Here is a 57671-nt window from a genome sequence, read left to right on the forward strand (position 1 = left end):
CGAGTCGCGGCTGATCCAGTTGCGTATGCCGTTGGCCAGGCGCGAGCTGATCCGGCGCACCAGGCTGTCGCGGCGCTTGAGCCGGTAGCCGACCACCGAGTCCGCCCCGGAGCGGTCGAGCAGCTCGACCATCGCGGGCAGGTCCTTGGGATCGTTCTGCAGGTCCGCGTCGATGGTCGCGACGAGCTCGCCGCGCGAAAGGCGGATCCCGGCGGCGGTGGCCGCGCTCTGCCCGCAGTTGTGCTCGAAGAAGATCCCGCGCACCCGCGGGTCGCTGGCGGCCAGGGCTTCGATGCCCGCGGTCGAGCCGTCGACGCTGCCGTCGTCGACCAGCAGCAGCTCGTAGTCGATGCCAGGCTCGAGGGCCTCGCGCACTTGGTCGGCCAGGCGCTGCAGGTTGTCGACTTCGTTGTAGACGGGGGCGATCAGGCTCAGCCGGGGACGCGGGCCTGCCGCGTCGGAGTCCACGGCGGCGCGCACGGCCTTGTCCCGAAGGCGCGGGTAGCCGCCGAGGTCGGGGCAGCGCGGATCGGAGAGGGGGTTGTGAGCGGTGATCGACATGGTCCGAATGCGGCGATTCTGTCAAACGCCCGCGGGCCGGTGAACCGAGCGAGGGAGGGAGCGCAGGATTCCGGGCATTCCCGTGTCACCTTCGCCTCCAGAGCCGGTCCATGTCGGGTGCGACCTCTCGAAAGCTCCCCGATCGGCGTCCTGGCCCTCTGTCTGCTCTTCTCGGGCCTGGTCGGAGTGGCCGGCACCCTGGGCGGGGCCCATGGCGGTTCGGGCGGCGATTTCGGCGGTGCGGGCGGAGAGTCCGGCGGCGCGGGCGGGGCGCTTGGCGCTACGGACAAGAGGTCGCTCGACGCCTCCATTGGTGCGGCCAGCGCCCGCGGGGGGTGGGCGAATGCCCTTTTCGGTGGAGCGCCGACCGTGGCCGAGGTCCTCGTCCGTTGTCCCTTGGCGCGGTCGGCGAGCGCTTCGCCTCGAAGTCCGGAACGGGCAGCTCCGCGTCTGTTGCGGGCCCTGTCTGGGCTGGGCGAGCGGCGGGCAAGGTCCGTGGCGGAGGCCCGATGGCGAGCGGGGGGTCACTTGCCGATCCCGCTCTGGTCGACGATCGACGGCATCGGGCCGGGCACCCTGGAAGCCGTGCAGGCGGCCGGGAGGTAGACTCCCGGCTTGATGAACACGCGCGCAACCAACGCTCGCGCGATGGAGCGTCCCCGCGCCCCCTCGCCTCCCTCCGAGCCCCCGCGGGCCGGTCGGGCGGTGTCGCCGTCCACGGCGGAGATCGACGTGGTCCTGATCGCAGCCCTGGTCGAGGACCTGGGGCTCGATCCGGCAGAGCCCTGGGATCCTCGGGTCGCCCTCGAACGCGACCTGTCCACCGCGGCCTCGGTGGACCCCGAGACGAGGGGCCTGGCGCGCCTGGTCTCCAAGGGCAGCGGGGTGGTCTGCGGCCTGGCGGCCTTCGCGCGGGCCTTCGAACTGCTCGACCCCGGGGCCCGTTGCGAGCTGCGGGTGGAGGACGGCGCTGGCGTGGAGCCCGGGACCCTGGTCGCCACGGTCAGCGCGCGCGCCCGCGCCCTGTTGACGGCCGAGCGGACGGCGCTCAACCTGGTTCAGCGGCTCTCGGGAACGGCGACGGCGATGGCCGACCTGGTCGCGCGAGCCGCGACCGGCGGGCCGGCGCGGCTGCTCGACACGCGCAAGACGACCCCCGGCCTGCGACTGCTCGAGAAGTACGCCGTGCGCTGCGGCGGTGGCGAGAACCACCGCTTCGGCCTGTTCGACGAGGTCATGCTCAAGGACAACCACCTGGATCTGGCGCGCGCCGCCGAGGGGCTCGACATGGGCCAACTCGTGGCTCGGGTTCGCGCGCGGGTGGGGGGCGAGGTTCGCATCACGGCCGAGGCGCGCGACCGGGCCGAGGCCGAGTCCGCCCTGCGCGGCGGCGCCGACGTCTTGCTGCTCGACAACCAATCACCGCAGGAGCTGAGCGAACTCTGCCCGCGGCTGCGTGCCCTGGCGACGGAGCTCGGGCGCCGGGTCGAGCTCGAGGCGTCGGGTGGCATCGACGCCTCGACCGTCGCGGCCTATGCCGCCTGCGGCGTGGATCGGCTCTCGGTCGGCGCGCCGACCCATTCGGCTCCGGCCCTGGACCTGAGCCTGCGACTCGAGGTGGCCCCGTGAGGCTGCCTGCCCGCGCCGACGGGCCGCCGCGCGAGCTGGTCCTCGAGCTGCCCGCGACCCATGGTGCCGTGCGCCAGGCGCGCGCGGTGGTGCGCTCCTTCGCGCGCACCGATGGCGTCGCCTCGGACGAGGTGGATCGCATCGCCCTGGTCCTGACCGAGCTGCTCGGCAACGCCGTCGACCACGGCGGCGGCGGCGCGGCCATGACCACCGGGGACCTGGACGGGGACGTGCGGATGCGCTTTCGGCTCGAGCTCGAGGCCCAGGGTTGGATCCTGGAGGTCTCCGACGACGGCCTGGGCGGAGTCACGCCGCACCCCAAGGCCGCACCGGCGGCGGAGTTCGACCCCGCGTCGCTGCTGGAGATGTCGGAGGAGGAAGTCGCCGCCGCCCTGGAGGCCAAGCTCCACCAAGCGGAGGAGCACCTGGTCCCGGACGTCGAGGACGAGCGCGGCCGGGGCTTCTTCCTGGTGCGCGAGATGGTCGACGAGCTCGAGGTCGTCGAGCGCGAGGACGCGCCCGGGCGCACCGTGCGCGTCGCGCGGCTGTACGGCGTTGACTGACCCCGCGAGCCCCGTGTCGGTCCGCGCCCATAGGGCGGTGTTGGTCCGCGCCCATAGGGCAGTCGGGCGGGCCCTCTTGCGACTGCCGCGCCTGGGCGGCGCAGTCTTGACCGCGGTCTGGGCCGTGACGATCTACCTGCTCTCCGACTCCAGCAACCCATTGCCGGTCGCGCCGCCGGTGCCGCTGTTCGTGAACAACATGGCCCACGCGCCGCTGTTCGGGTTCCTGTGCTTCCTGGCGCTGGTGGCCGCTCCCCGCCGCATGGAGCCCTTCCCCTGGCCGCGCATCGACCGGCGCACCTGCACCTGGATCCTCGCCGCGGTGCTCTGCTACGCCCTGTTCGACGAGTGGCACCAGTCCTGGGTCCCGGGCCGCGACTCGTCCCTCGGCGACGTTCTGACCGACTTGACGGGGGCGTGCAGCGTGCTCTGGGTCGCGTCGGGCCTGGGGCGGCCGTCGTTCAGGACGCGGAGCCTGGTCATTCGCTTGGTGCTCTGCCTGGCCGCCTGCGCCTCGGCCGCGGCCATCGCCACCTGGGCCATGCCTGCGCCCCAACCCCGGTAGGCGGACGTCAGGTGCCAGGCACAAAACCGCCGCCTACCGGCGTGCGGTCGTCCCGGGCCTGACCGATCGCTAACGTGTGGGGTCTCGCCCGGCGCTCCGAATCGCGCGACGCCCTCCACACGAGCCTCCGCCAGAGCCCCCCGTGAACGACCACGACAACTACCAGAGCCCCCTGGCCTCCCGTTACGCGAGCCGCGAGATGCGCGGGCTCTTCTCGGCCCGCCACCGCGCGCTGCAGTGGCGGCGGCTGTGGATCGCCCTGGCCGAGGCGGAGCAGGAACTCGGGCTGGCCATCAGCGACGAGCAGCTCGACGAGCTGCGCCGCACCGCGGACCAGATCGACTTCGACGCCGTGGCCGAGCACGAGCGGCGCCTGCGACACGACGTCATGGCCCACGTGCACGCCTGGGGCGACGTGGCGCCGAGTGGCCGTGCGATCCTGCACCTGGGGGCGACCTCCTGCTACGTCACCGACAACGGCGACCTGGTGATCCTGCGCGACGCGCTCGAGTTGGTGCGGCGGCAGGTCGTGTCGGTGGTGCGCTCGCTGGCGGACTTCGCCAAGGCCCATCGCGCCGTGCCGATCCTCGGCCTGACCCACTACCAGCCGGCCCAGGCGACCACCGTCGGCAAGCGTGCCTGCCTCTGGATCCAGGACCTGCTCGGCGACCTCGAGGACATCGACCACGCCCTGGGGCACCTGCGTTTCCGCGGGGTCAAGGGCACGACCGGGACCCAGGCCTCGTTCATGGAGCTGTTCGGGGGCGACCACGCCAAGGTCCGCGCCCTCGACGAGCGCGTGACCGAGAAGCTGGGCTTCGAGCGCCGCTTCGCCGTCACCGGCCAGACCTACCCGCGCAAGCTCGACTTCCGCGTCTGCCAGGTGCTCTCGTCGATCGCCCAGTCGGCGCACAAGTTCGCCAGCGACCTGCGCCTCTCCGCCGGCCGGCGCGAGATGGAGGAGCCCTTCGAGCAGGGCCAGATCGGATCCTCGGCCATGCCCTGGAAGCGCAACCCGATGCGCTCCGAGCGCATCTGCGCCCTGGCCCGCTTCGTCATGGCCAACCTGGACAACCTGGCGCAGACCGCCGCCCAGCAGTGGTTCGAGCGCACCCTGGACGACTCCGCCAACCGGCGCCTGGCCCTGCCGGAGATGTTCCTGGCCACCGACGCGATCCTGGCCCTGTACCAGAACGTGGCCCAGGGGCTGGTGGTGCACGAGGCGGTGGTCGACGCCCGCCTGCGCGAGGAACTGCCCTTCCTGGCCTCCGAGGCCCTGATGATGGAGGCCGTGGCCGCGGGCGGCGACCGCCAGGACGTCCACGAGGCCCTGCGCCTGCACGCCCGGGCCGCCTCGGAGGCGATCCACCGCGGCGAGCCCAATCCCCTGGTGGGACGGCTGCGGGCCGATCCGAGCTTCGCGAGCGTCGCCGGGCGGATCGACGAGCTGCTGGATCCCAAGCGCTTCGTCGGCCGCGCGCCCGAGCAGGTCGACGAGTTCCTCGCGGAGGAGGTCGAGCCCGTGCTGGCCCGCTTCGCCTCGATCGAGACCGTAGCAGCCGAGATCCACGTCTGATCCGTGGGGCCGGGCCCGCGGGCTTGTCGCAGGGAAATCCCCGCAGGCCGAAGCATCGGGTGCCCGATCCAAGTGGGGGGCGGCCCGGTGCGGCGCGCGGCGCAGATGCGGGTCCGCGCAGCCCGTCGCCGTGCGATCCGCCCGCGTTCATTGGCCTCGGGCCGGTCTACCGGCTAGCTTTCCCAGGCGCTTGCCCCGGCCTGTTCCGGATGGCGCTCCGACGTCCCATGCCCGGGCGCCGGAGTTGATTCCCCCTGCCGCGATCCGCCTCCCATCGACGTGACCGCTCCCGGCATTCCCAACCCCTTCTGTCTCTCGACCTCGTGCTTCGGCGCGCGGTTGACGAGTATCCAGGACCAGGTCTTCGCGGCCGTCGGCATGGGCTTTCGCAAGCTCGAGCTGGGTCTGACGGACTCTCCGCCGTCCATGGACGGTCTGGAGGAGTCCCAGGCCGAGACCGGCACCGAGTTGATCTCGATGGTCGCCGGCTGTCGGGACACGCAGGGCAGGGACCTGCCCGCCGCCCGCCTGGCCAGTCTGGACGAGAGCATGCGCGAGCGCGCCGTGAACTCGATCCGGCGCCACGCGCGCCTGGCGCAACGCTGGGGCGCACCGCGCCTGGTGGTGCGCGGCAGTCAGATCGAGGACAAGGCCCTCGAGGCCGAGGCGCGGGCCCTCGAGGCCGAGGCCCTGCGCGACGGCGTCAGCTCGGAGCTGCGCGAGCGCGTGGGCGAGTACGTCCTGCGCGTCCAGCAGGCCGGCCAGCCCCAGTTGCAGCTCCTGTGCCGCTCGCTGCATCAGCTCATGGGCGAGTTCCCCGAGCTGAAGGTGGCCCTCGAGCCCGGACGCTACATCGACGACCTGCTCGGCTTCGACGCCATGGGTTGGGTCCTCGACGACCTCTCCAAGACAGGCCTGGGCTACTGGCACGACGTCGGTCGCATCCACCTGCGCGAGCGCCAGGGCCTGCCGCCCCAGGCGGAGTGGCTCGAAGCCTATGGCTCGCGCATGGTCGGCATCCACCTGCAGGACGCCGCCGAGGACGAGACCGCCATGCCCCTCGGGCAGGGGGAGGTCGACTTCAAGCTGGTGAAGGAATTCCTGCCCAAGTCGGCCGAGCGGGTGGTCGAGCTACACCACCGCCACGGCCGCGCCGAGATCCTGGGTTCGGTCCAGTTCCTGCTCAGCCTGGGCATCTGACCGAGGCTGGCTCGACGGGCCCAAGCGCCAACCATCCGGGGTGGACACCCTTGCGCCGGGAGGCGCAGGGCGGTCAACCTGACGGGCCGCGCCCGACCGGGCGCGATCCCATGGAGCCCCCCCAAGCCCGCCAGCCCGCCGATCGCGGCGACGCCCGTCCCCCGGTTCCACCGCCCGCCGGGGAGCGCTCGGCCGACTCCCTGTGCGCGGCCATCCGAGCCGCGGCCACCGAGCGAGGAGTCGAGCGGGTGCTGGTCCTGACCCACCGCAGCCCGGACCCCGACGCCCTGGCCTCGCTGATGGGCGCCGCCGCGCTGGTGGAGGGAGCCCTCGGCTTCGAGGCGCAGATCGCGACCATGGGTCGCATCCACCGGGCCGAGAACCTGGCCATGGTGCGCGAGCTGGCGCTGCACTTCGACCGCTACGACCAGATCGACCCGGCCCGCGTCTGCGGCGCGATTCTGGTCGACAGCCAGCCGACCTTCACCCACACCGTGATCCCCGAGGGCATCGACCTGGTCGGCATCATCGACCACCACATCCCGCCCGAAGGTTCGAAGCCCTGGACGGGGTTGCACCGCGACGTGCGGATCGACGTGGGCGCCACCTCGAGCCTGGTCTACGAATACCTGCGCGATGCAGGCGTCACGATCGACAAGCGCACGGCCACCGCCCTGTTCTGCGGCGTGCGCTTCGACACCGCGGACCTCTCGCACAACGTGGCGCCCCTCGACGAGGAGGCCTACTTCGAGACCTTCCGCCGCGCCGATCGCCCGATGCTCGCGCGCATCCAACGCCCGCGGGTACCGGCGGACTACTTCCGCGAGTTGGCGCGCTCCCTACGCATGGCGCGGCGCTACGGACCCGCTGTGGCCGCCTTCCTCGGGCCGGTCAAGAACCCCGAGTCCGTGGCCGAGATGGCGGACTTCTTCCTTCGCATGGAAGGCTGCAAGTGGAGCTTCGTGGGCGGCGCCTACGAGGGCCGCTACCACGTGAGCCTGCGCACCCAGGTCGGTGGAGCCGAGGCCTACGGCCTGCTCGATCGACTCCTGGCGGACGAGGGCTCGTTCGGTGGCCACGGGCGCGTGGCCGGCGGGCAGGTGGCCCTGGGCGAGGAGGGCGAGGCGCTCACGCGCCTCGAGCGGCGTCTGCGCGAGCGCGTGATCGGCCTGATCGACCCGGACGGCGACCTGGACGAGGACGAGCGCCTCGGGACCGCGCTGGCGTGAGCCGCGGCGACGGCCCGCGCGTGTTGGTCTGCGCCGGACGCGACCCGACGGGCGGAGCAGGCATCGACGCCGACGCCACGGCCCTGGCCGCGGCGGGCGCGCGGGCGGTTTGCGTCGTGACCACCGAGACCGACCAGGATGGTCGACGGGTGCGGTCCTTCGCCCCGCGCGCGGCGCAGCTCTGGCGCGCGGAGGCCGAGGCGCAGCTCGAGCGCGGCGACGTGGCGGCGGTCAAGTTCGGCCTGCTGTGCGACGGCGATGCCCTGCGCGCCGCGGGACACCTGGTGGAGCGTTGGGCCGCACCGCTCGGGCTGCCGGTCGTCGTCGATCCGGTCCTGGCCGCTTCCGGCGGCGAGCGCTTCCTGCCGGCGCGGGAGCTCCCGACCTTCGCCCGCGAGCTGCTGGCACGGGGCGTCGTGGTGACGCCCAACACCCTCGAAGCAGCCGAGCTCAGCGGGCTGCCCCGGTCGGATCTCGACCTGTTGGATGGGCGCCTGGCCGCCGCGCGCCGGCTGCTCGCCGCGGGTGCCGGTGCGGTGGTCCTGAAGGGCGGCCACGGGGCCGAGGACCCGGTCCGTGACCTGATCCTGGCCGCCGGTCGCGATCCCGAATGGGCGATCCACCCGCGTATCGCCGGTGGGGGAATCCACGGCTCGGGGTGTCGACACGCGTCGTTCCTCGCCGGGCGCCTGGCCGCTGGATCGGCCCTGGCCGATGCGGCGCGAGAGGCCGGAGCGTGGCTCCGCAGCCTGATCGAGCGGGGCACCTGACGGTCGCCGGCGGTTTCTCCCCAGACCCTTGCAACGGTCGTGCGCCCTGGTATCTTTCCTCGCCCGCCCGTCGCCGGAACGACACCGATGACGTGGCCAGAGCGGCTGTAGCTCAGTGGTAGAGCGCAACCTTGCCAAGGTTGAAGTCGTGGGTTCGAATCCCATCAGCCGCTCCATCTCCCCTCTGCTCGTAGCTCGTGCTCGCAGGTCCGGAGAACGGAGCGGCTCCCCGGCGCGCGCGGTGCCAGACCATTGCGGTGGGCTCCAGAGGGGGCCTGATCGAGCGCGGTACCAACACCTCGTGGTGGTGATCGTCTGCGGCATTCGACTGCTGCTCGCCGCGTTCCGCCCGTCGCTGCTGCGGCAGTAGACTTCGTCGATGGTGATCGGAACGACGGAAGGGTCGGCCGTCCCCGCTGGGCGATGGGGCTGCCCGTCGGCGAGCCTGTGGCGGCCCTTGGCGGCGAGCTTGGCGCTGCTCCTTGCCAGTTGTGGCAAGCCGGTTCCGCCGGGACCACCGACGGCGATCCACCTGGATCCGCGTCTGGACGGCGGCGTCTCACCCGCGCGCGCCTTCGCCGACGCCGAGCGCTTGGTGGGGGAGTGGGTCCTTGGCGAGGACCCCGCCAGTTTCGGACCCTGGCGCTTGGTCGGTGCCGCCGCGACTCCCGGCGTGCGCTCCAGCGGCGTCCTGATCCGCGGCGAGCTGGATCTCGAGTCGCACCCCGCGCTGGAGTACGTCGGCGCGGCGGATGCGGCGGCTTTCAACGTGATCGAAGTCGACCTTGTAGTGGGGCGGACGGTGCGTTCCTCCCTCGCGTGGTACCTCCCCGGCGGCGCGCGGGCGACCCAACAGGCGGAGTTGCGCGGCAGCGCCCAGGTGCAGACCCTGCGCCTCTCGATGGTCGAGATGCACCAGTGGCGGGGCGAGCTCTCCAACCTGCGGCTCGAGCCCAGCAGCGGCGTCCGAGCGCCGATCGAGCTGGTCGCGATCCGGCACATCCACCGCAGCTTCGAGCCCGGCGCCTCACCCTCGGACCCCTCCGGCGAGCTCAGCGGCGACGGCGGTGTGATCGACATCGACGGCGAGGCCTACCGCGCCTGGCCCATGGCCTTGGACGATCCGCTCACCTGCGAGGCCGTCGTGCCGCCCGGCGGTCAGTTGGTCTTCGCCACCGGACTGCTGGGCGGCGCGCTCGAACTGCCCCTCAGCCTGATCGTGTCGGTCGCACCGGTCGACGGCAGCTCCGGCCGGCGCGAGCAGGTCCTGGTGCACCCCTACCCGCGGCCCGGCGAGCACCGCGCCTGGCACCGTTGTAGGGTCGACCTGACTGCCCTCGAGGGTCAGTCGGTCGAACTCGAGTTCCTCGTGCGGCTCGACGGCGAGCTGCGCGAGCGGAGCCTCGATCGTGCCCTGGCGGTGATCGGCTCGCCGCTGCTGGTCGGCGAGTTCGGCGCCGCGCGTCCCCCCAACGTGGTGCTGGTGACCCTCGACACCACGCGCTTCGACGCCCTCGGGTCGTCGTTCACCGGCGAGGCGCCGCAGCCCGGCGTCCACACGCCCTTCCTCGACGAGCTGGCGGCGCGCAGCCTGGTCTTCACCGACGCCTGGAGCGCCGGCAACTCGACCCAACCTTCCCACGCGTCGATACTCACGGGCCTGTCGATCCAGGACCACGCCCTGTTCGACAACTACGGCGTGCTGGATCCGTCGGTCACGACCCTGGCGGAGATCCTGCGATCGCACGGCTACTACACCGCTGGCGCCGTGTCCTTCGAGGCGATCGGCGAGTCGTCGGGCTTCGCCCAGGGCTTCGATCGCTTCGGCCCGCCGCAACCGGGCAGCAACCTCGACGGTCGCGACGTGATCGACGTGGCGCGACGTTGGATCGACGAGTGGGACGAGGCCGGCGAGCGGCCCTTCTTCCTGTGGGTCCACCTGTACGACCCGCACACGCCCTACCTGTTGCCCGACGGAGCACTCGAGGACTACCTGCGCGGGACCGGGCTCGAGCTGCCGCCGCGCCGGGTCGAGCCGCCGACCCTGTTCGAGCCCGACATCTACCCCCCCGACCTCGACTTCCTCCAGGGCATCAACAGCCGCGAGCACGTCGAGTTCCTCTATCGCGTCGAGGTCGCCTATGCGGATCGGCTCTTGTCCGAGCTGTTCGGCGCGATCGACGCGGTGGGGCAAATGGACCGCACCCTGGCCGTGATCACCGCCGACCATGGGGAGCACCTGGGCGAGCGTAAGACCTACTACAGCCACCGCGGCCTGACGCCGGAGACCCTACACGTGCCCCTGCTCGTGAAGTTGCCGAACAGCGTCGAAGGCGAGTACGTGGCCGAGCGCGTGACCACCCGCGACGTGGTGCCGACGATCGTCGCGCAGCTCGGTCTGGACCAGGTCGACCCCCGTCGCGACCTCGTGGCCGTGGCGCGAGCCGGCGCCGATCCCGAGCGGGTCTTCTGGTTCGAGCACGCCAGCGGGCACCAGGTCGGTTGTCGCGACGACCGCTACCACTTCATCACGACCCTGCGCGACGGTTTCACATTCGGCGTCGAGATCGACGAGGTGGAGGGGCGCACCGTGATGCGGAAGTTGCCCCTGCCCAACGGGAGCTGCTCGCTCTACGACTGGCGCGCGGACCCCGGGCTGACCCACGACCTGGCGCCGAAAGAGCCGGAACTGGTGGCCGAGTACCTGGCCAAGCTGGAGGCCTACCGGGCCTCGGCCCGACCCTTCGAGCGCGCCGCGCGGGACCTGACCGAGGCCCAGCAGGATCAGTTGCGGGCCCTGGGCTACGCCGGGGACTGATCGCCTCCGGTCCCCGGGACTCGGCAGCCCACTCGAGTGGGGGAAGTTGCACGCGGCCCGGAGGCAGAATGTCACTGGAGGACGTGAACCGAACGCCCCCGCGAGTCGTTTGGCGCTGACGCACGGATCGATCGCCGACCCCCCCTGACCCGCCCGCCTCGATGCTCTTCGCCGCCCCCGTTCTCCTCGCCCTCCAAGGAACGTCCGCCGTCGACCAGGGGCCAGCTCCCGCAGACCAGGGGCAGGTACCCGTCGGCCAGCGAGCCGGGGTCGTCGAGCTCGAGCCGATGGTGGTGCGCGCGCCGCGCTCGGACCGCACCGCGACCCAGCCCTCGACCCAGGTCTCGGTCGCCACGGCCCAGGAGCTGGCCGCCACCGGCGAGCGCAGCCTGCCCCGCATGATCGGCGCGGCCACTGGCGTCTGGATCCAGGAGACCAACCTCGGCGGGGGCTCGCCCTTCGTCCGCGGGCTGACCGGGAATCAGATCCTGATCCTCGTGGACGGGGTGCGGCTGAACGACTCGACCACGCGTTTCGGTCCCAACCAGTCCCTCAACTCGATCGACCCGACCACGGTCGAGCGGGTCGAGGTGGTCCGCGGGCCGGCGTCGGTGCTCTACGGCTCCGACGCCATCGGTGGGGTCGTGGCCATCTGGACCAAGGGGCGGCGCCCGGAGCGGCTGGGAGGGCACGACGGACTCGAGGGGAGCGTCGGCACCGAGCTGCAGAGCGCCTCATCCGGCCTGCGAACCTGGGCCCAGACCAGCGGCGCCAGCCCCGACTTCGGCTGGCTCGTGGGCGGTAGCTGGCAGAAGTGGAACGACCTGCGCGCGGGTGGCGGGGAGATCCAGGACTTCACCGGCTACAGCGGGTTCAGCCTGTTCGGTGCCGGTGAGCTGGCCTTGGACGACTACAGCTCCCTGCGCTGGACCTCGCGCCTGCAGCGCGAGGACGACGTGCCGCGCACCGACAAGTTGGTGGTCGGCTTCCCCACCTCCGTGGGCGGAGCACCGACCCCGGCCTCGTCGCTGTTGTGGGATTACGACCTGCAGCAGTACCAGTCGCACGTGCTGGCCTACACCGACGAGCACCGCGGCGGCTTCGCCGACCGCATGCAGTGGCGCTTCTCGGTGCGCGAGCGCATCGAAGAGCGCGAGCGCATCGACTTCTCGAACACCGACCGCTTCCGCTTCGAGTCCGACGAGGTGCTGACCCTCGGGGTCGCGGCCGACTGGCGCAAGCAGCTCGGCCCGGAGCACCTGTTGACCTGGGGCTTCGACCTGGACGTGGACGACGTGCAGTCCGAGCGGGTCGACACCACGATCAGCACTGGGGTCGCTACGGCCAAGGACGGGGCCTTCCCGCCCGACGCCGATTACCTGCGTAGCGGCATCTTCGTCCAGGACGAGGTCTCGAGCCTCGATCCCGTCGACCTGACCCTGGGCCTGCGCTACTCGTACTTCGATTTCGGCTTCGACCCGCTGACCTCGGATCCGGTGGGCCTGCCGGTCTCGGGTGGCGGGTCGGGGAGCTTCGACGAACTGACGGCGAGCGCCCAGGCGGCCACGAACGTGGCCTCCAACGCGCGCCTCTCGGCGACCCTGGCCCAGGGCTTCCGCGCGCCGAACCTCTCGGACCTGTCCAAGGTCGATTCCTTCGGCGGTGGCGTCGAGGTCGGCAACCCGGACCTGGACCCCGAGCGCAGCCTGTTCCATGAGCTGGCCCTCGACATGTGGGGCGAGGGTTGGGACGGCGGCATCGCGGCCTTCTACAACGACGTGTCGAACGTCATCGGGCGGCGCTTCGATCCGACCCTCACGGCCGACTACCAGGCGGCGACCGGCTCGACCGACGACGTCTACCAACTCGCCAATCAGGACAACCTGGTGGTCTGGGGTCTCGAGGGCCGCTGGCACCAGCGCCTGGGAGCGGTGGACTCGCCCTGGTCCATGAACGGCAACCTGATGTTCGCCCGCGGCCGCACCTACGGCGTCGACCCGCTCACGGGCGACGACTCCCTGGACGACCAGCCCTACAGCCGCATCCCGCCCTTGCACGGCCAGTTGGGCCTGGGGTGGTCGCCCCTCGAGCGCGTGGGCAAGTTCGTGGAGACGATCCGCTTCCAGTCGGTCTTCGCCGCCCGCCAGGACCAGCTCGCGCCCAGTGACATCGCCGACCCGCGCATCGACCCCACCGGCACCGACGGCTGGATGGTCTTCAACGTCGGCTTCGAGGGCGTCCTGGGCTCCACCGAGGGCCGCTGGTCGCTGCTGCTCAGCAACCTGACGGACGCCAACTACCGCGTCCACGGCTCCGGCTTCGACGCGCCCGGGATCGGCGCGACCCTGGGCCTCTCCTGGAGCTTCTGATTCGGCCAGATCCAACGGGCTCGAGCGAGCCCCGAACGAGAGCAGGCCCCGCAGCTTCGGATCGAAGCTGCGGGGCCTGCCCCTGTCGGGTGCCTGTCAGGCGTCGATCAGCGGTTCTTCTCGAACCAGTCCGCGTTGATCTTCGTGTACTCGGCCCACTTCTCGGGCAGCTCGTTCTCGTCGAAGATCGCCTCGACGGGGCACTCGGGGGCGCAGGCGCCGCAGTCGATGCACTCGTCGGGGTTGATGTAGAGCATCGTGTGCTCCTCGAAATCGGCCGCGTCCTTGGTGGGGTGGATGCAGTCGACCGGGCAGACTTCGACGCAGGCGGTGTCCTTCGTCCCGACGCAGGGCTCCGCGATTACGTAGGTCATGGCTGCAGGTGGGGTTGGTCTGGTTCTCGTTCAGGGGGAGCGGGCCAACTCGGCGGACGATTGTCCAGCCGGCGGCCCGGGCGGCGCGATGGTCGCCGCGGTGGTGGCCCTGAGCGGACATAGCGCGCCGTGGGCGGCGCCATCCTAGGGACCACTGGACCCTTTGCAAGTCATCCGGGCCGACGGATGCGCCCTGCGAACTCCCCTGGGCCGCGGGGCGCCGGGGGCCGGTCCTGAGCCTGGAGCAACGGCCCGATCAGCGGTCTCGGCTCGGCGGCCGATCCCCGCCCCGGCTGCGGACTCCCGGCGATCGTCCGGATCAGGCCTGACCCGAGGCCAGCGGCGCAGGGGCGACACCACGGCCTGAGCGGGGAGTCCGCGCGAAGGCACCAGCGCTCTCGATTCCGATCAGTCGACCGAATCGGCGCCGGTGGGGTGGGCCAGTCGCTCGCACCGCCCGCCGACCGCTGCGCCCGCCGAACCCGCGGCCCACCCCGGCCGCCTCTCGGCGGCCGGGGTGGGCCGGACGGGGTCGACTTCTCGAATCTCGGTTGGCGCACACGGCGCGGCGCGGGTTCAGGGCGCGAACGGCGCTTCCAGCGCGTTGCTGAACTCGATCCCTAGACCACCGAACACGACGACGGCGTGGACGCCCTGCAAGGCGATGGTCAAGCCCACCAGCTCGGGTGCGTTCGGCACCGGGATCGCGAAGTCGACGGTGCCCCCGGAGGTCGCCACGGAAGCCGCGGAGACGGGCGCCGGGGCGAAGGCCAGCAGCAACTCACCGATGCCCGGCAAGACGGAGCCGCAGCCGTTGCCATCCAATCCGAGTTGGCCGGCGTAGAGGACCGCGAGGCCGGTGCCGGTCTGGGTCGGCTGCAACGCGAACTGGGCAACCTGGCCGATCGCGAGGCACGGCGAGCTGGCGCTCAGTTGCGCCGGGTTGCCGCTGCAGCCCGCGATCGCGGTGAACGGGCCCGGTCCGGGGCAGCCCCACTGGGCGAGGAAACTGCTGCCGGTCGGCGACTGGCCGAAGGAGCCGGCGCAGATCAGCTGCGCGGCGGCGCCGCTGCCATCGTCCCACGAAGCCATGGCGGTGACCCCCGAGCCGAGCCCCGCACCCAGGGGCGACCAGGTGCTGCCGTCCCACTTCGCGACGCCGCCGGCGGGGACACCTCCGGCAATGTTGAACACGCCGCCGGCGTAGAGCGCGGGCCCCGAGCCGCTCCCGTCGTCGTGGACGACCAGGGATTGGACGTACGGCGCGGTGGGCGAAGTGATGTCCATGCCGCTACCCAAGGTCGACCAGGAAGTGCCATCCCAGGCGGCGATGTGGGCAGCGGGCAGTCCATCGACGCTCGTGAAGCGGCCGCCCACGATCAGGGCCGGGCCCGGTCCGCTGCCATCGTCGAAGACGTCCAAGGCGAGCACGATGTCGTTGGTGCCTGCACCCAAGGCGGACCAGGACGATCCATCCCACTTCGCGATGCCGCCGGTGGGTTGGCCCGCGATGCCCGTGACGGAACCGCCCGCGTACAGGGCGGGGCCTGCTCCGCTACCGTCGTCGAAGACTCCCAGGTCCAAGATGCCGAGGAAGTCCGTGGTCAGGCCACTGCCCACCTGTGACCAGCTCGAGCCGTCCCATTTCGCCACGCGAAGAGCGGGCGTCGCGCCGGAGAACTGGAATGCGCCAGCGGCGTACAGTTGGGCTCCAGCACCGCTGCCGTCGTCGAAGGAAGTCAGCGAGTTGACCTTCCCACTGAGTCCCTCACCCATCGGCGACCAGGTCGAGCCGTCCCACTTGGCGACGCGAAGCGCCGGGTTGCCGCCGGCGGTGGTGAAGTTGCCTCCGGCGTACAGGGCAGGACCGGAGCCACTCCCGTCGTCGAAGACGTGGAGCGCATAGGTCGCGAAGTTCGTGCCGCCGCCGACCGGCGTCCATTGGCTTCCGTCCCACTTGGCGATCGACTGCGCGGTGATGCCTCCCAGGTAGAGGAAGCCGCCGGAGGCGTAGAGGGCCGGGCCCGATCCACTCCCGTCGTCGAAGATGGCGACGTCCTGGATGTAGGCGTTCGGCCCGTCGCCCAGACCCGACCAGTGGGCACCGTCCCAGATGGCGATGCGGCGACACCAGATTCCCTCGGCCAAGAACAGATCGCCCCCGGCGAACAGCACCGAGCCCGCGCCGCTGCCGTCGTCGAAGCTCGCCAGGGCGTAGGCCGTTTGATCGACGCCATCCCCCAGGGCGGTCCAGTTGGATCCGTCCCACTTGGCCAGGCGGTTCGCGGTGGCGCTCCCCGCCGTCGTGAAGTCCCCGCCGGCGTAGAGGGCCGGACCGGCGCCGCTGCCGTCGTCGTGCACGGTCAGGGCGTTCACACCGAATGTCCCCGAGACCCCGCTGCCGACCGGCGACCAGGCGCTCCCGTCCCACTGCGCGATGTGGGACGCCGGAGCTCCCCCTGCGAGGGTGAAGTCTCCGCCGGCATAGAGCTTGTCGCCGGATCCACTCCCGTCGTCGAAGACCGCCAGTGCTTGGATGCCGATCTTGAAGAGGGTGAAGCTCTTCGTTCCCGCGCCCAGGGTCGACCAGCTCGTGCCGTCCCACCTGGCGATCTGGCTCGCGGCCATGCCGCCCGCGTTGGTGAAGCGTCCCCCGACGTACAGGGCGGGCCCCGCGCCGCCCCCGTCGTCGTGGGAGACCATCGCGTAGGCGATGTTGTTGACTCCGGACCCCAGCGACGACCAGGTCGTGCCGTCCCACTTGGCGACACGGCTGGCGGCGACGCCGCCCGCCGCCGTGAAGCGTCCGGCCACGAAGAGCGCGGGCCCCGACCCGCTGCCGTCGTCGTGCACGACCAGGCCCTCGACCTTCTCGTTCAGGCCGGTTCCCAGGGCAGTCCACGCGTTGCCGTCCCACTTGGCGATTCGACTGGCGGAGGTGCCCCCAGCGAGGGTGAAGGTTCCTCCGACGAAGAGGGCGGGACCCGAACCGCTCCCGTCGTCGTAGACGACCATTTCATGGACCGAGTTGTTCAAGCCCGCTCCGAGGCTCTCCCAGGTCTGGCCGGTCCACTTGGCGACTCGATTCGCCGAGACCGGGCCCGCGGAGGTGAAGGACCCCCCCGCGAAGAGGGCGGGCCCCGATCCGCTCCCGTCGTCGAAGATGGCGAAGGCATAGACGGGGTCGCTCATGCCGGGCAAGCCTCCGAACGAGGGGATCCACTCCGGCTGGCAGGCGCTCGCGCTGGTGAGGAGCAGGTCGCCGACGTGGGTCGTGCCACCGGCGACGGTCGCTCCCTGAGTCCGTGTCCCGAAGTAGTTGCCGCCCTGGATCGAGATGGCCGCGGTCACCGTCAGGCCCGCGCCGGCGGGCGGGGCGACGAGCGTCAGCTCGAAGTGTCCCTGGGCGTCCGTGCTGGTCTGTCCACCCCGGTTGGTGAAGACCACGGCACCGGAGACCGGATCGCCGCCGGCATCGACGGCGCGCCCGACGAGGGTGGTCGAATGCCGTGCGTCGCCGACAGGCTGCGTCGGCGCGACCTGCATCATCGGGGGCTGGGCGTCCGCTCGAGAAGCCTGCGCCGACGCGGGCGACAGGTGCGCCGCAAGACCGGCGAAAGAAAGGGCCAGGGGGAGGAGCTGTGAGAGTTTCATCGAGGGAGGGGAGAGGGCCCAGGTCGGCGGTAGCGACGGCCTGGCTCGGCAACCGCGGTCGTCGGGGAGAGGTTTGGATCGGACCGGAGCGCGGGATCGATCGCACCGCGGGGCGTGGTCACGGGAAGGGAGGTCGGCGAGAGCTGTCTCGCCGAGGGGGTCGAGTTCCCCGACCCCGTGGCCGACGGCAGCACGGGGCTGGATGGCCCGCGGACAGGGCGCGACCGGCGAGAGTCGGCCGACGATTCGACGGGTCTGATCCGCGCCGCCCACGAAAGTGCGTCGCGGCCACGAGCGGGCCGGAGTCCTTCCACATCCCGGCAGACCCAGTTGGAGCGCCGCGGACAGAGGTCTCTGGCGGCGCGAGGTCGGTCATCCGCCAGTCGAAGTCGCAAAATCCGACTTCCTGCTTCGGACTCGTCACCGCGGCTTGCGCCCTGACTGGCCAACTGGCTGACCTTCGACGACCCGCTGCGAGCCTCCGGCGGGGACCGCTCCGGTGAAGTCCCGCCAGGAAAGGACCTTGCTTGGTCGGCCCACGATCGTGGGGTCGATCCGGCCCGACGCCAGAGCCCGGGGCCAGCGCGCGGCGCTCGGGTTGCGGTACGGGCGGCGCTATAGTCGCCGCGCCGGTGGGCCGGAGCGGTCGTGGCGCGCCGAGGGCCGTGCGACCCAGGAAGACGCCCCGACCCCTTGCAACCCCTCCCCTCCGACCCGAGTGCTCGGCAAGCGCCCCCTGGATCGGGGTCCCGCCCCGACGTGGTCTGGGCCCTGGGCCTGGGCTCGTTGACGGCCCTCTGTGCCTGGCTCCTGCGCCAACCTCGCCTCTACGGGGACGGCTCCGGCCTGGTCAGCTTCGCCGCGCTGGGTGGGGGGGAGAGCTACCACCACGTGCTGGTGGTGCCGCTCCTGCGTCTGGCCACCGAACTCCTGGGTCGCGGACCGGCGGGAGTCCTGTTGGCCTCGCATCTGGTCGTCGCGTCGGCGGCTGGCGTGGCGGTCGGTTGCCTCTTCGCCGCCCTGCGCTGCCTCGGCCTGTCGCGCTCGCGAGCGGTCTTCGGCGCGGCGCTGTTCGCGACCACGCCGGGCGCCGTGTTCTTCGCGACGACCTTCGAAGTCCACGTGTTGCACGTCGCGGCGGTGCTCGCGACCGCCCTGGTCGCACTCGTCGCGCCCTGGCGCCGACCGGTACTCGGCGTGGGGTTGGTCGGAACGTGTTTGGCGATCACCTACGGAACCCACGTCTCCACGCCGCTGATCGGCTTCGGCGTGCTCGGCCTGTGCCAACTGGGAGCCCGGCGCGTCGGTCGCCGCTTCAGCCTGCCTGCGCTGCTCTTCGCGGTCGGCCCGGCGCTCTTGACGCTGTTGGTCGTCGGGATGGGCCTCGCTGGACTGATTCGTACCGGCCGCTTCGATCCCCTCGCGGTCGATCGTGAAGTCGAGATCGTCTCGAGCTTCTACACCGGTCATGCGGGCGCCCTGGCCCTCGCCGTCCACAACATCGCCCTGCCGCTGCTGCTCTTGACGCCCCTGGCCATCGCGGGCCTGTTGCTCGGGCGCCTGCGCGGATGGCACCTGGCGACGTGCCTCGCGCTCGTCGTCCCGAGCTGGGTCTTCTTCCAAGTCTGGGGCGTCAACGAGCGCGGAGCCTACCTGCTGCCCACGGCGGCGTTCTTGGCTTGGCCAGCGGCCCTGGCCTGGCCCACTGCGAACCGAGGCACCTTGGCCCGAGCCCTGGCCCTCGTCGTGATCGCCATTCAACTGACCCTGGCCCTGGTCCAGTGGAGCGCTTGGAACCGCGGCTGGAACTACGACGAGCGCGTCGCGGCGATCGACGCCGCCCTACCCGAGGGCGGCACCGTGATCCGGCTCTGGATGGACGCGCCCGAGGTCACCATCTGGCGTCCCGACGTGGCCGAGCTCGACGTCTCGCGCCAGATCTCCGCCACGATGGTCTCCGGCGCGCCGCCCGAAGCGATCGCGGCCGCCGCCGATGCGATCGACGTGATCCTGGCCGTGGAGCCGGTCGCCATGGACGTGAGCTACACCGCGCGCCTCGACTTCCACGAGGCCGCCGGGCGACTGCGCTACCTGTCGGCGTTGGAGGAGGCCGTGCGCCAGCGCTTCGACGTGGTCGAGCATCGCCTCGGCCTGTGGCGCTTCCTGACGGTGACTCAGCCGGCCGGCTCGAGCGACAGGTGACCGCCGCGCACGACCAGCGCGCCCCAACCGGGCGGAACGATGGTCGTGCCCGAGAACTCCTCGACCAGGGCCGGGCCGTCGATCCGATGCCCGGGGGCCAGGGTCGCGCGGTCCAGCACGGGCGTTCTCACCCAGCGCCCGAACCAGGCGCGGCGCTGGCCGATCGTGGCGGCTGTGGGAGCGGGTCGCCGCCGCGGCCGCGCCGTATCGGCTTCGGAGCGCCCGCCGCGGATCGAAACGCGCACCCGCAGGCACACCAACTCCACGCCGCGCTCCGGTAAACGGTAGCCGTAGAGCTGTTCGTGGGCGTCGTGGAAGCGCGCCGTCAGTCGCGCGGCGTCGGTCAGTCGCAGCTCGTAGGCCTGGCCCTCGTAGCGCAGGTCGACCTCCAGCTCCACGTCGGTCGCACCCCGCGCGCCGCTCGCCGCGAGCTCCGCGCGCGCGTCGGCCACCAAGGACCGCAGCTGTTTGCGACGGCGCGTCGCGGGCCAGCGTTCCAGGGACTCGAGCACCGTCGCGGCGCGGTCGGCGCTGGCCACGGCGCGGGTCATGCCCCAGGCTGACAGGGCACCGGGATGGCGCGGAACCAGCGCGCCCGGCATCTGCAAGCTGGCCGCCAGGGCCGCGGCGTGCAGCCCGCCGGCGCCGCCGAAGGCCACCAGGGGCAGGCGCCGCGGGTCCTGCCCACGCTCGAGGGTCATGACCGAGACCGCCCGCCGCATGGCGGCGCGAGCCGCGTCGAGCACGGCGCCGGCGGCGCGGTCGGCGTCGGTGCCCAGGCGCCGGCCGAGGTCCTCGAAGGCGCGCGCGACGGCGTCGCGGTCCAACTCGAGGGCGCCGCCCAGGAAGCGGCCGCCGGCCACGTGCCCGAGCTGCACGTGGGCGTCGGTGACGGTCGGCTCGTCGGACTTGCCGTAGCACACCGGACCGGGGTCGGCGCCGGCGCTCTCGGGTCCGACCGCGAGGCCGCCGCCGCCGTCCACCCGCGCGATCGAGCCGCCCCCGCAGCCGACCGTGTGCAGGTCGAGGCAGGGTACGCCGATCGGGTGGCCGGCGACCTCGGGCAGGTCGGTCGAGGCGCGCGCCTCGTCCGCGGCGAGGGGCGCGGTGGCGGCGAAGGCCACGTCGGTGCTGGTGCCGCCCATGTCGAGCGCGACCAGGCGCGCGAAGCCCGCGTCGCGGGCCGCTTCGACTGCGCCGACGACGCCGCCGGCGGGGCCGGAGAGGACGATGCGAACCGGCTCCGCCGCCGCGCGTTCGGCGCTGAGCAGGCCCCCGCGCGAGCTCAACAGGCTCAAACGGGCGGGCGCCAGGGCCGCCGCGAGGCGCTCGAGGTAGCTCGCCACCACCGGAGCGAGGGCGGCGTTGACCAGGGCCGTCTCGAAGCGCTCGAACTCGCGGTGCTCGGGCAGGAGCTCGGCGGAGCAGGTCACCGGCAGGCCCAGGGGCGCCAGGGCGTCGGCGACGCGCCGTTCGTCGGCCGGGTCCGCGTAGCTGTGGAGCAGGCACACGGCGATGGACTCAGGGCCCGCTCGGCGGATCCGGCGCACGAGCTTGGCCAGGTCCTCGTCGCTGGCGGTGGCGATGCGCTCCAGGCGAGTGGGGTCGTCGGCCGCGGGCCAAACGCGCTCGTCCACGGTGAAGCGCAGTTCCCGCGCGACCAGGGGAGCCGGCCGCTGGGGCGAGAGGTCGTAGATGTCCGGCCGGGTCTGGCGCCCGATCTCGATCAGGTCCGCGAAGCCGCGGTTGGTGACCAGGGCCGCGCGCGCCACGCGTCCGGTCAGAAGGGCGTTGAGGCCCACCGTCGTGCCGTGCACCACGCGGGTCCGCGCGTTCAGGGCGTCGAGCACGCGCGCGCCTTCGGCCACTGCCTGGCCTGGATCGGCCGGAGTGGAGGGCAGCTTGTGGACGCGCTCCTCGCCGTCGCCCGCGAGCACGAGGTCGGTGAAGGTGCCGCCGGTGTCGACGCCGAGGATCGGGGCAGGCATGGGCCGGCGCAGGGTACCGCCCCGCGGCCCCGGTGCGAGTCGGATCCGAGCCTGGCCGGGAGCCGGATCCGGACCGGGTTCCAGGGGCGGCAGGCTGATCGGACGGGCTTCGCACCCGGCCCTGGGCTAACCTCCTGGCCCGCGATGCCGCCCCTCCCGGACTTCACCTCGGCCTTCCTCGGCGCCCTGCTGGTCTCCTACCTGCTGGGCTCGGTGCCGTTCGGATTCACCCTGGCGAAGCTGCTGCGCGGAGTCGACATCCGCACGATCGGGAGCGGGAACATCGGCGCCACCAACGCCATGCGCGTGCTCGGCAAGCCCCTCGGGATCGTGGCCTTCCTGCTCGACTTCGCCAAGGGGGCGGTGCCGGCCGCGGTGATCGCGCCCCTTGCCGTGCCGCCGGACCAGGTCGGTGTCGCGGCGGTGCTCTGCGGCTTGGCTGCGGTGCTCGGCCACGTCTTCCCGATCTACCTGCGCTTCAAGGGCGGCAAGGCCGTCGCCACCGGTTGTGGGGTCGTGGTCGCGATCGATCCGGTCGTGTTCCTGATCAGCGGCCTGGTCTGGCTGCTCCTTTGGGGTACCACGCGCATGGTCGCCCTGGCCTCCATCGGTCTCGGCCTGGCCCTGCCCATCACCGCCGGTCTGCGAGCCGGTAGCGGCGGCGCCGAGCTGACCCTGTTCTGTGTGGGGCTCTGCCTCCTGATCCTCGTCCGACACCGATCGAACATCCGCCGCATGATCGCCGGCACCGAACCGCGCGGCGGTCACAAGCCCCCTGGAAGCGATGGCTGAGAAGACACGAATCCTGGTCCTTGGTGATGGAAGTTGGGGCACGGCCCTGGCGCGACTGTTGGTGCAGAACGGCGCCGACGTGGTGCTGTGGAGCGCCTTCCCGGAACGTCTGCGCGAGATGTCGGAGCGGCGGGCCAACGAGGCCTACCTGCCCGGGATCTCACTGCCGCAGGCCCTGCGTTTCGAGGCGGATCCCTTCGCGGCCGCGCGCGGCGTGGACCTGTGCCTGTCAGTGGTGCCGACCCAACACCTGCGCAAGGTGGTCACGCGCTTCGAGGACGCCCTCGGCGGCAACGTGCCGATCGTCAGCGCTACCAAGGGCCTCGAGATCGAGACGTTCCAACGGCCGACGGAGATCATCGCGTCCGAGCTCGGCGACCGACCCCTGTGCGTGCTCGCCGGCCCCAGCCACGCGGAGGAGGTCGCTCGCGGGCTGCCGGCTTCCCTCGTGGCGGCCTGCGACGACACGGCCGTCGCGGAGCAGGTCCAAGCGGCCTTCAACTCGGAGACCTTCCGGGTCTACCGATCGACCGACCCGATCGGCGTCGAGCTGGCCGGGGCGCTCAAGAACGTGATCGCCATCGCCGCCGGGATCTCGGACGGACTGGGCCTGGGCGACAACGCCAAGGCGGCCCTGCTCACCCGCGGCCTGGTCGAGATGGCGCGCTTCGGCGTGTCCCGCGGCGCGCGGCTCGAGACCTTCTTCGGGCTGGCCGGCATGGGTGACCTGATCACCACCTGCACCTCCCGGCACTCGCGCAACCGCGCGGTGGGGGAGCACATCGGCCGCGGCAAGACCCTCCAGGACGTGCTGGCCGAGATGTCGATGGTGGCCGAGGGCGTCTGGACCACCCAGGCCCTGTTCGGCCCCGAGGCCGAGGGCGTCGCGGTGTCGATGCCGATCGCCGAGCAGGTCCACGCCGTCCTGTTCGAGGGAGTCGACCCGGAGGAGGCCGTGCGCACGCTCATGCAGCGCTCGCCGACGGCCGAGATGGAAGGGTTGCTGCCCGGTTCCAGCGGAGCCTGATCCCCATCGCCGTGCTTTCACCTACCGCCGGATTCCTGTCGTTCCTGGGCCTCACGGTCGTCCTTTTGGTCTTCGTGACCTGGACCGGCCTGCTCGGGCGGCGCGCGCTGCACATCCCCCTGGTGGTCACGACGGTGCTGAGCCTGGGCGCGGCGATCTACTACGCCAAGCAGCTCGGCACCCTCTACGACATCGAGTCCGCCGGCCTGATCACCCCCGTGCACCTGACCCTGGCCAAGGTCACGACGGCGCTGTACCTGGCGCCCCTGGCGACCGGCATCGCCACCCTGCGCGGGGCCGACGTGAAGCGCTGGCACCGCTTGACGGCGTTCACGGTCCTGGGCCTGACCCTGATCACGACGATCACCGGAGCCTGGATGATCCTGGCTTCGACGCCGTTGTAGGCGGCCGCCTCAGCCGTGGCCCTGCATCAGCCAGGGCATCGAGAGCAGGCTGGCGTTGGCGAACAGCGGCACCGCCGCCATCCCCAGCCACAGCCGGCTGCGCCCCCGGATGGAGAGGAAGGCCAGGACCAACCCCGCCACCGCGAAGAAGGAGGCCACCGAGCTGACCAGCGCGTAGTTGGGCACGAAGTCCGGCACCGTCCGTGCCAAGAGCAGGTCCAGCCACCAGCAGGCCCACCCCAGGGTCGCCAGGCTCATGGACAGCATCCAAGTCCGATGCCGCCGCCTCGGCCGCCCCTGGGGCTCACGCAGGGTGCGATGGATCCGCGGCATGCCGAGATTCTCGTCCCTCCCGGTCGCCCCCTCAACTACCCGACCCGCCGATTGACCTCCCCCGGGACGCCCCGTATCCTGCTCGACCTCTCGGTCGGGGCGTGGCGCAGCATGGCTAGCGCGCTGCAATGGGGTTGCAGAGGTCGGAGGTTCGAATCCTCTCGCCCCGACCATTCTTACTTGAGTTCGATGCCGCACTTGCGGTGAACCTGCCTTCACGGGCAGCGCGACTCGAGGCACTTCGATCCGTGGAATTCCACGTGGACAACCACGTGGCGTCTCCGCGGCGACACCTCGCTTCGCCCGACATCCGTGAAGACAGCCAAGATCCCGACACTCAAGAGAACCAAGCGCGGGTACGCCTATGCCCGCTTCAACGGCCGCCAGCAGTGGTTCGGCCGCTACGACGACCCCGCGGCGCACCAGGCGTTCCAGGAGCACCTACAGCGCTGGCTCGCCAATGGGGGCGAGGACCCAGACGCCGAGCTCGGCGACCTGACCGTCGCGGACCTCGTTGCGAGGTTCCTGCTCCACGCCGAGAGGTACTACCGACGGGCGGACGGTACGCCGACCCAGACCGTCGAGGCGTTCGTCTACGCCTTCCGTCCGCTGATGCAGCTCTTCGCGAGCACGCGCGCGGAGGACTTCTCGCTGCAGTGCCTGAAGCTGGTGCGGGAGCGGATGCTCGATGACGCGCTGGCCCGCAAGACGGTCAACATCCGGGTCTCACGCCTCGTGCAGCTGTTCAAGTGGGGGGCCGAGGAGGAGCTCGTCTCTGCCAGCACCTACCAGGGGCTGACCGTCCTGCGAAACCTCCAGGCGGGCAGGAGCCGGGCGCGCGAGACCGAGAAGCGCCGGCCTGTGTCACGCGCGGACGTCGACGCCGTCCTTCCGCACGCCTCCCGGCAGATCGCGGCGATCGTGGAGCTGATGTGGTGGAGCGGGATGCGGTCGGGGGAGGCGGTGGCGATGCGTCCACGGGATCTCGAGCGATCCGGCGAGGTCTGGTTCTACCGGCTCGACCACCACAAGGCGGCGCACCACGGGCACGTTCGTCGAGTCGCGATCGGCCCGCATGCTCAGGAGATCCTCCGGCCGTTCCTCGACCGGGTTCCGCGGCCCGACGACTCCCTCCCGCTCTTCAGTCCCCGAGAGGCGGAGGACGAGCGCAACGCGGCTCGGAGACGACGCCAGGGCTCTCGGCGCCGCCGCGCCGACCTGCGTGACGCCTACGGTGTCCCCGAGCTGCGTCGTGCCGTCCAGCGCGCCTGCGACCAAGCCGGCATCGATCGCTGGACGCCTCACCAGCTACGGCACGCCGCCGGGACGCGCCTGCGTGAGGAAGCCGGCCTCGAAGCGTCACAGCTGATCCTCGGTCACCGCAACGCGAACACCACCGAGATCTACGCCGAGGTCAGCGAGCGGCGACGGGTCGAGTTCGCCCTCCGGTTCGGCTGAGCACGGCACAGACCGGCGACGAAAGGGCCCAGCGGCCATCGAGTCGTTCCGATGGTTCGCTGGGCCGCGCTAGGGCCGGTCAGGTCTCGTTCGAGCCGGCCTCGGGGCTCAATCCGTACTTGTCCAGCACCGACCTCGTGCGACCGCTAGGCCGCGAGGTGGTCCTCTTCGTCGACTCATGGCGCTTCCGGGAGCTCGCCCGTCGCGCGTCGTTCCTCCGGTTCGTGGTGGCCGCGATGAAGTCGCAGACCCACCTGGCGGTGGTGTAGAGGTGCTTCCCGTCCTCCACCGCCCTGAGATAGATGCCACCCTGACCGTCGAGCACCCACCGACGAAGCGCTCGAGTATCGCGGCGCCTCTTCAGCAGCTTGCATACGGCCTCGAGGGGGATCAGCTCCTCGAGCGTGAAGTCATCTCCGGAGTAGGTCGGCGGACCGTCGGTGCGGCCGCCTGGTGAGTCGTCGTGACCCGGGGTATCCGGGACTCGCTCTTGCATCGGATTCCGTCCGAATGCGCGAGGTCGTCCGCCTCGGTACCCAGGCCCTGTGTGAAGTTGTCGAATTCAATGGCGCTGGATAACCGGCCGAGCCAACCGCGGAGTGCGGCCACCGGCCAAGAAGAACATCGCTGATGACTAAGCCCGCGCGCGAAGCGCGGACTCGCCTGCCTTGCGCCGCGGCGGCCACAACGGGTCATGCCACGGGGTCTGGATGGCGTTCTCGCCACCCGGGGTTGGCGGGGGCAGGCAAGGGTCTCGGTCCACAGTCGAGGCAAAGGCGCAACCTCAGGCAAGCCCCCAGAGGCCGTGCTACGTCCCCGATAGCCCCCTGGTGCTGGAGAGGTCCGGGGGAGGAGGCCGTGTCAGTGCCCGTATCGCAACGCAGGCCAGGAACTTAGGTGCGGCGCGCCTTGGTCGTGCAACGTGCGGGATTCGGGGCCCGGGATTAGGATCAGTCACGACGCCGACGCGGCGTTGCCGTCGAGGCGGCTCTCGCCCGACACCCGTTGCCACGACTTGATCGAAGTTGACGATGAGACTCATAGCGGCCCTCGCCCTGCTCGCGCTCTTGCCCGCGGCTCACGCTAAACAACCGGGTCTCGCCGGCGTTTCCGACGAGGTCTCCGAGGGTGCCGGGGCCTCGGACTGGGCGAGCATCCGCGCCATCCGCGATGACGGCAACATCCTGGCCGCGAGTCGCCTGGCTGGCCATGCAAACCCTCGGAGGACGATGCGGGTGTACGCCCACGCCTTCGACCACGACATGCTGTCCGGCGTCCAGGCCCTCGCCGAGCACCTGGACAGGTCCGTCGGGGAATCCTTCGACGAGCTCTTCTCCGAGGACGAGTAGTGCCTCGAATCCGATCCACCAGCAGGGAGGAGCTCAAGGAGTGGTTCGATGAGGTGCTCATCCTCGACATCTTCCGCTTCGACAGGGCGTATGGCCTCCTCGAGACCGTTGGCACCCACGCAGACCGAATCAACGCCGACCCGACCAACTTCGGCGAGCTGTTCGGGACGATCCAGGATCTGGCGAAGACCTCGGCACTCGTCCACGCCGCTCGCCTCTTCGACAGTCCAAGAGGGAGGAATAGGCCACGATCGCTGGTCACGTTGCTCAACGACCTCGCGGACGGCGATACCGAGCTGCCGGCCCTCGAAGCTCGAGAGGAGCTCATGGACTTCCTTCGCCGGACTGGGATTCGCAACGACGCAGGGTCAGATCGCGAGCTCCTTCGATTGACTGGCGAGGCGATGGGGGCCCAGCTCGACGAGGAGCAGATCAGCGCTCGACTCGACCGCTTCCGCAAGATCCGCAACAAGCGGATCGTTCATCACGAAGGCGCAGCATTCCACGTGCGTCAGTCGTGGAAGGATGTGCATGCGCTGGTCGACGAAGCTCGGAGCATGCTCGGAGTCCTTGGCTTCGCGTTCTTCCGCACCGTCTACATCCACTCAGGACACGAGTGGACACTGTGCGGCGACGCGACTCGGCCCTCTCGGGCACTCGAGCTGCTCCTGACCGACCTGGAGATCATCGAGGACGAGGGACCGCACGGCGCGCACATGCATGAGCACCGGAAGAAGAAGATCCGAGAGCAGCGATCCGAGCGGAGGGGGCAGGCCGACGGCGCTAGCGACGCCTAGGCCGAGCACGAGACTGGGATCAACTCGCCTCGTAGCTCGCCTGCAGCAGCGGCTTGGCTCGCTCGAGGTCTTCGCGCGAGTGCAGACCCACCTCGAGATCGCCGGTCCCCAAGTGCCCGATCTCTCGAACGTTGCGCGTGAAACCCTCTTCGAGCGTGATCGAGTTCGGATCGAGCTTCAAGTACACGGTGAGCCGTTTCTTGCTCGGGTAGACCTCGACGCACGCGAAGTTCTTGATCCGCTTGAACGCCACGTAGTACTTCAGCGTCTTCTCCTGGACGTCGTCCCCGAGAGCCTGCAGGTAGGCACGCAATTCCGTGTAGAGGTCAAGCAGATCGCCTTCGATGGCGTCGAGGACGTCGGAGATCGTCCTGTAGGTGGGCTTGGTCCCGGACGGTTCTCCGGTGGGCTCCTCGACAACGATGGCCTCCGTGGCGGTCGTGGCGTTCACGAGCTCGAGCAGCAAGAGCTCGCCGCCGAAGTACCTGTAGCGGATCAGCTCGATGTTGCGGTTCATCTGCTGGACGGCGTGCTCGTCGTACCGCGTGAACCCGCCAGCGATGCACAGCAGTCGGGGCGTGGTCCAGTCAATCGCCTCGGCCGCCTCCTGCCCGAGCCGCTCGATGACGAGCAGCTTGAACTCAGCGCGGTGATCGAGGAGCCAGTCGAGGTAGAACAGGCCCTGGTTGATGACGTTCTCGTTCGTCGAGCGCTTGTACTCGATGATGACCGGACAGCCGTTCTCGTCGATCCCGAGCGTGTCGATCCGCCCGCGATGCTTGGCCCCAGTCGAGTACTCGCTGCCGAGGAAGCGCACCCCGAGGAGGGTCTCGAGGTTCTGCTCCATGAGCGTCTGGAGGGAGCGCTCGAGTCTCGCGGCCTCCCCCGAGATCTCGCGGGCGTTCCCGGAGCGGATGTCGAACAGCTTGATGTCGCTCATTGGTGGACGTTCTGGCCAGGCCTGCGCAATTCCCTAACCCGCGTTCAGCTCGCGAGACCGAGCGCCCATCGGAGCTCGAACCCGTCGACGCCATCCTACTCCGTTCAGCCTCGAGGCTGAATGTGGCCGCGACCGAGCGGTCTCTCCTCGGAGTCCAGAACGAACTGGACGCGATCTTGGCTCAGGCCGAGAAGCCGACTCCGCTCGCCCGAGACGGTGACGAGCCTGCCCGTCGGGGCCGTGACGCGCGTCACTGCCGTCAGTGCCCTCACCGCCCCTAGCTCAGGCACGCGGAGGGGAGGTGAGAAATCGAGTCGCTCGGCGAACCTCATAACTCCGTCTTCCTCTTCGACGGCCGACGAGCTACTGACATCGAACGCCGCCAGGTGACCAGCTTCTGATAGAGCCGAACTTCCTACGTGCAAGCCGGTCCACTTGCAGACTTCGTACTCATCCGCCAGGCGTAGCCGACCGTCCCATTGGCACCTTGTCACGTTCTCCGGGCGACTTGCACGACCGCTCACGTCCGAGGTTCGTGCCTCAGACTCGATGATCCAACTTCCAAGATCGAGCGCGTCTTCGACCATCTCGGTCTTCATGGCCATCCGACCTGATACGGCGCATTCGACCAAGAGTGAGGGGCGAACTCTGCGCCCGCTCACGGCGGACTCAGCTAGCTCGGAGGGCAGCAGGAGGTCTCCCGTCACGCTACAAGGTTCCAGCTCGTCGGCAAGCGCGAGCTGACCCGACATCTCGCTGGCCTTCAGAAGCCGCTTGTCCACCAACAGGTTGCTCACGGCAGATCGTTCGAGCTCGCTCGGAAGCCCCGCGACTCCCGATCTCTCACACTTCTGCAGGATGTCCTTCCGGCAGCGCGTTCCGGAGATGGATGACGGAGCGAGCAGCTCTCGGTCGACCAGCTCGTGTGTAACCATGCACTCTTCTACCTCATCGATGAGGAGGGTCCTCTTCGTCGCGCGACAAGTTGCCTGTTCGTCAGGTCCGCCTAGCCGTCCAGATCGCTCAGACTTCACGGCGATCGAGCGATCGAAAGTCCGACCGCTGACGTCGGAGGTCACCGCCTCCTGTGGCAGGATCCGTTTGCCCGATGCCGCGCACTCAACGAACTCGGACCTGTGTCCGAGGAGATCGGCAGCTCCTCCCCGAGCTCCCTCATCCGCACGGAACTGTCGGCCAGAGACCTCGCTCTTCAGGATCTCGTCGAGCAGCACGACCGCTCCCGTGATCTCACATCGCACCATCTCCTCCGCGAGGCCAGACCGACCGGACGTCGCCGAATCTTGAAGCAATCGGAGGTCGGCCACCTTGCCCGAGTAGGACGATCGGCCCAGCTCGTCCGGCAAGAGCCGTACTCCAGTTACCTCACAGCAATCGAACAGACTCGACAGAGCCTGGCGCCCCGAGCACAGCGAAGTCTCGAGAAGGGAGCGACGAACCGATTTGCCCGTCACCTCGCATTCTCCGATGCAGGTCGACGGCAGGACTCGCCCGGATTCTTCGCATTGCCTCGGCTCGGGAGCTCGGACGACGCGGCCGAGGGCAGGTGCGATCCGAAGTTCCTGCAGGTACTCCTGTTTGTCGAAGTCGAACCGTGCTTGCACGTTGACCAGGTTCTGGAGCGCGCCGGTCGCACCAACGACCTTGGTGGAGACCCTTGGAGTGAGGGAGTCACGGTGCAGCTGCTCCAGCGCTGGGTCGCCCCCAGATCTCTCGACCTCTTCGTCCATGCGATCGACGTAGAACGTGGCGAAGTTTCCGATGTCGGTGTCGATCTCGATGCCTTGGAGGACCGCTACTTCGAGCATCTCTCCCTGAACGACGTCGGCTGCCAGATCTATCGGCTCATCGATGATGCCGACACCATCGCCGCTCGGCGGTGCCTCGATGCCCGGTGGCTCGATGGCGACTTCGATGAGCTTCTCGTACTTGTCATGGGCAACCGACACAGCCGCTCTCACAACGACCTTCCCTTGGAAGGAAGAACCCGTGCCGTTGATTACGATCGAGTGGAACTCCAGGTCGCGTCCGAACTTGGCGAGCCAAGTACGGGCGGCGTCGGCACAGAGACCTTCGTCGATGCTCCTGTGGTCGTAGACCGCATGCTGTGCACGTCGACGCCAGATCTCACCGAGTTTCTCGAACGCTGGCTGGCCGGGGAGGTAGACACTCACGCGGGGCCCTCCAGCAATAGCCGGCGCTACCCACCCCCTGCTGCCGGGACGCTCGAAGACGACCTCTTCTGGAGCGTAGCCGCGTCGTCGATAGACCAGGCGGCCGTGCTCGGCGTATTCGAGGGTTCCCTCCCCGGCCTCGAGGGCGCGGGTCACAAACGTCTTCGTATCCAGCCTGGGCTCGACAGGAGTGAGTGTAGGCCTCGGCGGCCCTTCGTCGTGCATCGAGTCGAGTCTCCCCAGGTTCTCCTCGACTGCCGCCTTCTCACGCTCGTAAATCTCCTTTGCGCGATCGATGCTCGCCTGGATGCTCCTCAGGCTCGCTTCGACGTCGCGTCCGCGCAGCGATCCGACGACGAGCTCGTTGATCTTCCGGACAAGCGGCTCCTCGTCTCCACCTCCGGAGTCCATGCCGTCGAGGATTCCCTCGATGTCACCGATCGAGTCGGCGATGACAGCGAGCTTCTCGACGAGGCGTGCGACGACCTTCTCCTCGACCGAGCCTTTCAACACCAGGTTGAGAATGACGACCTCGGCATGCTTGGATCCGAGCCGTTGAACACGACCGATTCGTTGCTCAAGAACCATCGGGTTCCAGGGGAGGTCGAAGTTGACGAGGACGTTTCCTGCTTGCAGGTTGAGCCCCTCAGTTCCCGCGTCCGTCGAGATGAGAACCGATACGGTCGGGGGGTCCGATACGTAGCCAGCAATCGCACGCTGATTCTCGGAGTGACGTCCGCCACGAATGAACCCGACCTGGCGGGGATCTAGCGTTCGGCCAAGCACCTCGCCGATCGCGTCCTGCGTCTCCTTGCGACCGGTGAAGATGACGAGGCGCCAGTCCGGCCCTTCGCTCTGCAGCTGCGCGACAAGCTGGACGAGAACGCGCTCCTTCGATGTCTGCTCGATCTGACTCGCGATCGCCGCAGCTCTCGTCGCGTCTTTCACTGACACGGAGCCTCGGTCGGCCATGTTCTGCAGCTGGGTCGCGAGCGCCCTGGGGCTGCTCATGAGCGCTTGGGCGACCGACGACTGCTGTAGGCCGTTCAGCCCTCCGATCACTTCTCCGACGAGCGAGAAGAGGGCTGACTCTCCAGGTGTTCCGTCGCACGGCAAGACTCGCAGGCGTCTCGGAGGGAAGACGAGCTTCGCGTCTGCCCGTCGTGTCCGGACCATGTACTCGCCTAAGATTCGCCGGAACTTCACCTTGCTCCGCGGCTCGAGCTGGCGGGCGGAGCTACGTGTATCGGCGATGTAGTCGTGGAAGAAGGCGTCGGGACCACCGAGGGGATTCTCGTGCCCCTTCGCGGCGGTAAGGAGGTCCACGAGCGAGTACAGATCCCACAGCCGGTTCTGGATGGGCGTTGCGGTAAGCATGAGGACGTACCGGAACATCCTCTCACGTAGCACGCGCTGGAACTCGACCGCCGTCCTCGGCGGGTTGCTGACGCCGTGCAGATTCCGCAGCTTGTGAGCCTCGTCCAGGATCAGCATGTCGAATGCGCCATCTTCGATCCTCGAAAGTCGATTGCGCGCGCTGTCGTAGGTCGTGATGACGACATCGATCGAGCGATCTCGAAGGGCTACGTCGAGTTGGGCCCCGCGAGCTGTGGTCGAGTCGATCGCGAACCGCTCGTACAGCTCACCCTTCCACTGGTCGAGCAGTACGGCCTTGGGCACGACGATCAGCGTTCGGTTGACCTTGCCCCGGACGCGGAGCTCACTGAGGATGAGTCCTGCGCTGATTGTCTTGCCGAGGCCTACGTCGTCGGCAAGCAGGGCGACCGGAGCACGGCGGCAGAAGGTGATGAGGTTTTGGATCTGATGCTCGAAGGGCTCGAGGACGTCCTGCCAATGGACCCGAGCCTGGATGTCTGCGGGTCCATTGATGAGGATGGCGGGATCCATGTCCCACTCGCATGCCGCAAGATGGAGCTCGAAATGCTCTTCACTTCCGGCTGGCTCAAGCGCATCGACATCGGCGCTGGCGATTTCCCATCGAGTGGGATCAAAGGCCACTCGCTCAGCGACGGTTGGGCCGATACTCGCAGCCGTGGGTGTGTCGAACGATGCTGCTCGGAGTCCGACCTTCGACTCGATCGGGGCGCTCGACGCACCATTCTCGGCCCCTCGCACTTTGCCGTCGGGAACCTGCGGCTCCATCGTCGAGCGGTGGGGCTTGGCCGTTGGGTCTGGAGCTCCATTAGCCGATTCGCCGATCTTCGCGATCTCGACCGAGTCATCAGTACCCCACGTCGTGACTGCCTGTGGAGTCGGGCCCTGGGCGCGCTGGCTATCCATGCCCGCTCCGAATCGCTCGGCGTCCTCGTCGGTGCCGGTCCCATCATCGAGGTCGTCGAGCCGCTCCAGGACCCGCATCAAGAGCCTCCTGGCCCGACGGGTCTTCCTCAGCGAGAGCTCGCTCGCCATCGAGTTCAGCGAGTCGACGGTCTGCTTCTCGTACTCGAGTAGCGACTCGAGTGCCTCTATGTCCAGCTGTGCGTAGGGGCGATCCAATGGAGGCTGCGCAAGAGGTTCATTGAGTCCGGTCGGGCCGCGACACCGACCGATGGTGTCCACAGTGACAGCAAGCTGCGCCGCCCCAAGCGAGCTGTCTCACTGTGGGGCGAGGGGACCTACTTCCTTGGAGGCGGTCAGTCAGGTACCTAGGTCTGCGAGGATACCCTCGATCTCCTCGAGCGCCGCGCGGAGGTCGTCGGCGATCTCCTGGGCCAGGACCTGCGGCTCGGGGAGGTTCGCCGAATCCTCCAGGCTCTCGTCGCGGAGCCAGAAGAGGTCGAGGCTGACCTTGTCGCGGGCGAGGAGGTCGTCGTAGGTGTAGGAGCGCCAGCGGCCGTCGGGGGTGTCCTCGGACCAGGTCGGCTCGCGGTCCTGGCGGTTCTCGGGGTGGTAGCACTCGACGAACTCGTCCAGGTCGGCGCGGGTCATGCGCCGGGTCTTGAGGGTGAAGTGCTTGTTGGTCCGCAGGTCGTAGACCCACAGCTGCTTGGTCCAGGGGTCCTTCGCGCCGGGCTTGCGGTCGAAGAACAGGACGTTGGCCTTCACGCCCTGGGCGTAGAAGATGCCGGTGGGCAGGCGGAGCAGGGTGTGGACGTCGCACTCCTTCAGGAGGTTCCTGCGCACCGTCTCGCCGGCGCCGCCCTCGAACAGGACGTTGTCGGGCACGACCACGGCAGCGCGGCCGTGGATCGCGAGCAGGGACTTCACGTGCTGGACGAAGTTGAGCTGCTTGTTCGACGTCGTCGTCCAGAAGTCCGGGCGGTTGTAGGTGATCGTCTGCTTGTCCGACTCGCCGGCCTCATTCACGACGGTGATCGAGGACTTCTTCCCGAAGGGCGGGTTGGTGATGACCACTTCGGCGTGGGACGACGGCTCGTCGCGCAGGGCGTCGTCGGTCTCGATCGGCGGGTCGTGGTCGCCGGCGGCGTCGGGGCCGATGCCGTGCAGGTAGAGGTTCATCCCACACAGGCGCGAGACGTTGGGGACCAGCTCGACGCCGCGCAGGGCTTCGTAGCGCAGGTGGCGCTTCTGATCGCGGTCGGGGTTGAGTCCCTTGAGGAACTCGTGGGCAGCCAGCAGGAAGCCACCGGTGCCGCAGGCGGGGTCCATGACGACCTCGCCGAGCTGGGGACGGATGCACTCGATGATCGCGTCGATCACCGGCCGAGGCGTGAAGTACTGACCCGCGCCGCCCTTCACGTCCTGGGCGTTGCGTTCGAGCAGGCCCTCGTAGGCGTCGCCCTTCACGTCGGCGGACATCGACGACCAGTCCTCGGCGCCGATCAGGTCGACGATCAGCCGGCGGAGCTTGGCGGGGTCCTGGATCTTGCTCTGGGCCTTCTCGAAGATCAGGCCGAGCATTCCGCCTTCGCGGCCGAGCTTCTCGAGCGTGTGACGGTAGTGCAGCTCGAGCTCGACGCCTTCGAGCTGAGCCGACGCGAGGTCACTCCAGCGGTAGCCCTCGGGGATTGCCTGCTCCTCGCCGGTGAGCGTCTCGCGCTCGTCGGCCATCTTGAGGAAGAGGAGGAAGGTGAGCTGCTCGAGGTAGTCCTGGTAGGACAGGCCGTCGTCGCGGAGGACTTGGCAGTAGGACCAGAGCTTCTGGGTGATGTGATCGGACTGGCGGCTCATGTGACTATGCGATCGATGCAACGGGCTGCGCGAGGTCGGAGGACTCCTGGTCGACTCTGGAGAGGAGAGTTCCTCGGAAGGCGGAGCCAAGGAGGGAAGCTCGAAGTGTTTGTATTCGGCTCACGCAGATCTTCAACGATCCGCCAACCTGGTCGGAGTGCGAGAGCCCCGCGTCCACGACATCGACGATCCTCGCGAGTTCAGCGATCGGCGGGAGAGGCACCACTGTCGCCTTGACCACTGTCTGGCTGATGTTCTGCTGCGTCCCACCCTTGCCTTGCCGGACGAGATGAGGACGGTGCGCGAGGAGCCACGTGAAGAGCATCCGCGATGTGAGCAGTACAGGATGCGCGAACGCGATCGCCTGGTTTGTTGCCATCTCGATCGTCGAGATACCGAGCTTGCCGATCGAGCCGTACATCGCGAGCAAGACTGAATCGGACGGCAAGAGCTTGGCGGAGCTCTCGGCGAGCCCAAGGGGTGTGATCGTCGACTCGGTGGAGCCGACCGGCCCGTCGGTGAGGTCTCCGATCACAGCCCAGGGTATTTCGCCGCCGTAGTACTCAGCCTGCCCACGCTTCGGTGTGCCGCCGCTACCCCAGACCGCGATCTGTTCGAGCGATGTCCAACACCACCCCTCCGGCAGCTCGGGGAGGCCGTGGAGGTCGGGTTCGGCGGGCTCCTTGTACTTGGCCTTCCACTTGTCGTTCTTGGGCGGCTTGCCCTTGGCGAGCATCTTCTCGAGCTCGGCTTCCTCCCAGCGGCGGCGGCGTTCGGCGAGGATGCGCTCGAGGAGGACCGAGGCGGGCTCGTAGTCGCGGCCCTCGGCGCGGGCGAGCTCGGCCTCGGTCGGGACCAGGCGCCCCTCGACGGCGGCCTTGAGCACCGAGGCGCGGTAGCGCTTCAGGTTGCGCTGGACCCGTTCGAGGTTGGCGACGGCGTCGTCGAGGCGGGAGAAGTAGGAGTCGAGGGCGGATGCGATCGCTTGCTGTACGGCGAGCGGAGCTAAGGGGTACTTCACGGCCTTGAATCGCGCGAGGCTGATCTTCCGCTGGGCGACACCCTTGGTCTGGTCCAAGATCTGCTCGCGCACTGCCGGAGACCGAGTGGCATATGCCAGGAAACGCGAATCTGCGACGCTGGGATCGACGCTCCACTTGACACAGTCGGCGGTGATGATCGCGTCCGGTGCGCCATGCGGGTAGATCGCAACGTCACCAGGCGGGTCGCCCATCTTGGTTATCAGGATGTCTCCTCCTGATGCTCGATGGGCTGCAAGTTCTTCGGCCTTCGCTGGCGACACGCACGGCTCATCAGAGCGGCAAAAGTCCTTCGCGCGAATGTTCCGTACGAAGACCAGAGGTACCCCGTGGTCCACGTAGTCGACCACCTTGAGGTTGCTTCCGAAGGGGCCGATCGCGAGGGCGTGTCGCCCGGACGTAGCTGTATCGGTCGGCGTCACCCATCTCCAGCCTTCAGGCAAGTCATCGCTCATGCGGTCAGCACCTGGTTCAGCTCATGGAGTAGATCCTCAAGCTGTGCTCCGAGAACCCGCCGGACCGCACCCAGCCCGCCTTCCTCAGCGAACGGCGCGAAGTCGAAGTCATCGACCGTCACCTCGGCACTGGTCTCGATGTGGTCGCGCATCATCTCCAGCCAGCGGAGCTGCTCGTCGGTGAACTCTCGGCCCGAGTTGCGCTGCTGGGCGACCCAGTGGTCGAAGCGCTCGTGGACGCGGGTCGCGAAGGGTACCAGCTCGTCGTCCCGATGCAGCGCCACGCGCACGAGCGACACGACATCGGTCAGCATCCGCTTGCTCGACCCTCCGCCGCGGACGCTCTTGCCCATGGCTTCGTACGCTCGCCAGAGCTTCTCCGGCGTCCACGACCGCGGCGGTGCCTGGATCGCCTCGGCCAGGGCTTTGATGTCGGCGTAGGTCAGCCGCTTCTGGTATGGCGCGCTGTAGAAGACGCGCAGAGCCTCGTATTCGTCGCGGTGCTCCTCCAGGAACTGCTCGAAGTCCTGCACGAGCGCCTTGGCCTTCTCCTTGGCCTCGGGGCTTGCCCCAGCCTCGAGCAGCTCGTCGCGTGAGACCTCGTCGACGAGCTGCTCGGTGTCGCGCTTGACGTCCTGGATCAGCCGGCGCAGCTCGGGGTTGTCGGCGAGGGGCCGGGTGGCCTGGCGCAGGAGGTCTGACGTGGCGCTCTGGAGGGCCTCCTCGGACGGCTCCTCGCCCTCGGGCACCTCGGTCGCCACGCGGGCGGTCTCCAGCCTGCGGTCGGGGTCGAGGGCCTCGATGATCCCTCGCGAGAGGTCACCCAGGTCGGCGCCGCCGGAGGCCAGGACGATCCGCGCGCAGTCCTCGGGCTCGACCTGCTTGTCCAGGCGCGCGAGGCGGCTGGCGAGGGAGCTGAGGTAGTCGGGGTTGGTGCCGCCCATGGCGACGTGCTCGAGCAGCTTGGCGAAGGCGACCGACTTCGCCCGCTCGAGGGGCTGGGTGTCGGCGATCTGGGTCTCGGTCATCCCGACGCAGTCGACGATCACGAAGTGTGTCTTGGCGCGGGCGTCGGGCGTGACGGCCTTGAGGGCGTCGTCGTCGATGGTGCGGACGCCGCGCCCCTTCATCTGCTCGAACAGGAGCCGGCTCTTCACCGCGCGCATGAACATCACGATCTCGATCGGCTTGATGTCCGTGCCCGTCGCGATCATGTCCACGGTGACGACGACGCGGGGGAAGAAGGAGTTGCGGAACTCCTGGATCAGGCTCTTCGGGCTGACGCCGGTGACCTTGTAGGTGATCTTCTTGCAGAACTCGTTGCCGCGGCCGAACTCCTCGCGGACGGTCTCGACGATGTCCTCGGCGTGGTTGTCGTCCTTGGCGAAGATCAGGGTCTTCGGAACCTCGCAGCGGCCGGGGAAGATCTCGGTCGTCACGCGCTCCTTGAAGGTGCGGATGATCGTGCGGATCTGGTCGCGCGAGACGGCGCGGCGGTCGAGCTCCTCGGCCGAGTAGGAGACGTCCTCATCGGGTGTGTGCCAGCGCTTCTGGCGCGTCTCACGGTCGCGGTAGTGGACCTGGGTACCGGCCTCGACGGTCGAGCCCTCCTGGCTGATGCGCGTCAGGATCTTGTAGACCTCGAAGTCGACGTTGTTGCCGTCGGCCACGGCGCGCTCGTGGTCGTACTCCATCACGAGGTTGCCGCCGAAGAACCCGTAGGTCTGGGCCGAGGGCGTCGCCGTGAGGCCGATCAGGAAGGCGTCGAAGTACTCGAGCACCTGGCGCCAGAGGGTGTAGATCGAGCGGTGGCACTCGTCGACGACGATCACGTCGAAGTACTCGGGCGGGTAGTTGGCGTTGTAGACGACCGGGAGCGGCTCGTTGATCAGCGGATCGGCCGCGGTGAACTTCGACTCCTCTTCGTCGTGGGTGAGGAGGTCGGGCTCGCCCTTGAGCATCGAGTACAAGCGCTGGATCGTCGTGATGACGACCTTGCTGGCCTGGTCGATGGTGTTCGACTGCAACAGCTGCACGTTGTACAGCTCGGTGAACTTGCGGTTGTCGTCGGCGGTGCGGTAGCCCTGGAACTCCTTCTCGGCCTGCTCGCCGAGGTTGGAGCGGTCGACCAGGAACAGGACGCGGCGGGCGCCGGCGTACTTGATCAGCCGATAGATCTGCGTGATGGCGAAGATCGTCTTGCCCGAGCCGGTCGCCATCTGGACCAGGGCGCGTGGGCGGTTGTCGCGCAGGGACCGCTCGAGGTTGCCGATCGCCTCGACCTGGTTCGGGCGCAGGCCGCTGGGGTCGAGGGGCGGGAGGGTCGGGATCCGCGAGCGGAACGAGGACGGGCGCGTGTCGTCGTACTCGGCGTCGTAGGCGTCGGTCGACTCGGCCACCTGGTCGGCCCAGCCGCGCAGGGTCTTGGACGCGAGCCACTCGGCCAGGGTCGAGGGCCGGTGGATGTGCGGGACCGTCGACAGGGTGCGGGTCCGGGGGTCAGGGTCGAGCCGGTTGATGAAGGCCGTCTCCACACCGGTGCTGAGGTAGAGGAACGGCAGCGGCCGGACCGGGGCGGTCAGGTCGTCGGGGAGCCCGGCGGAGTAGCGCTCGGCCTGGGTCTCGACGCCTGAGAGGGCGTGGCCGACCTTCTTGGCCTCGAGCACGCCCACGGCCTGGCGGTCGACGATGAGCAGGTAGTCGGCGAAGCCGTGGCCGCTGGCCAGCGCGAACTCGCGGACGGCGACGCCTTGGCCGGCGGCCAGGTTGATGTCGTCGCGGTTCTGAACGACCCAGCCGGCCTGCGCGAGGGCGGCGTCGATCTGCTGGCGGGCGAGCTCTTCGGGGGTGGGGGGCATCTAGAGAAGCATCGAGCGTCCAGGCATGGTGGGGGGGCGCTCGGGGGATGACAAGGGAGCCGGAGCACAGGGGGCCGAGGCAGTCACAGGGCGTGGCGGCGCGCAGGGCTACCGGCGCAGAACGCCAGCGTACCGGCGGCGCGTTCGGGCGCTCAAGGGCCTTGGGTCGGCGGGCGAGCAGGGCGTTCGGCGAGGGCCGAGGTGAAGCGGTAGGGCTTCACCATTGAGCGGCGTGCCACGGGCCGTGATAGCGACGTTGACGGGACGGCCTCTCGCGGGGCGCTTGGGTGGAGCCAGCGAGGGTGGATGAGCCCCATCGCGGGTCACGCCAACGCAGCTCGGCCGGCTCTCGCAGCTGCTCCGACGTCGGCTACCGCCGCGCTCGAAGGGCCCGTGAAGTGATATAAGTCATTGACCAATATTGGCTAATGGTAACTCTGGCTGCTGTCATTCGGGCCAGCCAGGCGACGGTCTGTCGCGCTCGGCTCGACCCACAGCGCTCCGAATTGGCGACCGCGCCTCCCCGGCTGCTTCGAAGACCCCAGTCGGGCGTGATGGCGCAGCCCTCAGGTGCCGGGTCCGAGCGCGCGAAAGGTAATCGCCACCTGCCGCAGGGCTTCCGCCGCCCCGCTCGCTCCTAGCCCTCGTCCCGTTGGGTCGAAGCCTCGGCGATCCAGGTCTCCACGTCACTGCGCCGCCATCTCGGGTATGCACCGAGGTAGAGCGGCTCGATGAACTGGCCCGACTCTCGAAGTCGATCGAGGCTACGCATCGAGACCCGGAGCGTCTGCGCGACTTCAGAGCGTGACAGAAGCGCAGGGCGCAGTTCAGGTGCTAGGAGTCCACCGATCTCTCGCTCCTCGAGCGCTCGCCGCAGGGCGTTGTCCAAGATCGCTGAAGGAAAGGTGAGCGTGATCGTCGGGTGCTTGCTGGGGTGATCCACCGTGATGTACCTCGTGTCTCTACCTCCAGTATGGGGGCTCGGACACGACGAAGTGGACTGTGCTCGTCCCGACACGCCGGTCGCCGCTGGCGACGCGCGACGCGTTACGCAGGGACGCGCGCAGCGCACCATCGTGAAGGTGCTGGCACGGCCGCCGTAGCGAGGCGGCCTCCCACCGCATATTGGGGTCAGGCTGCGCCGAGGCTGGAGGTCGGCATCAGCTCTTCCTCCACGCTCGTAGACTTTGGGGTTTATCGATCGCCTAGGGGGGGGGCGGCCAGATGTGGTAGTAGGCCTTTACCACTAATGGCCGCCCCCCCCCAGTGGCGGGGCGACGGCCGCGGCACGCGGTTGGACTTCGCGCAGGGTGATCCCGTGATCCTCGATCGCGTGCGGGATCGCGGCCGGGTCGGCTTCGTAGGCGTAGAGCGTGAGCGAGCCGCTTGCCGTGACGCAATCGAAGCACGTGTACGGCGAGCCGAACGCGGGGTCGACGGCGACATCGGCGACCATGCGGCGTAGTGTCCGGTCGTTCATGGTCGGCGAGGCAACGTACGGGCTGAACGAGTAGGCCGTCTCGCCCATGCCACCGGCGGCGGATAGCTCGTGGCACTCGACCTGCCGGATTGTGATGGAGCTGATCGGCTGACGGTTCCGGCGGCGTGCGGTGAGGAGTGCCCGCGTTCGCTCGTTCGGCGCGGTCCGCGGCCGCCCCATCGGGAGCTCTATCACCTCGTACTGGTAGTCCCGCCACTCGCAGGGGAGCCTGCGGCCGAGGTGGATCAAGGCTTGTGGCCTAGTCGCCCGGAGCGACCTTGCTCGGCCGTGCGCCTGGACGAGGAGCGCCTGCACGTGCTCCTCGATCCGACGGCCAGGGTGAAGGTCGAGGAGCTCGGCTTCGATCGACGTCGAGCCAATGTTCGCGTAGGGATCTCCGACCGTGATGAGCGCGTCGACACCCTCGAACCGGTTCGTACCCCGGTCGTCCTTGCCGTAGTAGCCCACGGTCCAACGGCCGCACAGGACCTCGGGCAAGCGCCGCTCCAGCTGCTCGACGAGGGACTTGTGGGTGATCAGACCGATCTTCACATCGGGGCGCTCTAGGCGCTCGACAACATCCTTCGGGAGCTGGCGGAGCATGTTCTTGAGGGCGGCCGTCACCCGACCTGCCGGGTCGCCTTCCTTGCCCAGCTGCGTCTTCGACATGCTGCCCGTCTTCACGTGGAACCGGCGGTGCCCCAGTGCGGGCTCGATGACGCGGAGACCGAAGTGCCCAACGGACTCGCGGCCGACCAGCGCCTCGAGCAGCGATCCGTTCAACCCGCCGGTCGCATCCAGGATTACAGCGCGGTCGAGCGCCATGACCACGCCGCTCGGGCGGCGCAAGACCCATTCAATGCCGTTCTCTCCTTCGCGCAGGGTGATAGCGCCCGCGAAACCGACTTCCTCGCTGGCTTCATTCACTTGTCCGGACGGATCGGTCATCCGGGCAAGTACGCTCCAGAGGCGCGCTGTCGAGGGATGTTGCATCGTTGCCGGATCGGCGGACGAGGTGCGCAGCTGCTCACCGTCGGGCTTGTCCAGCGTGCTGACCAAGTTCAGCGTCAGGCGGAACGTCGCTCCGAACTCGGTATCGGCCTTGAGGGTCTCTTCAAGCCAGCGGATCGGCGTCTCGCGTTGTCTTGTTCCGAGCCGGGCCATCTCCGCACGTCCGCGATTCTCGAGATCGACCAGTTGCCGGTTTAGGGCGTCGATGACCCCTGGAGGTGTGCCTGGCACTCGGACTTGGCATCGTCTCACGTCGCCCGCCGGGATCGCTTCCTCGTCGAGCACATCCGGGAACTCGTCGACGATCACGAGCCACTCGTCGCCGAGCTTCTCCCGTACTGCGCCCAGGTTGTCGTGCGAGGTCACGACGAGGTCGACCTCTCCGGGGTCCTTCCAGGTCTCGCACTGGTCCTTCGTCGGGACTTGGTGCTTGCAGCCCTCGCATGCGGTGTAGCGCCAATCTCGGCGTGCGCCGTACCTTCGGAACGCGTCGGGAAACCGGCACGCTGTCGGGGCGCCCTTCGCGTGCCAGACCCTGAAGTCACTCTCACTGAACGGCTCCGCGAACTCCGCCGCCAGGTCGTGGTTCGGGGCGGCGTAGATGACTTGGCGACCCTCGCGGACGAGTTTGCGGATCAGCCGTGTCTTCCCCGAGCCAGTCGTTGGCGCAAGTAGCGCGACCCGGGAACGCGGCGGGGCCTCCTGGTCGGACCCGGCTCCTGGTACGGGGGAGTCGATGAAATTGAGTGCCTGGTCGAAGACGTCACGAAGGCTGCCGGCGTCGGACATGCTGCGGCTGGTAGCTGTCGTGCCTGGCCGGTAGAGCTGCACCGACTTCGCTGCCTCCCACTCCGCCAGCAGGTCAGGTGCGTGATCCGGTAGGACGAGGGGCACCCATTCCTCGAAGGGCAGTCCGGGCTCGGAAGCCTCGCAGTTGCCCCGCTTGCAGACCAGGTGGCCTCTACCTGGCTGGACGTGCGCGGTGCCGAGGTCGTGCCCAGGGGACTTGGAGCGCCTGCCCGCACAGACCGGACAGCGGTCGAAGATCGGCAGGACGAGATCCTTCACCTCTCCTCGGATGGGCCAACTCTGCTGAAGCGCCTCGACGGCTCGTCGGACGACAGGGTTGTAGGGGCCCGCACGTCGAGGCCCAGAACTCCCGCTTGATCCGCCGCTGGGGGGTAGCTCACCGTCTTCGTCGGCTTGCTGCCAGCCGAGTTCAGCGACCCATTCGAGGTCGGCAGGGTTGTACGACGCGAACGAGCTCAGCTGGCGAACGACTCGGATCTGGAAGTCCTGCCCGTAGTCGGGCTTGTGGTGGAACCCGCCTGCCAGCATCAGCACGCGAGCCATCTCCTGGGTCCTATCGAGCTTGAAGCCACGAGGGCGCAGCTGCGCCCGGTAGTACGCCTGGAGCCCGTAGGAAAGCCGCTCGGCGACCGCGCGGTCTTTGGCGTCTCGAAGGTCCAACGGTTCCTCGAGCGCCCAGAAGACGTGGTACCCGCCGCCAGTGTTCGTCACGATTGACGGTTGGATCGGGAAATCTGCGAGGAGAGGGGCGGCTACCTCACGCGGTGGGTAATCGCCCCTGTCCTTGCAGTCGACGTCCATCCAGAACGCCTGGAGCGACACCGCCTGGCCGTTGCCCCCCCGATTCCCGTTCTCAAGGTCAGAGGGCATCGTCGCCATGCCGATCGAGCGTGCCGTTCCCGCGACGATCTGCTCGACGAGTTCGTCGATGGTGTGGACGCCTCGCCAAGGGCCCCGGGGCGAGGTCGCAACCATGATCACGGACCCCTCGGGGGGGCCTTCACCAAAGACCAGTTCGGCGGCCAGCCGAGCCTCCTGTCTGCGATCACGGCTGGCGTCCAGGTCGCCGAAGAGCTCGTCGTCAGTAATGAAGTCGTTGTCCAAGTGCAAATCTGGGCAGTGGCGGTGCTCGCGCCGCGAGTCGCCAGGTCTAGTCGTGGTCCCTCCGAGAGCAGTCTAGGGAGGACACCAGCCGCCAGATTCGCTCCTGAGTCCTGGCGCTGACTAAAACCGAGGAGACCTGACGGCCACCTCGGCGCACCTCACCGCCGCGGCGGCAGGCGCTTGGCCCCGTAGTACTGCACCAGGGCAATGGCCACCGCACCGGCGATGACCTTCGCGAGCTCCTTCGCATCCGCCTTCGCATCCGCCTTCGTCATGCCGGCACCTCCAGCCCGTGGTGCTGGCAGCAACTGCTGATGGCAGGGCACGAGGGCGAGCACAGGAAGCTCGGCCGAGGGAGCAGCTTCCCCGACCGCACGTCGGCCAGGTAGGCCCGCACCATCGCCATGAAGGCCCCGAGCCCCCGCGTGGGGATCTCGGTCACCTCCAGACGGCAGAGCTTGCCGCGGATCAGGCTGCGGATCTCCGCCACGGCCAGGGCCGCCTCCGGTCGGTGTGCCTGTAGCAGGTACCGGTAGGCGTCGATCTGGAGCTGGTGGCCGAGAACCGTCTGGAGCTCCCCCGAAGCGCGCGCCGTGGTCTTGATGTCCACGACCCGGCCGTCCGCCGTGATCAGGTCGACCACGCCGGTCAGGTCGGCTCCGAGGTCCTCGCCGGTCACAGGATCCACCAGGGCGCTGTGGAGCTTGATTTCCGCCGCTTCGACGCCCTCGTCGGGGAATCGGTCCAGATAGTGCGCGGTGAGCTCCCGCGCATGGAGGAGAGCCTTCTCAAGCTCGCTCTGCTTGAGGACCGCGCGAGCGGGGTCGGTCGGTGCCGACGCGTCCACGTCCTCCGCCAGCACGGTGTGCGCGCCGAAGACGTCAACAAACACGGCCACAAGGTCCTCGGGCGCGCGCCCCAGCCACCGCGCGCGGTGCAGCTCCTCCAGGGCCGCATGCAGGGCCCGCCCGAAGGCCATGGCCGGCGTCATCTGCAGGGGCTTGCCCTCCAGGTAGACTGCCGCCCAGCGCAGGGGGCACATCAGCCAGGTCTTCAGGCGCGAGGCGCTGACCTGGATCCTGGAGCTGTCGTTCACAGTCACGAGTCCCTCCCGCCCTGCAGGGCCGTGATGACGCGCGAGGCGTCGAACTTGGAGAGTTCGTGGCTGGGGTGCCCGGTGGCCTCCAGGCAGAGCTCCTCCAGCCCATCCCGGTCGAGTCGCTTCGAGTGCGCCAGCCGATGGATCAGCTGGAGCTGCTTGTCGGTCGCTCGCGGCGTGCCGCCCGCGGCCCCGTTGTAGGCAGCCACGCGGTTGGGCGGCTGGGAGCGTCCGTTCGCAGTAGCAGCTACTGCCACGGCTTGGCGGGGAACGCCGTCGAGCCCGTCGAGGCGCTTGGCGTTGTCGATGGCCTCCTTGGCGCGGCGGAACAGAATGTCCGCCTGGCCGAGCAGCTCGTCCGGGTGCTCGATCGACAGCTGGTCGACGGACACCAGGACGGAGTAGTTGTTGGGTTCGTACTGCGAGCGCGCGCTGATCTTCTCAGACGCGCTCACTTCGAGCCGGACGATCATGGGATCGGTTCCTTCGGGTCAGGGTGGATACGAAGAAGGCCCGTGGCACCAACGGGTGGTGTCACGGGCCTGCCAGGGAGCCGGGTGAGAGCTAGAAGCCCATCCGGCGACGAAGGGAGACGAACGAGCCGTCTCCCATCACGAGGTGATCGAGGAGTGGGATGCCGACGAGCTTCCCGACCTCGAGCAGCCTCCGGGTCACCTCGAGGTCCTCGGTGGAGGGCTCGGGGTCACCCGACGGGTGGTTGTGGGCGACGATCAGCCCGGCCGCGCCGAGTCGGATCGCCGGCCCGAAGACCTCACGCGGGTGGACCAGGGACGCCGTGAGCGTGCCGACCGTCACCTGCGCGAGTCCGAGGACTCGATGCCGCCCGTCGAGCAGCAGCACCCAGAACTCCTCCGTGGGCCGGTCGTCGAGCACCGGCCGCAGGCAGGCGTAGGCCGCCTCGGGGGAGATCGCGTCCGAGCCGTAGCTCACGACCTCCGGTCCCTCGGCGACCACCTCCTGCAGCCGGCTGACGACGCGGCGAAGGCGTCGAGCCGGCACGGCTCAGAGCCACCGCTCGCCTCGCTCGGCGAGGTCGAGGATGCGACCGCCGAGCTGCTGGAGCTCGGTGCGGTCCGTCAGTTCGAGCTGCGGCGCGTTGCCAGCCCGCGTGACCGCGTTGATCACGTCGAAGAGGCTGTTGCCCGGCTCGATCCGGTAGGCGTCGATCAGGGCTCGACCCAGGTCCGGACCGAGCTGGTACCGAACCGCGATCCGGTCGAGCGCGGCTTCCGGGTCGGGCACACGAACCGATCGGACGGCCTCGAAGCGGCCCGGCAGCCGGCTCGCGGTCTGCCACGCTTCTCGCGCCATCGAGCGCGCTTCGTCAAGCGTGTCGGAGGCGCGCTTCGTGTGCCGGCGCCGCAGAGTCGAGGCGCTGTCCATCAGGATCAGCCCGTTGAGGCAGATCACGCGGTAGACGAGCGCATGCAGCTCGACGACGCGGTGCCCGGTCTCCGAGTTGCCGAGGTAGAGGCCGCCGTGCATGCCGTCGTCGGACAGCGCGGTGGGGGTGAGGACCTGCGCGACGAAGTGCAGCGGCGAGAGTTCGTAGCGCGCCGGGGTGTCGTCGGGCACCTGCTCGAGCACAGTCCGTACGAGCGAGAGGTGCGACACCGGCTGGTACCGCGCTGAGAGCACCGCGCGGACCTCGTCGCCTTCGATACGTATCAGTAGCTCGCCGCTCAGGCGCTCGAGCCAGCGGTTGACGTTCAGCGCGACGAGGTCGTCCGGACACCGATGCAGATAGGTCGCCGGGATCCGTACCCTCGCCGCGAGCTGGTCCAGCGCTTCGCGACGCATCGGATGCGGCACGCCTTGCACCCGCAGCATCCGCGCCGAGTCCATCCGGACTTCGTCCGCACGGACGGGAAGGTCGAGCTGCCGGTCAGCTGCCGCCGAGAGCTCCGCTTCGAGTTCTCCCAACGCGACCGGCGGCCCGTAGAGTCTTGCCACCATGAGTCCACTCCTGTGGGTTGTGAGCCGGAACAACTCCGGTCACAGGACTCATGACGGATCACCTGGGCTGTTTAGCAGGTGTTCTTCTGCCGGGTAGCACAGCTGTCAGCAGGACGCAGCTGTCAGCCGGAAACGGCCTTCAGTTCGGCATGGAGCCTGTGCGATGCCGCTTCGCTGGATACTCCAAAGTGCGAAGCGAGCTTGTCAGCGATTGCGTCGAGTCGGATCGCATCCTGTTCAGCTCCGAGCTCGGAGAGCGAGCGGCGAGCAATCTCTTCAACACAGGTGTTGAACTCCGGTGAGGGCATTAGGACGAGCGCTGCAAAAGAGTTCGCCTGAATCTCAAAGTATCGGTGGGAGTCGCCGTCCATCGTGGAGTACAGGCGCTTCCAGCCCTCGACAAGGTAGTATCCACGTCCCTGGTAGAACCGCTCGTGCAGGACGATGTGCCCGGCTTCATGCGCGAGGGTGAAGCGGTATCGATTCGTGCTCTCAGCGTGATAGATTCCCGCGTCCACAACGATGTCCTTGCAGTCGCCTGATGTGAATCCGTCTACACGTAGTCGAGACATCAGCCCCTCTTCAGGGACGATGTTGATTCCAAGGTTGAATTCGACGATGTCTTCGATCGGAACCGGAATCTCTCGATCGGGATTGTGCCGGTCGAGGAAAGCGGAGGCTGCGTGCCGCACGTCCTCGTAGCTGAGATAGTCAGGCTTGAACTCTTCCAACTTCGTTCCAGCCTTTCAGTCTTCCGCTGAGTCCGATTCGCAGTGCCGGCGCACGACGTCAACAATCTCATCCAGCTGGTGTTCGTCGATCGCCGCGTTCCGCAAAGTTCGGAAGAACAGCGGGAGCTTCGCGACCACATGCTCCTCAAGCCCCTCTGGGAGGCGATGGGCCTGAATCGATGCAGCATCAAAAAAGGATTCCCAGTCCTCAGTGCCTCGCTCGAGGTGGAGGGCGCCAGCTAGGTGTGTCAGCGTGGACTTCGAACTCGGAGGCGGCGCAAGTCCTCTTTCGATCCTGCTGATGCGTGCCGGGTCGAGGTTGTTCTCTCGACAGAAGCTTCGAAGCGACTTCCCGTGCTTGTGGCGAAGCGAGCGAACTAGGTCGCCGAAGAGGTTGCTCGTGGTCATTCCTGCTCCTTGTCGGTCAGATGACGAAGTCGGTGTGAAGGGCTAGAGGGGGGGGGACTGGGTGTTGTACGACGGGCACAACGTTGTGTGTTGAGTACAACGCCCAGAAACTTGCGCATCTGGCATCCTTGAGGGTCGGAGGGGACGCCTCTGGTTTTTGCTAAGTGTTTTTGAATTCGACGTTTAGGGCGGATGTGGCCGGTCAGTGGCATCCGCCACGGTGACGCTGGCGACTCGCGTCAGAGGCCAGCCAGAGGCCCAGGCTCTATCTGCAGGGGGCTCGAAGGAGCGAGCAACCCAACAGGGTAGGGCGCCCCGGTTGACCGAGTGCGCTGGGTGAACCCCAAAGTCGCGTACGCGTCCGGTGAGCCCATCTGGCCGGACCGCCTCGTAGCCGGCACGGTCAGCAGGGCAGCAATGGTCCCGAAGGGGCAAGTCGCCGCCGGCCGACCGCAATCTATCCGGTTCTAGGATGTCAGAATCCGCCCGACAATGCCCTAAGTAATTGTGGGCAAGAGGGTTGAGCGCTCTGGCGTTGTGGGGGCGGCTGTGTTCTGCAACCCCCCTTGCGGACCTGCAATGGCGCTCGGGAGCCCTGACCGCGGCCTGAAGGAGCGTATTCGGACCACGGGAGCTGAGGCTGCTGGTCACCAGGTGGCCGTCAGCGATCCGAGACGGCCCTCTTCCGACGTTGCTTCGCGGGAATGGCCGTGGAACGTCCACGCCCAGGGTGCGCGAGCCTGCTCCTGGACGCCTGCAGATGCCTGTAGATGCGTGGACTTGCGGCCACCGACGCGCCGCGCTACCGTCGCCCAAGTACATATCCCGCTTCGAGTTGTGGCGCCGCGAAGGCCCCTGTTCAGCCCGCGATGGGGTTGCAGAGGTCGGAGGTTCGAATCCTCACGCCCCGACCATCTTGATGGCCATCGAGCCGCTCTGCGCTACGATCGAGCGGCCATGACCGAGATCGCTCCGCGCATCACCGTCGACCCCGAGCAGTGCGGCGGTCGGCCCTGCATCCGGGGGATGCGGATTCGGGTCACCGACGTGCTCGACCTCTTGGCGGCTGGACTAAGCGCCGAGCAGGTGGTCGAGGAGCTGCCTGACCTCGAACTCGAGGACGTCTCCGCGGTTCTCAAGTACGCGAGCAAACGGCTCGATCATCCGTACTTCGCGGCGTGATCCTCTGGCTCGACGCGCAGCTGCCGCCGGCGCTCGCGCCGTGGTTGGCGAGCGAGCTCAACGTCGAAGCCCAGGCCCTGCGTGATCTTGGGCTGCGCGATGCGTCCGACCAGGTGATCTTCGATCGAGCGCGGGAGGCTGGTGCCGTCGTCCTCACCAAGGACTCCGACTTCGTCGAGCTGGTCGGCCGACTTGGGCCTCCGCCTCAGATCGTATGGCTCACGATCGGCAACACGACGAAAGAGCGGCTTCGAGAGGTGTTCGCCGAGCACGGATCGAGGTTGGTGAAGGCGCTGCGCGCTGGCGAGGATTTGATCGAGATCGGGAAGTCGCGTTGACGGCAACTGTCCGCGTGAGCACCCCGCCGGAGCCGGTCGCGTCTCCACGTGTTGCGAGTCGAGTCGGCCGGTGAATTCGGCCGTCGGCGTGCATGCGCGCCGGCGGCACGGGCAGCGGATCTGGGCACACGCGCGCGCTGCGCGGGGGAGGCGCTCGTGCGCTCACTCGCGATCGGGCCTCGAGGTGCCTTGGCGGCACGGAGGCCGAGGTTTTCGTTCCGTGCCGCCGGCGAGTTGTTGTTGCGGTTCGCCGAGTGTGCGTTGCGGGCGGTGTCGTCGAGTCTGCCGCCGCGGTTGACGCGGTTGGCGGAGGCGGGAATCCGCTCCCCAGGAGGGTGAGGGCCGCGCGCGCTCACGAGGCGAGCGTCTCCTCGGCGGTCAGCGGGAAGAGCTGGGCGCGACGCAAGTCGAGGGTGTCGCCGTGCCCCAGGTGGCCGGCGACCGAGGCCACGGCGGCGCGGTAGGCCTCGGGCGCGAGGGTCGGGAAGGCGCTGAAGGCGAACGCGCCCAGGTTGTTGTAGAGGCGCACGCTCGTCTTGTTGGACACCGCGACGTCGAGGTCACCGTCGCCGTCGATGTCACCGAGCGCGACCCGACTGGGATACGAGCCCGCGTACAGGCTGCCCGCCGCGGTGAAGGATCCGTCGCCCAGGCCCCGCAGCAGGGTCATGGAGCCGGCCAGATAGTTCACGGTCACCAGGTCTAGCGCGCCGTCCCCGTCGACGTCGCCGAGGTCGACGCCGGTCAGCTCGGCGTGCCCCACGGCGAAGGGGTAGTGGATCGGCGCGCTGAAGCCGCCGGCTCCGTCGCCCAGGAGCACGCTGACGCCGAAGCCCTCCCACTGGTCGAGCAGGTAGTTGTAGCAGCCGCGGTTGGCCGTCACCGCGTCGAGCGCGCCGTCGCCGTCGAGGTCCCCGAGAGCCACCTCGTTCGGGCGGGATCCGGCGGAGTGCGACAGGATCGAGTAGTCGGTCCCCGTGCATTGCGCGGTGGCCGTCGTCGAGAGGGAGAGGGCGAACGGGACGATCAGAGCGAGGCGGCCGAGTGTCATCGAAGCTCCTCGATGGGTGAGCTGGCGAGCGATGGCCTCAGACTCCGAGAGCTGGCCGACGGGCCTGATGACAATCGATTCATCGGGTCCCGTCTCGACCCTTGCTCCAGGGCGACGGTTCACTGGAACCGGCGCGCGGCGGATCGGGAGCGAGGCACGACGGGCGAGGCTGTTGCTCCAGGCAAGATGCCGCGAGGCGGCCGAGCGCGGCATCGATGGCGCACGATCGGCGGGCGGGGGCAAGCCCTGCGCCGACCTCGCAGCCGTTGGGCTGAATCGGGCAGTGCCGCGCCAGCTGGGCCGCCTGGTCGCATTCGGCTACTCCGCGACGACCCTCCTATCGTCGCGAGTCTCGAGCCATACCGGCGCAGGCCCGGCGAGCGTGCCGAGGAACGAACCCGAGACGGCGACCGTGACGCCCGGAGTCCTGAGTCCCCCGGTGTGACGTCATCGGTCCCGCCCTCGATCGAGGCCGCTCCCGCCAACGGCGACGGGCCGCTAGCGCCGCTCGTCGAGCTCGGTCAAGCGGCGGATCGACTCGAGCGTCTGGGGGTGCTCGTCGCCGAGCACACGGCGTCGGCCGTCGATCGCCTCACGGTAGTAGGTCTCGGCCAGGTCGAGGCGGCCCTGGGCCTCGTACAGGACAGCCAGGTAGTGGATCGAGGCGAGGGTCTTGGGGTGCTCTTCACCCAAGACGCGTCGCCGCCCCTCGAGGGCCTCGCGGTAAAGGGGCTCGGCCTCCTCGAGCCGTCCCTGGGCCTGGCGCAGGAAGGCCAGGTTGGTGATCGAGGCGAGCGTGTGGGGGTGGTCGTCACCGAGCGCGCGCCGGCGGCCCTCGATGGCCTCGCGGTAGAAGGGATCGGCCTCGTCGAGCCGGCCCTGTTGCTCCATCAGGTAGCCGAAGTTGTCGATGGCGAGCAACGTGTCGGGGTGGTCGTCGCCGAGCGTGTGGCGCCAGCCCTCGAGGGCTTGGCGGAGGAGGACCTCAGACTCTTCGAGTCGCCCGAGGGGACCGAGCACGGCGCCCACGTTGTTCATCGCCTTCAGGGTCTGGGGGTGCTCGTCGCCGAGGATCCGCCGCCAACCCTCCATCGCCTCCCGGAAGTGCGCCTCCGCCAGGTCGAGGCGTCCCTGCGCATGGTAGAGGCCGCCGAGGTTGTTGATCGCTTTCAGGGTCTCGGGGTGCTCGTCGCCGAGCAGGCGCCGTCTGCCGTCGAGGGCCTGCTGGAAGTAGGGCTCGGCCAGGTCGAGGTGGCCCTGGGCCTGGAGCAGGCCACCGAGGTGCAGGAACGACGACAGGGTGTCGCGGTGCTCGTCGCCGAGCTGTCGGCGACGGACGTCGAGGGCCTCTCGGAGCAAGGGCTCGGCCTCGTCGAGTCGACCGACGCTCCTCAGCAGGGTTCCCAGAATGTCGACCGAGCGGGCGGTCTGCGGGTCCTCGTCGCCCAGGAGGCGGCGCCGGACTTCGGCGACCTCCTCGAAGAGCAGCACAGCCTCGTCGTATCGCCCCTGGGCTTGGAGCACGTTCCCCAGGTTGACCAGCGGGCCGAGGGTCTCGAGCTGGTCGTCCCCATGCAGGCGGCGCAGGCCGTCGAGAGCCCCACGGAGCGCCGTCTCGGCTTCTTCGAAGCGCCCTTCGTCGTACAGCTGCCGGCCCAGCTGGTAGAGCGACTCGAGGGTCGCGGGGTGCGCGTCGCCGAGCTCCGCGCGCCGGATGTCGAGCGCACGCCGGGCTGGAGCGCCCGCGGCCTCCGGTAGCCCCAGGGCCTGGAGCGTGCTGACCAAGGTCGCGAGCAGTCGGGCGCGGATCAGCGGCTGCGTCGCGAACTGCGCGTCGATGGCCTCGACCGTGCGCTCGAAGAGGTTCTGCTCGAGGGCTCGCAGGGCGATGGTCGAGAAGTTGACCGGCGCGAGGCCCGCGGACAGCGCCTCGCGCTGGTCGTCGGGGACGGCGTCGAGCAGCGAGCGTCGCAGGCGGATCCCCATCAGCGCGACGTCCAGCTCGGCGAGCTGGCTCGACTGGAATGCCGTCACCCGCTCGAGCTCGTCGGCCCGGGCGAGGGCTTCCTGCTCAGCCTCACGGGCGCGGGCCGCGCTCTCCTGGGCCAGCCCGCGCTGCCGCTCCTCTTCCGCTAGCGCATCGTCCTTCTCCGCGAGCGCGTCGTCCTTGGCCTCGAGGGCCTCGCTCAGCGCCTCGTTCGCGCGCTGGGTGTTCCACCAGCCGACGCCGGTGCCGATCGAGCCGCCGACGAGCAGGAACGCGATCGTGGTCACCGCCACGACGGTCTTCTTGCGGCGCCGTACGAACTTGCGCAGGCGGTAGACGCCGCCGGGCGGCGCCGCGAGGACCGGCTCGTCGCGCAGGAATCGCGCGACGTCGGCCCCGAACCCGCTGGCGCTCTCGTAGCGTCGGTTGCGGTCCTTCTCGAGTGCCTTCATCACGACCCAGTCGAGGTCGCCGCGCAGGCGCTTGCTCAGGTTCTCGACGTTGACCTGCCGGCCGGCCGCGACGGGGGAGGCCTTCGCGCCCATTGTCGAGACGCGGGTCGAGGGGCGCTCGGGATCGTCCTCGCGGATCGTGCGCAAGAGCTCGTCGAAGCCCCGCTCGAGCACTTCGCGGATGTCGAAGGGGCGCGTGCCGGTCAAGAGCTCGTAGAGCAGGACGCCGAGGGAGTAGACGTCCGCGCGAGTGTCGATGTCGAGGCCGCTCAGCTCGGCCTGCTCGGGGGCCATGTACTCCGGCGTGCCCAGCATCTGGGCGTGCTGGGTGAACATGGTCTTCTGCGTCAACTCGGCGCTGGTCGCCTTGGCGATGCCGAAGTCGATCACCTTCGGCACGGGCACGCCGTCGTGCAGGGTGACCAGTACGTTGCCCGGCTTGAGGTCCCGGTGGATGACGCCCTTCTGGTGGGCGTGCTGGACGGCCTCGCAGACCTTGACGAACAGCTCGAGCCGCTCGCGCAGGCCGGCGCGGGCGGTGTCGCAGTACTCGGTGATCGGCGTGCCCTTGACGAGCTCCATCACGAAGTAGGGCCGCCCGGAGCGGGTCGCCCCGCCGTCGAGCACCTTGGCGATGTGCGGGTGGTCCATCAGCGCCAGGGCCTGGCGCTCCGCCTCGAAGCGGACCACGACCTCGCGCGTGTCCATCCCGAGCTTGATGATCTTGAGCGCGACCCGGCGCACGACGGGCTCGCGCTGCTCGGCCATCCAGACGGTGCCCATGCCGCCCTCGCCGAGCTCCTGGAGCAGCTTGTAACGGTCGATCGTGTCGCCGGCCCGCTCGCCGATCGCGGCGGGGGCGGGGGGCTCGACCCCACCCTGCTCGGCCTCCGAGCGCGCGGCTCGGATGGGGTCGCGGCCGGCGTCGGAGTCGCCGATTCCGTCGGGTCGGGGTGAGTCGTGCATGGGGGAGTTGTGGACGGTGCCACCGCTACCGGGTCCGTCGAGGGCTGCGCGGCACCCACGATCTTGCAATCTCTCGGCGGGCTGGGGGCCCGCCAGGAACCGAGAAGCTCGCGCAGCCGGTCGAGGGGCCGGGATGGAGCAGGTGCACGGAGCCGCAGCTGCGGCTGTCGACCACCATCGACCGCGCGACGGTTCGGGACGCGGGTACGGGCGAGCTGGTGTGGCAATCGCCGAGCGGGACCGGCGGGTGCACCACCGCAGCGATCTCGCCCGACGGCCGCTTCGCCTTCACGGCGGGTCCGAGTACCGATCCGTTCCTGCGGCGCTGGTCACTGGAGGGCGGCGGGATGCTCGCCGAGCGGCGCATCGAGGGCCTGCGAGTCTCCGACCCGTGGGCTCTCTCGCACGAGGGCGAGCTGGTCGCGCTCGCGCCCGGCCGGCAGGAGATCCTGCTGCTGGATTCGGGCCTCGAGCGAGAGGTCTCCCTGGCCTTCGGCGCGCTCTTCACCGGGACCACCTGCGCCGTGCACTTCGTGGGGCTGACGGCCGGGCGGCAGGTGGGCGGCGGCGCGATCGCGTGGCCCTCGACGGCCTACGCGGCGGAGCTCTTGGCCTGGGACCTCTTCCTCGGCCTGGCGCTGGTCTTCGCTGCGGCCGCGATGGACGCCGCGTGGCTCGGAGCGCGACGTGCGCTGGTCGCGAGCGGCGTCCTGTGCCTGGCGGGGACGGCGGGGCCCGCGGTGGGGGACATGGGGCTGCAGAGGGTCGGCGTCTTGGGCTATGCCGTCGTCCTTCCCCTGGCCGCGTTGCTCCTGGCGAGGGGCTTTGCAGGAGGACGTGGAGTCGCCGCGGCCGACTCCCGGCCGAGGTTGATCGAGCGGGGGATTGAGCCCGAGCTCAGGTCGGCGCGGCTCAACCAGCGGGCGAGGGAGTGAGTTGAAGGTAATGGCAACGTTCGAGATTTCAGAGTGAACTGAAACTTCTGAACTGGGTGCTAGGCTGGCGCGGCCATGTCGAATGCCGATCAGGTCCGTGCTGAGTTCACCGAGCTCTGGGGGCAACTCGCCAGCTTCTGGGGCATCTCGCCCGCCGCTGCGCGGGCCTTCGCCCACCTCTTCACCCTCGAGGAGGGCGCCACGGCCCAGGAGCTGCGGGAGGGGCTGGCGATGAGTGCCGGAGCGGTCTCGACGGCGACCAGGGAGCTCCGGGAGTGGGGCCTGGCCGCTCCCGTCAGGCAGCCGCGCTCGCGCCAGGTCCAGTGGCGCGTGGAGACCGACGTCGAGCGCGTCGTGCGGACGATCGTCGCGACCCGCAAGCGGCGAGAGTGGGACCCCATCCTCGAGCACGTGGACCGTTGGCTCCCCGAGCTCTCGGGGTCGAAGGATGCGGAGTCCGTGCACGTCCGTGAGCGTCTCGAGACGGTCCGGGCGATCGTGAAGGTGGCGGACGACATGGCCCAGGCCTTCCTGCGCGGGGGCGTCGTCGAGAAGCTCGGACTGAGCCTGCTGGTCAAGGCCACCAAGCGGCGGGCGAAGCGGCCGAGCTGAGGCATGGCGATCTCCGAAGCCAGGGCCGCGACGCCGTGGATCGATCGACGCGCGGCCGCTCCAGCCCGAGAGGCGGATTCGATCGCCAGCGGCGCGAGCGACGTGGTCGTGCTCGGCGGCGGCATGGCGGGGCTGGCCACCGCCGCCCGCTTGCAAGCGCGGGGCGTCTCCACGGTGGTCCTCGAGGCGCACGCGACGCCCGGCGGGTGCGCGGGCTGGTTCCGTCGCCGCGGCTTCACCTTCGACGCCGGTGCCACCACGCTGGTCGACTTCGGACCCGGCGGCGTAGGGGGCGAGCTCCTGGATGAGATCGGCTTGGGCGCGGTCGACGGAGAAGCCCTGCCCGGCTACACCGCTTGGCTCCCCGACCGCACGGTCGACCTCGATCGAGATCCGGACAAGTGGAGCGAGACGCGCTTGGCGGCCTTCGGTAGTTCGGCGGGGCACCGCCGGTTCTGGGAGACGCTCGACGCCATCGCGAGCACCTTCTGGAGGGTCAGTCGCCGGGGCGGCTCCCTGCCGATCCACGGACTCGGCGACCTCGCCCGGGCGGCGCGCGCGGTCGGTGTGCGCGAGAGCCTGCGGGCGCGGTACCTGACTTGGACCCTCGGCGACCTCCTCCGGCGTCACGGCCTCGACGCCGACCGGCCCCTGAGGGCCTTCCTCGGAATGCTCGTCGAAGACACCGTGCATGGGAGGGTCGACACGGCCCCGCTTGTCAATGCGGCACTGGGGATCACGATTCGCGGCGCCGGCCTCACGCGCGCGCGCGGGGGCATGGCCGGCTTCTGGAGGCGGTTCGTCGCTCACTATCACAGCCTCGGAGGCCGGCTCGTCACCCGCTGCCGGGTCGAGCGCGTGTCGGCGGCCGGTCGGTCCTTCGTCGTCGACACCAGCCGCGGCACGTTCACGGCTCGGCAGGTCGTCAGCGCGTTGCCGGCCGAGCTCACGGCGCGCGTCGCTTCCGAGCCCGTCGCTCGGCGGCTGGCGCCGCACCTGATGCGGAATTCCGAAGCGGTCGGCGGAGCCGTCGTGGTGTACCTCGGCGTCCCCGAGGCGGAAGTGCAGGGCCCCCGCTGGACCCACCACCAGTTGCTCCACGACTACGACGCTCCCCTCGGCATGGGCAACAACATGTTCGTCTCGGTCTCCGCGCCGGGCGACCTCGCCAGCGCCCCTGCGGGCCACCGGGTCGTGATGGTGTCGACGCACTGCGAGCTCGATGCCTGGGAAGGGCTCGAACCGCGAGAGTACGCACGGGCCAAGAAGGCAGCCAAGGAGCGCCTGATCGGCCTGGCGCGCCGCGTCTACCCCGACCTCGCTCGCAATCCCGTGGTGGTCGAGACGGGGACCCCGCGCACCTTCCTGCGCTTCGTCGGCCGGCCGCGAGGGGCCGTCGGCGGGTATCGGCTTCACCTCGGCAACGCCAACCTACGGGCCATTCCCCAGGACATCGGAGTGCCGGGGTTCCACCTCGTGGGGGACACGACTTGGCCTGGACTGGGCACCGTGGCCAGCGTCCTCGGCAGTCGAGTGGCCGCGAGGAACGTGCTGGCCGAGCTGGGGTCGGAGGTCGGGTGAGCGCTGGCGTTCGCGCGCCCGCGGCCTCGCAGCCGCCGTGGCTCGAGTCGCTGGGGAACGACCTCCTGGCGACGAGTCGGCGGCAGCGGTGGAGGACGCTCTCGCGCCCGATCTGGCTGGTTGCCGCCTATGTGATCGCCGCGGCGTGCGGCCACTACTGGGCCCTGCCGCTGATCATGGTCCCGCTCTTCCTTTCGGTCGTCACCGCGGCCCACGACGTCGTCCACGGCGCATTGGGCCTCGACCGCCGTGGGACCGAGTGGGCACTGGCCCTACTGGGCGCGGTGCTCTTCGAGAGCGGCCACGCCTATCGATGGACCCATCGTCGCCACCACCTGGTGTTTCCGGGGTCGGACGACCCGGAGGGGGCCCCGGCCAAGGGGAGCTGGCTGGGGGCGATCCTCGAGGCCCCCTGCTTCCTGCCGCGCCTGTGGTGGTGGGCCTTCCATCGGGCGCGGGGCCGTCGAGCCGAGCGAGCGTGGTTGCTGGCCGAGGCGAGTTGGTTCCTCGTCGCCGCCGTGGCGGCCGTCGTGGCACTCGGTCGCTGGCCCTCCGCCTCGGCGTACTTCGCCATGGCCCTGGTCGGGAGCTGGAGCTACCCGTTGCTGACGGTGCACCTGCCGCATCGCAACTACGGCGACACCCCAGTCAG

Annotated in this window: 43 protein-coding genes and 2 tRNA genes (2 of these 45 running past the window's edge); 24 read left to right on the plus strand and 21 right to left on the minus strand. The window is 69.2% G+C overall.

Features of this window, described 5'->3' with window-relative positions:
* Window positions 1-561 carry the 5' portion of a glycosyltransferase family 2 protein gene (locus tag Pla133_RS06650; RefSeq protein WP_145063804.1) on the minus strand. 300 nt of this gene lie to the left of the window's left edge, so the window shows 561 of its 861 coding nt (coding positions 1-561); its start codon is at window positions 559-561; its stop codon lies beyond the left edge, outside the window.
* A gap of 618 nt (window positions 562-1179) precedes the next feature.
* Between Pla133_RS06650 and nadC the strand changes: the two genes are divergently transcribed.
* The 10 genes from nadC to Pla133_RS06700 all read left to right on the plus strand — a co-directional run bounded on the left by nadC (window position 1180) and on the right by Pla133_RS06700 (window position 13280).
* Window positions 1180-2190, plus strand: a complete 1011-nt coding sequence (gene nadC / locus Pla133_RS06655; RefSeq protein WP_419192196.1) for a carboxylating nicotinate-nucleotide diphosphorylase — start codon at window positions 1180-1182, stop codon at window positions 2188-2190.
* Window positions 2187-2753, plus strand: coding sequence for an ATP-binding protein (locus Pla133_RS06660; protein WP_419192197.1), 567 nt, complete (start codon window positions 2187-2189; stop codon window positions 2751-2753). The genes nadC and Pla133_RS06660 overlap by 4 nt, the downstream gene beginning before the upstream one ends.
* Window positions 2754-2766: 13 nt before the next feature.
* The gene (locus Pla133_RS06665; RefSeq protein ID WP_145063808.1) at window positions 2767-3318 is read left to right on the plus strand and encodes a VanZ family protein; all 552 of its coding nucleotides are present in this window, start codon (window positions 2767-2769) and stop codon (window positions 3316-3318) included.
* Window positions 3319-3460: 142 nt separating this feature from the next.
* Window positions 3461-4894 carry an adenylosuccinate lyase gene (gene purB, locus Pla133_RS06670; protein WP_145063810.1) on the plus strand — a complete coding sequence of 478 codons (1434 nt, stop codon included), beginning with the start codon at window positions 3461-3463 and terminating at the stop codon, window positions 4892-4894.
* Between the two features lie 279 nt (window positions 4895-5173).
* Window positions 5174-6094 carry a sugar phosphate isomerase/epimerase family protein gene (locus Pla133_RS06675; RefSeq protein ID WP_145063813.1) on the plus strand — a complete coding sequence of 307 codons (921 nt, stop codon included), beginning with the start codon at window positions 5174-5176 and terminating at the stop codon, window positions 6092-6094.
* Between the two features lie 110 nt (window positions 6095-6204).
* Entirely contained in the window at window positions 6205-7323 is a 1119-nt protein-coding gene (locus Pla133_RS06680; protein ID WP_145063815.1) for a DHH family phosphoesterase, read from the plus strand.
* Window positions 7320-8093 carry a bifunctional hydroxymethylpyrimidine kinase/phosphomethylpyrimidine kinase gene (locus Pla133_RS06685; RefSeq protein WP_145063820.1) on the plus strand — a complete coding sequence of 258 codons (774 nt, stop codon included), beginning with the start codon at window positions 7320-7322 and terminating at the stop codon, window positions 8091-8093. Before Pla133_RS06680 ends, Pla133_RS06685 begins: the two co-directional genes overlap by 4 nt.
* Window positions 8094-8194: 101 nt before the next feature.
* Window positions 8195-8269, plus strand: a tRNA-Gly gene (locus Pla133_RS06690).
* 203 nt (window positions 8270-8472) lie between these two features.
* Entirely contained in the window at window positions 8473-10911 is a 2439-nt protein-coding gene (locus tag Pla133_RS06695; RefSeq protein ID WP_145063826.1) for a sulfatase, read from the plus strand.
* A 161-nt stretch (window positions 10912-11072) separates the two neighbouring features.
* Complete coding sequence (locus Pla133_RS06700; RefSeq protein ID WP_145063829.1) at window positions 11073-13280, plus strand: TonB-dependent receptor plug domain-containing protein; 2208 nt, start codon at window positions 11073-11075, stop codon at window positions 13278-13280.
* Window positions 13281-13387: 107 nt separating this feature from the next.
* On the opposite strand, the gene Pla133_RS06705 is transcribed toward Pla133_RS06700, so the two are convergent.
* Together Pla133_RS06705 and Pla133_RS06710 are read right to left on the minus strand one after the other, a co-directional pair.
* Window positions 13388-13654, minus strand: a complete 267-nt coding sequence (locus Pla133_RS06705; RefSeq protein WP_145063835.1) for a 4Fe-4S dicluster domain-containing protein — start codon at window positions 13652-13654, stop codon at window positions 13388-13390.
* Between the two features lie 576 nt (window positions 13655-14230).
* Window positions 14231-17308, minus strand: a complete 3078-nt coding sequence (locus Pla133_RS06710) for a peptidase associated/transthyretin-like domain-containing protein (RefSeq protein ID WP_145063840.1) — start codon at window positions 17306-17308, stop codon at window positions 14231-14233.
* A 693-nt stretch (window positions 17309-18001) separates the two neighbouring features.
* On the opposite strand from Pla133_RS06710, the gene Pla133_RS06715 reads away from it, so the two are divergent.
* Window positions 18002-19510 carry a hypothetical protein gene (locus Pla133_RS06715; protein ID WP_145063844.1) on the plus strand — a complete coding sequence of 503 codons (1509 nt, stop codon included), beginning with the start codon at window positions 18002-18004 and terminating at the stop codon, window positions 19508-19510.
* Here the strand turns inward: Pla133_RS06715 and Pla133_RS06720 are convergent.
* Window positions 19483-21498, minus strand: a complete 2016-nt coding sequence (locus Pla133_RS06720) for a hydantoinase/oxoprolinase family protein (protein ID WP_145063848.1) — start codon at window positions 21496-21498, stop codon at window positions 19483-19485. The genes Pla133_RS06715 and Pla133_RS06720 overlap by 28 nt on opposite strands.
* A gap of 144 nt (window positions 21499-21642) precedes the next feature.
* On the opposite strand from Pla133_RS06720, the gene plsY reads away from it, so the two are divergent.
* Genes plsY through Pla133_RS06735 form a run of 3 tightly spaced genes read left to right on the plus strand, consistent with a single transcriptional unit; the run spans window position 21643 to window position 23721 of the window.
* Entirely contained in the window at window positions 21643-22290 is a 648-nt protein-coding gene (gene plsY, locus Pla133_RS06725; protein ID WP_145063853.1) for a glycerol-3-phosphate 1-O-acyltransferase PlsY, read from the plus strand.
* Window positions 22283-23317: an NAD(P)H-dependent glycerol-3-phosphate dehydrogenase gene (locus tag Pla133_RS06730; protein ID WP_145063858.1), complete on the plus strand. Its 1035-nt coding sequence runs from the start codon at window positions 22283-22285 to the stop codon at window positions 23315-23317. The genes plsY and Pla133_RS06730 overlap by 8 nt, the downstream gene beginning before the upstream one ends.
* Window positions 23318-23328: 11 nt before the next feature.
* Window positions 23329-23721, plus strand: a complete 393-nt coding sequence (locus Pla133_RS06735) for a hypothetical protein (protein ID WP_145063863.1) — start codon at window positions 23329-23331, stop codon at window positions 23719-23721.
* Between the two features lie 9 nt (window positions 23722-23730).
* Here the strand turns inward: Pla133_RS06735 and Pla133_RS06740 are convergent, their stop codons facing one another.
* Window positions 23731-24054: a hypothetical protein gene (locus Pla133_RS06740; RefSeq protein ID WP_145063869.1), complete on the minus strand. Its 324-nt coding sequence runs from the start codon at window positions 24052-24054 to the stop codon at window positions 23731-23733.
* Between the two features lie 95 nt (window positions 24055-24149).
* On the opposite strand from Pla133_RS06740, the gene Pla133_RS06745 reads away from it, so the two are divergent.
* A tRNA-Pro gene (locus Pla133_RS06745) sits at window positions 24150-24227 on the plus strand.
* A gap of 139 nt (window positions 24228-24366) precedes the next feature.
* On the plus strand, window positions 24367-25512 hold the full coding sequence (locus Pla133_RS06750; RefSeq protein ID WP_145063875.1) for a tyrosine-type recombinase/integrase: 1146 nt from the start codon (window positions 24367-24369) through the stop codon (window positions 25510-25512).
* A gap of 79 nt (window positions 25513-25591) precedes the next feature.
* Here the strand turns inward: Pla133_RS06750 and Pla133_RS06755 are convergent, their stop codons facing one another.
* The gene (locus tag Pla133_RS06755; protein ID WP_145063880.1) at window positions 25592-26008 is read right to left on the minus strand and encodes a hypothetical protein; all 417 of its coding nucleotides are present in this window, start codon (window positions 26006-26008) and stop codon (window positions 25592-25594) included.
* A gap of 535 nt (window positions 26009-26543) precedes the next feature.
* On the opposite strand from Pla133_RS06755, the gene Pla133_RS06760 reads away from it, so the two are divergent.
* Window positions 26544-26861 carry a site-specific integrase gene (locus Pla133_RS06760; protein ID WP_145063884.1) on the plus strand — a complete coding sequence of 106 codons (318 nt, stop codon included), beginning with the start codon at window positions 26544-26546 and terminating at the stop codon, window positions 26859-26861.
* Window positions 26861-27658: an AbiU2 domain-containing protein gene (locus Pla133_RS06765; protein WP_145063889.1), complete on the plus strand. Its 798-nt coding sequence runs from the start codon at window positions 26861-26863 to the stop codon at window positions 27656-27658. Before Pla133_RS06760 ends, Pla133_RS06765 begins: the two co-directional genes overlap by 1 nt.
* A 19-nt stretch (window positions 27659-27677) precedes the next feature.
* Here Pla133_RS06765 and Pla133_RS06770 read toward each other — a convergent pair whose 3' ends face one another.
* The 13 genes from Pla133_RS06770 to Pla133_RS06825 all read right to left on the minus strand — a co-directional run bounded on the left by Pla133_RS06770 (window position 27678) and on the right by Pla133_RS06825 (window position 47915).
* Complete coding sequence (locus Pla133_RS06770) at window positions 27678-28598, minus strand: DUF5655 domain-containing protein (protein ID WP_145063898.1); 921 nt, start codon at window positions 28596-28598, stop codon at window positions 27678-27680.
* Between the two features lie 104 nt (window positions 28599-28702).
* Window positions 28703-33307 carry a DEAD/DEAH box helicase gene (locus Pla133_RS06775; protein WP_145063904.1) on the minus strand — a complete coding sequence of 1535 codons (4605 nt, stop codon included), beginning with the start codon at window positions 33305-33307 and terminating at the stop codon, window positions 28703-28705.
* 141 nt (window positions 33308-33448) lie between these two features.
* Window positions 33449-34942, minus strand: coding sequence for a class I SAM-dependent DNA methyltransferase (locus tag Pla133_RS06780; protein WP_145063911.1), 1494 nt, complete (start codon window positions 34940-34942; stop codon window positions 33449-33451).
* 4 nt (window positions 34943-34946) lie between these two features.
* The gene (locus Pla133_RS06785) at window positions 34947-36437 is read right to left on the minus strand and encodes a restriction endonuclease subunit S (RefSeq protein WP_145063918.1); all 1491 of its coding nucleotides are present in this window, start codon (window positions 36435-36437) and stop codon (window positions 34947-34949) included.
* Window positions 36434-39295: a type I restriction endonuclease subunit R gene (locus Pla133_RS06790; RefSeq protein WP_145063922.1), complete on the minus strand. Its 2862-nt coding sequence runs from the start codon at window positions 39293-39295 to the stop codon at window positions 36434-36436. The genes Pla133_RS06785 and Pla133_RS06790 overlap by 4 nt, the downstream gene beginning before the upstream one ends.
* Before the next feature lie 637 nt (window positions 39296-39932).
* A complete protein-coding gene (locus Pla133_RS26045) occupies window positions 39933-40238 on the minus strand; it encodes a helix-turn-helix transcriptional regulator (protein WP_145063927.1) in 306 nt (101 codons plus the stop codon).
* Window positions 40239-40541: 303 nt separating this feature from the next.
* Window positions 40542-43700: a DEAD/DEAH box helicase family protein gene (locus Pla133_RS06795; protein WP_145063930.1), complete on the minus strand. Its 3159-nt coding sequence runs from the start codon at window positions 43698-43700 to the stop codon at window positions 40542-40544.
* Between the two features lie 271 nt (window positions 43701-43971).
* Window positions 43972-44796, minus strand: a complete 825-nt coding sequence (locus Pla133_RS06800) for a RecB family exonuclease (RefSeq protein WP_145063933.1) — start codon at window positions 44794-44796, stop codon at window positions 43972-43974.
* Between the two features lie 2 nt (window positions 44797-44798).
* Window positions 44799-45272, minus strand: a complete 474-nt coding sequence (locus tag Pla133_RS06805) for a hypothetical protein (RefSeq protein ID WP_145063938.1) — start codon at window positions 45270-45272, stop codon at window positions 44799-44801.
* Window positions 45273-45363: 91 nt separating this feature from the next.
* A complete protein-coding gene (locus tag Pla133_RS06810; RefSeq protein ID WP_145063941.1) occupies window positions 45364-45819 on the minus strand; it encodes a JAB domain-containing protein in 456 nt (151 codons plus the stop codon).
* Between the two features lie 3 nt (window positions 45820-45822).
* Window positions 45823-46776: a DUF932 domain-containing protein gene (locus Pla133_RS06815; protein WP_145063945.1), complete on the minus strand. Its 954-nt coding sequence runs from the start codon at window positions 46774-46776 to the stop codon at window positions 45823-45825.
* Window positions 46777-46898: 122 nt separating this feature from the next.
* Complete coding sequence (locus Pla133_RS06820; protein ID WP_145063950.1) at window positions 46899-47507, minus strand: ImmA/IrrE family metallo-endopeptidase; 609 nt, start codon at window positions 47505-47507, stop codon at window positions 46899-46901.
* Window positions 47508-47522: 15 nt separating this feature from the next.
* On the minus strand, window positions 47523-47915 hold the full coding sequence (locus tag Pla133_RS06825; RefSeq protein WP_145063955.1) for a helix-turn-helix domain-containing protein: 393 nt from the start codon (window positions 47913-47915) through the stop codon (window positions 47523-47525).
* Between the two features lie 957 nt (window positions 47916-48872).
* On the opposite strand from Pla133_RS06825, the gene Pla133_RS06830 reads away from it, so the two are divergent.
* Together Pla133_RS06830 and Pla133_RS06835 are read left to right on the plus strand one after the other, a co-directional pair.
* Window positions 48873-49097, plus strand: a complete 225-nt coding sequence (locus tag Pla133_RS06830) for a DUF433 domain-containing protein (protein ID WP_145063961.1) — start codon at window positions 48873-48875, stop codon at window positions 49095-49097.
* Window positions 49094-49435 (plus strand): DUF5615 family PIN-like protein, encoded by a 342-nt coding sequence (locus Pla133_RS06835; protein WP_145063966.1) that lies wholly within the window; start codon window positions 49094-49096, stop codon window positions 49433-49435. Before Pla133_RS06830 ends, Pla133_RS06835 begins: the two co-directional genes overlap by 4 nt.
* A 352-nt stretch (window positions 49436-49787) precedes the next feature.
* Here the strand turns inward: Pla133_RS06835 and Pla133_RS06840 are convergent, their stop codons facing one another.
* The gene (locus tag Pla133_RS06840) at window positions 49788-50486 is read right to left on the minus strand and encodes an FG-GAP repeat domain-containing protein (protein WP_419192199.1); all 699 of its coding nucleotides are present in this window, start codon (window positions 50484-50486) and stop codon (window positions 49788-49790) included.
* Window positions 50487-50984: 498 nt separating this feature from the next.
* Window positions 50985-53891: a serine/threonine-protein kinase gene (locus Pla133_RS06845; protein ID WP_145063978.1), complete on the minus strand. Its 2907-nt coding sequence runs from the start codon at window positions 53889-53891 to the stop codon at window positions 50985-50987.
* Between the two features lie 218 nt (window positions 53892-54109).
* On the opposite strand from Pla133_RS06845, the gene Pla133_RS06850 reads away from it, so the two are divergent.
* The 4 genes from Pla133_RS06850 to Pla133_RS06865 form a co-directional block, all read left to right on the plus strand.
* A complete protein-coding gene (locus Pla133_RS06850) occupies window positions 54110-54826 on the plus strand; it encodes a hypothetical protein (protein WP_145063985.1) in 717 nt (238 codons plus the stop codon).
* 75 nt (window positions 54827-54901) lie between these two features.
* On the plus strand, window positions 54902-55438 hold the full coding sequence (locus Pla133_RS06855) for a GbsR/MarR family transcriptional regulator (protein ID WP_145063989.1): 537 nt from the start codon (window positions 54902-54904) through the stop codon (window positions 55436-55438).
* A gap of 3 nt (window positions 55439-55441) precedes the next feature.
* On the plus strand, window positions 55442-57019 hold the full coding sequence (locus tag Pla133_RS06860; protein ID WP_145063994.1) for a phytoene desaturase family protein: 1578 nt from the start codon (window positions 55442-55444) through the stop codon (window positions 57017-57019).
* Window positions 57016-57671, plus strand: partial view of a fatty acid desaturase family protein gene (locus tag Pla133_RS06865; protein WP_145063997.1) — the 5' portion only. The gene runs 172 nt beyond the window's last position; only the first 656 of its 828 coding nucleotides appear in the window; its start codon is at window positions 57016-57018; the stop codon falls past the right edge of the window. The genes Pla133_RS06860 and Pla133_RS06865 overlap by 4 nt, the downstream gene beginning before the upstream one ends.

Origin of the sequence: Engelhardtia mirabilis (assembly GCF_007748095.1) — a bacterium.
Lineage (GTDB): Bacteria > Planctomycetota > UBA1135 > UBA1135.

Bases quoted from the DNA above. Each gene is read 5' to 3' on its own strand.
- nadC (WP_419192196.1), top strand. From the start codon at position 1,180: ATGAACACGCGCGCAACCAACGCTCGCGCGATGGAGCGTCCCCGCGCC.
- Pla133_RS06680 (WP_145063815.1), top strand. From the start codon at position 6,205: ATGGAGCCCCCCCAAGCCCGCCAGCCCGCCGATCGCGGCGACGCCCGT.
- Pla133_RS06695 (WP_145063826.1), top strand. From the start codon at position 8,473: ATGGTGATCGGAACGACGGAAGGGTCGGCCGTCCCCGCTGGGCGATGG.
- Pla133_RS06700 (WP_145063829.1), top strand. From the start codon at position 11,073: ATGCTCTTCGCCGCCCCCGTTCTCCTCGCCCTCCAAGGAACGTCCGCC.
- Pla133_RS06705 (WP_145063835.1), bottom strand. From the start codon at position 13,654: ATGACCTACGTAATCGCGGAGCCCTGCGTCGGGACGAAGGACACCGCC.
- Pla133_RS06710 (WP_145063840.1), bottom strand. From the start codon at position 17,308: ATGAAACTCTCACAGCTCCTCCCCCTGGCCCTTTCTTTCGCCGGTCTT.
- Pla133_RS06720 (WP_145063848.1), bottom strand. From the start codon at position 21,498: ATGCCTGCCCCGATCCTCGGCGTCGACACCGGCGGCACCTTCACCGAC.
- plsY (WP_145063853.1), top strand. From the start codon at position 21,643: ATGCCGCCCCTCCCGGACTTCACCTCGGCCTTCCTCGGCGCCCTGCTG.
- Pla133_RS06730 (WP_145063858.1), top strand. From the start codon at position 22,283: ATGGCTGAGAAGACACGAATCCTGGTCCTTGGTGATGGAAGTTGGGGC.
- Pla133_RS06740 (WP_145063869.1), bottom strand. From the start codon at position 24,054: ATGCCGCGGATCCATCGCACCCTGCGTGAGCCCCAGGGGCGGCCGAGG.
- Pla133_RS06755 (WP_145063880.1), bottom strand. From the start codon at position 26,008: ATGCAAGAGCGAGTCCCGGATACCCCGGGTCACGACGACTCACCAGGC.
- Pla133_RS06760 (WP_145063884.1), top strand. From the start codon at position 26,544: ATGAGACTCATAGCGGCCCTCGCCCTGCTCGCGCTCTTGCCCGCGGCT.
- Pla133_RS06770 (WP_145063898.1), bottom strand. From the start codon at position 28,598: ATGAGCGACATCAAGCTGTTCGACATCCGCTCCGGGAACGCCCGCGAG.
- Pla133_RS06780 (WP_145063911.1), bottom strand. From the start codon at position 34,942: ATGAGCCGCCAGTCCGATCACATCACCCAGAAGCTCTGGTCCTACTGC.
- Pla133_RS06785 (WP_145063918.1), bottom strand. From the start codon at position 36,437: ATGAGCGATGACTTGCCTGAAGGCTGGAGATGGGTGACGCCGACCGAT.
- Pla133_RS06790 (WP_145063922.1), bottom strand. From the start codon at position 39,295: ATGCCCCCCACCCCCGAAGAGCTCGCCCGCCAGCAGATCGACGCCGCC.
- Pla133_RS06805 (WP_145063938.1), bottom strand. From the start codon at position 45,272: ATGATCGTCCGGCTCGAAGTGAGCGCGTCTGAGAAGATCAGCGCGCGC.
- Pla133_RS06815 (WP_145063945.1), bottom strand. From the start codon at position 46,776: ATGGTGGCAAGACTCTACGGGCCGCCGGTCGCGTTGGGAGAACTCGAA.
- Pla133_RS06825 (WP_145063955.1), bottom strand. From the start codon at position 47,915: ATGACCACGAGCAACCTCTTCGGCGACCTAGTTCGCTCGCTTCGCCAC.
- Pla133_RS06830 (WP_145063961.1), top strand. From the start codon at position 48,873: ATGACCGAGATCGCTCCGCGCATCACCGTCGACCCCGAGCAGTGCGGC.
- Pla133_RS06840 (WP_419192199.1), bottom strand. From the start codon at position 50,486: ATGACACTCGGCCGCCTCGCTCTGATCGTCCCGTTCGCCCTCTCCCTC.
- Pla133_RS06845 (WP_145063978.1), bottom strand. From the start codon at position 53,891: ATGCACGACTCACCCCGACCCGACGGAATCGGCGACTCCGACGCCGGC.
- Pla133_RS06855 (WP_145063989.1), top strand. From the start codon at position 54,902: ATGTCGAATGCCGATCAGGTCCGTGCTGAGTTCACCGAGCTCTGGGGG.
- Pla133_RS06860 (WP_145063994.1), top strand. From the start codon at position 55,442: ATGGCGATCTCCGAAGCCAGGGCCGCGACGCCGTGGATCGATCGACGC.